This is a genomic window from Myxosarcina sp. GI1 (genome assembly GCF_000756305.1).
Lineage (GTDB): Bacteria > Cyanobacteriota > Cyanobacteriia > Cyanobacteriales > Xenococcaceae > Myxosarcina.
In genome coordinates this window covers 1-57671 of record NZ_JRFE01000012.1, presented here as the reverse complement: position 1 = coordinate 57671, position 57671 = coordinate 1, and the positions used below count along the sequence as shown (strand labels likewise).

Genomic DNA, 57671 nt, shown 5'->3' with positions numbered 1-57671 from the left:
ATTTATAGTTATTGATTATTTGCTTTTACTGATACGGGGCTTTTTGGCAGTTTAAATTGCAACTGCCTACTGAGGAACAGCTTGACAAAAGGCCAAGCAATAGCTTTAAGCAAATCTTTGGTCAACCAGACGCTATTCCAAACCAGCCATTGCAGCATTTGTCTATAGCATTTGGTTTTTTCTTGCCAAGTGAGAGGCGCGGTACGAATAGCAGAGATATACTCTTCAAACCACTTCCATCTAGTTAGGTGTAGCTTGCCTTTTTTGGTTGGGTCATACCAGGCAATACGTTCGTGAAAGGCACGGTGTGCCCTGACAGAGATTGCAGGATGATCGCGTTTACAAAACAAATAATCGGGAATTTCATAAAATTTGCCGTAAAGAACTAGTTTTCCCAGCAAAATCAAATCTGAAGAAGGATAGCTTCCTAAAGGCAATAATTTTGTTAAAACCTCCCTTCGGATCGTGCCATGAAAAGGATGACATAGATTACCGTAACGAACTAGGTGATGATAGGCTTTAAATCGTTCGACGGGTTGGTCAGAAGTTAAGTGAAATCCATCTTCATATTTTTTTATTTCTGCCCCAGATTCGTCAATAATCGAAGTTTTAGCATAAGCTAAAACCATGGTTGGGTCTGTTTCTAAAACTTCGACACATTTTTGCAGAAATTCTGGAGCGCAAAGATCGTCATGGCAAGCCCATTTAAAGTACTTGCCCGTAGCCAACTCGGCAACTCGGTCGAAATTCCACCCAGCACCCAGGTTTTCTTCGTTACGGATATAGCGAATGCGTCGGTCGGCGTTGGCATAGCGGCGGCAAATTGCTTCTGTTTTGTCAGTSGAGCCATTATCAGAAATAATTAACTCGAAATCTTTAAAGGTTTGCGCCAGAATTGAATTTAAAGCATTTTCTAAAAAATGCTCGCCATTATAGACGGGCATACCAACACTAACCAAGGGTCGTTTTTGGGTCATGTTTCTATCTAATTGGTAAAAAGTAAATAGAGGTTTGTATTCAAAAAGTGAACTGCTAATAAATAGCAATTTACAAGCAGGGTGTTTTTTCAACGTTGAGTTGTCTTATAACTACTCCCTCTCTTGCCAAGATCTTGCCCTTAAATCAATTAATACCTATATTTGATGAAAATAGTGTGGGTTTTAATAGCTCACCTGTGAAGATCTAGTAAATTTTTGCTAGTAAACTATAGAAATATTCGATCGTTTTATAACGATCGCCCAAGGTACTAAGTAGCTCCACTTAATCGAATATAAAATAGGTGTGATTTAAGGACTTAGTTTTACGTTTAATTAGGTTTACTTACTCAATATTTGAGCGTTGCATAGTTACAAATTCGTGAATGGTTCGGATTAAATCGCAGTCGATCTCTCCCTGCTCTTCTGCTCAATCTCAATCATCTCATTATGATGCAATGCCAATACTTTAGCGACGCATATCAATAACGCGAGCGGGACTACCTACAGCGATCGCTCTAGCAGGAATATCTTTGGTGACTACCGAACCCGCTCCAATTACCGCGCCTTCACCAATACGTACGCCATCGAGAACGATGACTCGATAACCAAGCCAAACATCATCTTCAATAACGATGCCGCCTTTAGTAGTTAGAGGCTGATCCTGCATTGGCTGTCCTAATTCGATACCGTGAGCGTAGGGATAAAAAGCACAGTTTGGCGCAATTTGGACTCTGGCTCCAATCTCAATTGGTGCTTTGTAACCAGAAAATTGGCAACGGGGTTGAATATGAGTATCTTCACCGATAGTTATCGTACCTTCGTCGCCAGTTTGAATGTAGGTATCGCCATAGAGATGGACTCGATCGCCCAAGATAACTTTGCCGCCATCGCGATCCTGAAAGATGGTCGTGCGATCGCCGATAAACACATTAGTACCTAACTGGAGTAACTGATGATAGAGCGTCGCGCCAGGAGCAATATAACCTTGGGGATGATAGCGAGCCAGACAGCGGCGAGCGTAATATGGCGGAGCCGACCAAGTAGCAATTTGGGTGGCAAGCTTGCCAAAATAGCCCCAGCGACTCCAGCGCATCCAAAACCACATCCAGGCAGTAGCAAATAGACCTCTAAGTCCAGTAATTTGCCATTTAGTTTGTACTCGTTTCCAGGTTGTAGTTTCAGGTAAGCTAATCATAATAATGTTCGGAACCAAAACTTAGGGCAGGATGTTGTTGAGAAGCAATAAGAGGAGCTTGGTAAATTTCGTAAAAGTACCTAGCTAGAGAAGGAGCTTTGAATAGCTCTCCTTCAATGGGTCGGGGTGGTGTTTTTACGCAATCGACCAAACGTGAAAATTCGGTACAGTGACTGACACCAAATTTTTCCACTGCCTGGGCAAATAGTAATTGATGGTCGTCTATGTGTTCGCCATAGCGTTTTAGTCGCGGCAGCAAGACAAAAGACGAACCCATTTTTGCCAACATTCTGGTAGAACCCTGACCAGCATGGGCAACTACCAACGAAGCTCGACCTACAGACTCGATCATTTCGGTTTTAGAAAGAGATTTAACAGTGGTCAATAAGGGATGATGGATGCGAGCGACCGAAGTCGATCCGTGTTGAAATAAAACTGGTTCGGTAATGATTTCTTCTTCCAGCATTCGATTTAGCCAATCAACGGCGCGATCGAAGGGAAAAACAATCGTTCCTAAGGTAAAGACAATCATAGTCAATTAAGCGTGATTTTAAATTTGTAATTAGGCAATTAAACCTTTGTATTTAGCTTTGGGGTAACGTTCCAAACATTCTGGCCATTGAACGTAAAATTCATCAACGACGTAGTAGACTAATTTGCCACTAAGGCTGAGAACTTGAGAGCGCGATATGCTTTCAATAAATACGGTTTTGATGCCAAAAATTTTACTGGCGTAAATAAACGGTACGGCTAAGCTCGCTCCAGTAGAAATGACCATGTCTGGTTTGCTCTGGTAGAGAATAAGCAGAGCGTGGAAAAAATTGACCACCGCTCTACCTAACATTCTGGCTTCCTGCATCATTACCCAGTGAACGATTTCTTTTCCGCGCAAGCGTTCGGTATCGAACTTGGGATATGTAACCCATTCTCGATAATGCGCCGACCAGAACTCTTTTAAACCCAACATGGTAGAAAAGTGTCCTCCTGGATTACAAATAAGTAGTAGTCGCATAGATAAATTTTGATTCTCGATCTAACTAGATGTAATAAGGTGATTAAAAAAGTTTTTAGCCAGCCAACTCGGCATCATGCTGCATGCGATGGTATTGCCATAGTTGACCGCGCTGCTGTAGTAATTCCTGATAAGTTCCCTGTTCGACGATGCGTCCCTGTTCTAATACCACCACTTTGTCGGCTCTCATAATTGTCGAAAGCCGATGGGCAATAGCAATTACCGTTCTACCAGCAGCAAGTTGTTCTAAAGACTGTTGAATTAAACGTTCGGATATTGAATCTAAGGCACTGGTGGCTTCGTCGAGAATTAAAATTTCAGGATTTCTCAGTAAAGCTCTGGCGATCGCCAGCCGTTGACGTTGACCGCCTGAAAGCAGAACGCCACGATCGCCTAGTTGAGTATCCAAACCTTGGGGTAACTTTTGAATAAACTTCCAGGCGTTAGCGCGTCGGGCTGCTTCTATGATTCTGGCTTCCGAGACATCCGTTAGACCGTAAGCAATATTGTCCCGAACTGAAGTATTAAAGATAAATGTATCCTGGCTGACTACTGCTATTTTGCGGCGCAGAGAATCAATGTCAAATTTAGAAAGTTCGATGCCATCAATAGTAATTTTTCCTCTAGTAGGGTCGTAAAATCTGGTAATTAAATCGGCAATAGTAGACTTACCAGCACCAGAAGAACCTACCAAAGCTACGGTTTTACCTCTAGTAATATTTAGTGACAAATCGTGTAAGACTGGTTTGTCTGGTTCGTAGCCAAAATCAAGATTGACAAGTTCGATTCCCTGGCGCAGTTTGCTAAATTGAATCTGTCCATTGGTTAAGTAAGGTTTATCTTTTTTGCTCAGTAACTCGCGAATATTATCGATCGGTCCCGAACACTTACTCAAGTTAGCGCGAACGCCATTGAGAGTACGGACGATGGGAATAACCCTCAGTAAAACAAAGAGGAAAGTAAAAAATGAAGCAGATTCTAGAAGTCCTTGAGGTATGAGATAAGCAAAGCCTACTATCAAAATACATAGGAGCATAATCGTTCCTCCTCCCTCTGAGACAGGTTCGATTAGTGCTTGAATGGCTCTGGTTTGATTGGATGCTGCTAAGACTCCTTTGCTAGCGCGGTAAAATCGCTGGCGTTCGTAATCTTTAGCGGCAAAAATATTAACGGTACGAATACCATTAATAAATTCTAAAGACACCGAAGCAAATCGATTATTGGCTCTGGTAATTGCAAAACTAGCTTCTCTTACTCGTCGCAGCAGAGTCGATAGTCCTACTGCCAGTAAGACAAACAGCAGCCCCGAAATAATCGTCAATTGCCAAGAGAGCATAAACAGCGAACCCATCAATACCAGTAAGGTACAACCGCGAATCAAAAATACCGAGACAATATTCAAAGCCTGCATCAGACTGGCAATTTCTGTAGTTAGGCTATTAATTAAATTACCCGAACGAACACTATTAAAGTATGCCAGGGATAGAGACTGTAACTGCTCGAAGACTCGTAACCGAATTCGATATGCCAACTCAACTTGAGCGATATAGCTATAAAGCTGCCCAAAATAAGAAAAAGCCACGCGACACAAAGTAACGAGTAAAATTAAGCCCGACGTGCGATAGAGTCGTTCTATAGGCGGTAGATCGACTCCCAAAATTGTGGTATCGATCCACTGTATGCCCGTCTGAATCGGTTCGGCATTTGGTTCGGTAAAGCTTTTGAGAAAGGAAAGGATAAAACCGATACCAAATCCTTCAAAAGCAGCTGCTAAGAGGGAAAATACAACTGCCAGCACTATAATGTGCCGAAAATGTTTGAACTCTCGCAGCAAAAAATAATTTTCATGCCAAAAGTTGGTCGCCTTTAGCAAGCGACGCAACCAAGATTTATAATTACGCATTAATTTAGTTTGTTTAAATATGGGAGGAAGTACGCATTTTGACCGAGCGGGCTGGCATTCCGATAGCGATCGCGCCAGCAGGAATATCTTGAGTAACCACCGACCCAGAGCCAATAACAGCACCCGCGCCGATGGTTACTCCAGCCAAAACTGTGACCCCATGACCGATCCAAACGTCGTCTTTAATATTAATATCGGATATAGCTAAAGATTTTAGTTGATAACTCTGTTGATGGTCGGGATGAGAATTCAAACTGCAATTTGGGGCAATTTGGACTCTAGAACCAATGTTAATCGTACCTTGGGATGCCACAAGCTGGCATCCTGGTTGAATGTGAGTATCTTTACCAATAACAAGTTTTCCGCCATCTTTAGTATGTAAAACAGTATCGTTATGGAGGTGAACCCGATCTCCTAACTTGATAGAGCCGCCAGTAGGCTCTTGGGAGATACTGACGCGCTCACCTAAGAAAACGTTGGCTCCACGCTGCAAACTAGAGCGATCGAGATTCGCGCTCGGTGCGATGTAGCCTCTAGCATTGTACTTTGCTAAAGGACGGCGTTTCTTATAGGGTGGAGCAAACCACGTGGCAATCCAAGTAGCAAAACGTTCGCTATAACCCCATCTCGCACAACGCATCCAAAAAAAAGCCCAGGCAGTCGAACAGATACCCTTGATGCCTACCGACTGCTTAGTTTGCCAGAAACGATTCCAGAGACGTTGCCACGCCAGAGATTTAATCATTGTAAATATAGCAGTACTAAAAATATTCTCATCTCGACTAAGCAGATATTGTCGATTCGACATAACCCCTTCGATCTTCGATGCCGCTGGTTTTAAGATAGTCGGCAAGGCGAATAGATAGAGCAATAATAGTCAGTGTCGGGTTAGAAAGACCGCTAGTGGGAAAAACTGAACTTCCAGCTACATAAAGATTGCTAACGCCGTGAACTCGACAGTTTTCGTTTACCACACCATGTCTGGGATTGTTATCCATGCGGGTAGTACCCATGTGATGGTAGGAACCCGTTAAGTGTTGCCAGGAAGACTCATCGGTGAGTTCGAGGGTGGCTTTACCCAGTCCCAGACGCTCTATTTCCCCAGTAATTATTTCCTGCGATCGCTTGATGGTATGCTTATCTAAAGGAGTCAAACGCCAATCGAGCTTAGCGCGATTCAGACCCAGGCGATCGCGTTCGGAACTGAGAGTAACGCGGCTATCGGGATTGGGAGCTTGTTCGGCGATGAGATGCGTATCGTAAGTCAGGGCAGTAATTTTACTTTTAGATAGTTTTTCATAAGCTTTAAGGGCAATGCGATCGAGATTGGTCATCACTTTGAGCGCATCTTCTAACACGGATACTTCTTCTCTGCCGTACTTACGACCTTCGTGAATGGTAGGGAAGGCTTTATGTCCTTTTTTCTGGCGACCCCGCAAGCGGTTAAATGATTCTACCCATTCTTCTTGCAGGGGCAGCAGTCTGGCACCAAAGTTAAGCAGTTGCTCGCGTTTTTGAACTTCTTTGGTAAGTCCCAAGCCAACACCCATAAACATCTCGCCAAGCTGGAAGTTTTTCTGAGTGTATAAAGGCAGTGGCTCGAACAGCCGCACCCGACCAGATATTATATAGGGATGCTCCATAAAATATCTTCCCACCCGATCGTATTGATTGCCCAATCCCGTGTTTTGAACTTTATTGGCTGCTAAAAGCAAGCGAGGATTTTCGATACCGCCAGTGGCTAGAACAAAAGCTTTTGCCGCAATCCAGAATTTTTTACCTTCTAGAGTGGCAACGCGCAATCTAGTAACCGACTGAGCCGTATCGTTGGTTTCGATGTCAACGACATTAGCATAAAGATAGGTATCGATGTTTTTTGCCCGTTCTAGTTCGGTTTTAAAAACCTGTCCGAAACGTAAGTGAGTAGGTGGAATAATCTGCCACAGACAGGTAGTAATATCCTTTGCTGTTGTTGGCAACGGCTGATATTGACGTTGTTTGAAGCGATCTTGCCAATAATCGAGTTCGTACTCGAAAGGACCGAGGTTACAAACTTGTTGGGCGCGTTGGTAATAAGGCACCAATTCGTCTCTGGCAATAGACCAACCACTATTAGGCATCCAGGGACGGTCTTCAAAATCAATTTCGTCTAAAGGACGGCTCCAGCCTCCCCAGAGATTGGTCGAACCTCCCAAGTAACGCGCTCGCGTCTCTTTTAAGGGATAGTAGGAGTTACCAATATTTTTATCGCCGTAGAGAGACTGGGTAGCTTCGTCAAAGTCCATTCCTCCACTTTCTAAGAGGCAGACTTGTTCCGAGCGATCGATAAATTCCCTCGCTAAGGTGATTCCTGCTGCTCCAGCACCAATAATACAGATATCTTGTTCGATAACCGTATCCTCTGGTAAAGTTCGGGCATCAATTAACATAAATAAATCCTCGTTATAAAAATAATACTTATAGTGCTAATACTCGGTACTTCAAAGAACCGTATAATCTTCCTATGCGATTGGCTAACAGACGTATCCAGGAAACGCGATCGCTCCGAGAAAAAATTTGGGGCAAGTTACGCAACAAGACCAGCCAACCTTTGACTCCTGTTTTCCAGGAAACTTTAGGCATACCCAGAGAGCGATATTTGGTGTATAGCAACACCCTGTATTCTCCCCAAAGCCGAGCTTGGTGGTATAAACCAGCCAATGTATGACGAAAGCGGTAGTGAACTACCGCCTCTGGTACGAAATGCAGTTTGGTGCCTGCTAGTTGAATTTTCCAGCAATAGTCGGTATCTTCAAGAAAGAGCATGGTTTTGTCAAATCCCCCAACAGCTTCATGAACCGAGCGTTTGACTCCCAGGGTGCTGCCCGATGCGTGGGGCAAATAGGGAGGTTTGAATTCTTGAAGTCCGTTAAGCTGAGTTAGCTGAGTTTGCACTCGATACTTGAGCGTCCAGGATTCATTGAGTTTTCGGTATTCTCGTCGGCAAGCAATAAAGTCATACATTGCCAGTCCCTCACCCATAGCTAATACCCAGCCAGGAGCTACTTCATCGTCAGCATCACAAAATGCCAGAGCATCGGCACTAGTAGCTAAAACACCTACGTTTCTAGCGTGTGCCGCCCCACGTTTATCGGACGAATCGACAAGCTTGAGATTGGGTAGCTTATCTCGATACTGTTCGACAACCGCTTGCGAACCATCGGTCGAGCCGTTATCAGAAACAATTACTTCCCAAGGTCGATCCCATTGCTGTCTGGCAAGAGCCTCAAGCTGATAGGCAATGGTATCGGCAGCGTTAAAGCAGGGAATAATTACGCTCAGTTCTATCCTAGAATTATTCATTATTTACTCCAAATTCGTCAGTTAATAACTTGCTAAGGCTTGTTGTTCGACTTTTGAAGTTTCACTATTAGCTGTAGTTGCCAAAACACGCTCGACAATCTCGCGATATCGCTTGACGCTAAATGTGTTTAGCACTTTTTGGCGAGTTTGTTCCCAGTCCACAGCTACAGCATCACCATTAATAATATTGTTAATAGACTCGGCGATCGCTTGTGGGGTAGCTTCGCAAGTCCAGAGATCGCTTTGGGGATCGAAAAATTCTTGCAAAGCAGGAGCAGACATGGTTAGAGTCGGTATCCCCATCGACAGTGCTTCGATTAATTTGTTGGGAACGGCGTTGTATGCTTTATCGGTATTGCCAAAAATGCCCAATGCCAAATCGCAATTAGCAACTAAATAGTTGGGCAAAGAACCATCGGCAAAAGACAAATCTTTTCGTAACCGAACCCGCTCTTCTAATCCATACTGGCGAATTTTTGCCGTATATTTGGCAAACAAAGCATTATCTACACCAAATAGATTGCAGACAAACTCGGTATTGTTCGCCGCTAAAATTTTTAGTGCCTGTAAGATATTGTCCAATCCGTGTAGGGGAATAAAGGTTCCCCACCAGCAAATTTCAAACACTCCTCGCTCTAACTTTTGATGGCGAACTAAATTAGAAACATTACAGTTGGGTGCGATAAAAACCTTAGCGCGATCGATATTAATATCGAAGATTTTTTCCCAGTAAGTAAGTTCGTGGCTAGAGGTGTGAACGATGTAGTCAGCTTTAGTTAGAGCAAGCCTGTCTTTTTCCAGCATTCTCTTAGCTTGTCTGCTATCGGGTTCGATTTGTTTGCCTTTTAAAAGTTTGCGATCGCCAACAAAAGTATCGTAAATCGAAATATACATTTCTACGATTAGCTGTTTTTGCCAGAGCTTTGCCGCTAGTAACGCACTTTTGATAAATCTACTATTCATTGGCGGCAGGTAAATTACATCAGTAAAAGGTGCTTTTAACCAAAGCTCTGCTAACGAAAAAATCGCCAGTAATTTATCGATTGCAGGAATTTTTGCCAGTCTCGAATTTTGATAATAATCGGGACAAACTATCGAGATATGCTGCCCAGAATCAAACAAAAACTTAGTTAAAATTTGAGAGCGATAGTCTCGATAAATATTCCCGTAGAGTAAGACTTTAATTTTTTGGGGATTAGTTTGCATGAGAAAGTTAACTCGTTCGCCATCGGTCTAAATTCAACCCAGTTAGAAGTTCTAACTTACGATTGCTTTCTAAGAAATGCTCTCTTAGGAGGGCTTGTTTTGCTGCTGAGAGTTTGGGAAAACTTTTACTGTCATCGGTTGTCAGCTTACCGACCGATTTTCTAAGAAAAGAGGGAGCCAGATAGCCAAAACCAGAATAATCTAATTCCCGAAAAACTCTATTAGCTCTCCGTCCGACTGCATTAACGTGTTTAGACTTATTTTTGGGTTCGCCAATATCTATTGGTACTTCGGTATCTACGCCGATAAATCTGCAACATTTTTTGACCGTTTCTAGAGGATTTTGCTTCATGTCCTCAAACAAAACAAACAAAAAGGAATCTAGCGGAAAGTACTCCAACCAAAGTGCTAGCTGTTGGTAATAATTACTAACATCAAAATAAAAATCTTCACTATCGATCGCATCATCAAAATCTTTATACTCCCGACCATTCATGATGTAGTAACAATAGGCAGAATAAATTCTCGCTACTGGTTCTCTCAAGAGATAAATAAACTTAGCGTCAGGGTTTACCGAGTAAATTCTCTGAGGAACATCTTTTAAGTTACTAGATTTATGCCGCGAATTATTATCGCTCAGGGGAGCCATAGAATAAGTCGTTGAAGCATCAAGACAAATGGCGTTTTCAGGGTTGGAAAATTGAGTTTCGTACCAAGCCAAACCTTTATGCCAATATGTGGAAAAAAAGTGAGGTTCTTTGGTTTTAGCGACACAAATATTGGGATGTTGGGAAAGTAAATGTGCTAGAGTTGTCGTTCCCGCTTTTTGTGCGCCAATCAGATATACTTCTGGAGGAAATGGCATTTTATTTAATATTTTATTTGAGAATATCTATATATAATGGCTAGAGAAAATTACGATCTGACTAACTCTTTATAAATTCTGTGTACGCCGCGATTGTAGCTAGTCTTTAGTTTGAAGTAGAGTTTATCAAACGCCGAATTGTTGGCGGTTTTAAATTGCGTTACCTCTTGCTGGAAAGAGCTATCTTGACGGGCGATCGTCTCTTCAAAAACTAATTTGGCATATTCGTAAAGCTCGATATCTAATTTATTTAGCCTCTCGATAGTAGCCATAGTTTCTTGGGGAATATTATTCGCCCGTTGAGAAACATTACTGCGATCGTGGAGAGGAATTTTCCAACCTAGTATTCTTTTTAACAGAATTGCCGATTCGTCAAATCTTTCCAAAATACCAATAAATTTAAACTGGTTTTGCAAATTCTGTTTGGCAATTGCTAAATTTTCTTCTGAAAAAGGAACTGTATCTTTCTTCTCTGGTGGCAGTAACTGACGTTTTAAAGTAACTCCAGAAAAGTTTTTGGTCATGCCATTTTGTACGGCAGGATAAGACTCGACAAATTCTTGGAGCGATAGATTTTGAAATAGGGGATTATTAGTTTTTTGATAGTAATAATACATTGAAATTACGCGATCGACTGGATCGCGTAAAAACGTAATGTACGTATAGGGCTGAGACAAAAATTCGTGTAAGCCAAAGCCTAAATGAGTGTTAATAATTTTAATTTTTTCTCGTTCGGACTTTGATAAATTTTTGAGTTTGTCTATTCTTTCTGCATGAGAGCCAGCATCACCGTAAAGTTCGCAAATGGCACCTGGTGAATACTGATATTGAATGATGTATCTCAGGGTAGTCCCTGCGGTTTTAGGTATATGTTGAAAAATAATTACTTCATTATCTGAAGTATTAGAAAATGTATTGCCGTTCATGTGCTGGTTATAGATATAGCTATTAAATTTATTCTTTAGTCGATATTTCGGAGTAGAAAAAGCTGTCTATATATGGTTGGAGTAATTGGATGAGTTCTTCAGTTCTCAGTCGCTTACCTCGGTCGTGGGGGTGATAGATACTGTCATAAAACATCGATTTATCGTACATTGCCTCTTGAGGTTGACCGAGTACGGGGACATCTAAACTGCGATAAAAGTCGGCGATACTCTGAAAAAAGGCTTGAGATTCTGGTTGTTGGTAAGATTCAAACCAAACCGTATTAGGCCAGGTTGCCAAGACTTGAATATTATTCTGTCTGCACCAAGCGACAAATTTTTTGATATTTTTCAAACCATAACTTGTCTTTAGATAGCCTTTAATTGGCAATGGCTGAAGATTGGCAATTTTTTCCCGCAATTCTGGAGTTAGATCGGCTTCTAGCTGATGTGTGTTGTCTCCATAAGTATTTTTATTGACTTCCTCAGCAGCGATCGCTCTACCCTGACCGTATTCTGGTTTGGTGGATCTGGCAATAACTCCCTGTGTTAAACGCTCAAAGGATATGCCTCCAAGAAAGCGAATTTGAGAAACTAAATCTAGCGATCGCAAATACTGCGGATCGTGAGCGATAACGTGATCGACAAAGCGATCGCTGGGAATACCATCATTGAGATAGTGTTCGTATTCTAGGGGGAGTAAAACCATATCGCCAGGATTGAGCCAAGAACGAGCGCGAGCAAACATATAGTCCAAGCCGATGGCGGCATGAACCCCACCATTAAGACAAGCAACTCCAGTTGTTGCTTGAATTGTTTCACAGCTAATTCCTGCATTGGCGTTAGAACCAGAAACTATTAGTAGTTTTGGTCGGTCTATAGAGCTAATCAAATCGGATTTAAAAGTGTAGACTCGATGAATCGAGCTATTCTGCTCGGAAATTGGAACTCCTAGTTGATAAAAAATGGCTGCCAGATAGACCAGCAGACAAAACAAAAATCCCGTCCCGACCGAGCGCAAGTATTTGATGTAAGTCATATCCTTAAAAGTCAAAATACAAAAACTCGCTCTGAGGAGCTTCTAGAGCAATTTTGGCAATGACAAAAATCAATCCCCCAAGTACAAAACCGAAGGCTCCATTAGGTTGCCAATAAAGCTTTTGCCAAAAACTATGCTGCCAAGAATTAATTTTCTCTATTCCCAAGGCGGGATGGTATTTTTCCAGCCACTGTTGGGTATTGGGGGTAAACCAGGCAACGGCTAATAAAGCCAGCGATAGAGTATAGGTAAGCAGCAAATCAGAACCTCGCTCGAAGTTTAAAGTTACGCCAAGTCCCTCTATTGCTCTTAAATATTCCGCTAACTCTATGGGTAGAGCAACACCATTAATTCCGATCATTCCTCGTAACATAACGAACGCTGCATTCATGTTTGCCGCTCTAAAGAAGACCCAACCAATAACGATAGCGATAAAGGTAATCGCCACACCCAAAATATGCCTCCACCAGTTGTTTTTATTAGGATCGTGTCCTAAAAACTTTTGAAAAGAATGCCATTGATGGTTGATAACTAAATACATTCCGTGTAGTCCGCCCCAGAAGATAAAAGTCCAGCCAGCACCATGCCATAGACCCCCTAGCAGCATCGTAATCATTAGATTGACGTTGCGTCGCAGTTTTCCTTGGCGACTACCACCCAAAGGAATATAGAGATAGTCCCGCAGAAAGTGAGAGAGGGTGATGTGCCATCTCCGCCAAAAATCAATGACGCTAGTGGCTTTATAGGGAGAGTTAAAGTTGAGGGGCAACTTAATCCCAAACATACGAGCGGCACCGATGGCCATATCCGAATAGCCAGAAAAGTCAAAGTAAAGCTGTAACGTGTAGGCTAAAGCTCCTCCCCAGGCAGTAAAGAAAGTAACCGCTTCCCCTGCTGCCGCCTCGTTAAAAACTGGCGTGGCAAAAGTAGCGATGGTGTCGGCAAAAACAACCTTTTTAAATAGTCCCAAACAGAAAACAGTTAGCCCGACTGCCAAATTTTCCCAATCAAAGCGATAGGTAGATTTATCGGCAAACTGAGGCATTACCTCTTTGTGATGGACGATTGGTCCTGCAATAAGCTGGGGAAAGAAAGTTACAAACAGACAGTAGTTTAAAAAACCATAGTCTTTAGTTTCTCCTTTGTAAGAATCTACCAAATAGGTAATTTGCTGAAAGGTAAAAAAGGAAATTGCCAGAGGCAAAATTATTTTATTGAGAGTAAAAGTAGTACCTGCTAAATCGTTGACGCTGGAAACAAAGAAGTTAGCATATTTAAAATAGCCAATTAAAGCCAAATTTACCGTAAGACCAAAAATTAATCCCAATCGACGATATGACTTCTTCCCTTCTAGGTTGAGAAAAATACCAATAAGGTAGTTAAATAAAATAGAAAAAATAATTAATTTTATGTAGGCTGGATTCCACCAGCCATAGAAAAACAAAGAGGCAAGTACTAGCCAACCGATAGCAACTTGATAATGACCCCGTCGGTTAATCTGAAAAAAGATTGTCAGAGTCAGGGGTAAAAAAAGAAAAATAAATTCCCAAGAATTAAATAGCATGATGTTTTACCAGGTTGTCTCTCAAAGCCTCTTTAGCCAATGAGTGAATCGTAAATAGCTTCTAGTTTGAGAGTTTGTTTGCGTAAATCGAATGACTCACAGATAAACTCTCTTCCTCGCCGTCCCATTTTTTCTCCCAAAGCGCGATCGCTCAACAACTTATTCAGCCGTTCCGCCAGAGCAATATCATCTTTTTCTGCTACCAAATAGCCTGTTTTTCCATCTAAAACCGCTTCGGGAATACCGCTATGAAAAGTAGAAACTACTGGTACAGAGCAGGCAGAAGCTTCCAAGATTACAATAGGTAGACCTTCGCAATCGCCATCTTTAGCTGTTTGACTGGAAAGAGCAAAAATTTCTGCGGTACGCATCAGTTCTAGTACTCGTTCGTGAGGTTGAGAACCGAGGAAATTTACCTGCTTCTCAATACCGAGTTTGGCAGTTAAAGTCTGCAACTGTTTGGTCAAAGGTCCCGTTCCCACCTGAACCAGCGTAACGTCGGGATGCTTGGCAGCAATTTTGGCAAAAGCCCGCAATAAAGTATCGATGCCTTTTTTGTCTGTATGTCTGCCGACACAAAGAATATAGCGATCGCCAGCTTTAGTAGTTGCGGGAGTAAATTTAGTAGTATCTACTCCGATATAGTGCTGGATGATTTTATCTTCGGGATAGCCACGCTCGATTAGCTTTTGACGAATAAACTTAGAAACTGCAATAAAACCAGCAGCTTTTCTTTGAAGTTTGGCTTCGTTAAAAATTAGTTGGTAATACAGGAATCTACCACTTTTCCAAATTGCCTTACGAGAAATAGTAATATCGTAGCCGTGAAAAGTTACCAAAAAAGGAATATTTAGTTTATCGGCAATATTCATGGCGTAAACGCCATTAGGACCAAAATGAGCGTGAATTAAATCTAAATTGCCAATGATTTTAAAATATTTACTAAATAAGTTAGGTAAGCAGGTAAGTATATGAGTTAATTGTTTGATTTTCCAAAAATCGTGTTGGCTTAAAGCTACAGAATTAAAGGGTGTTTCTTTAACTAAAGTACTGGCAATAAAAGTTGGTTTATATTGCTGGAGATTTTGCGCTTGCTCTGTAATAAAAGCCTCTGAAATTAAAGGAAAAGTTCTGACGTAGATACCGATTTGTTTCATCTGTCATGTTTCACCGCTTGATGGGGAGCGATAAAGTTATTAGTTTGTACTGTCGAGTGGCTGAACTAGCGCAGTTTCTGGCAGTTTAGTGGGCGCGTCGAATCCGACAATATCCATAAGTTTTTTGGCGTACTCGACGGAATTGCACTGGGCAACAACCCAGTTGTTGCCTAGTTCTAACAGGCGATTGGTGCGATCGCAGTCTGCCTGAAGTCTTAAAACTGCCTCTGCTGCGGCTATGGGATCGTTAGAGTCAACAGTCCACTCTGGGGCAAAATTTTGTAAAATCTCGCCAATACCGCCAGTGTTGCTGCCAATTACTGGTATTCCACAGGCGATCGCTTCTACTACCGTACGACCGAAAGGTTCTCTAGGAGCCAGGGTAACTACCGCATCGGCACATTTATAGTATTCTTCGATCGCAAAAGTTGGGGGCAAAATTGTAAAGCGGTCTGCTACTCCCAAGCGTTGGGCTTCTTGAAGTAAAACCTGAGTTCTCGATTGACCTGGAGAATAGTCTGGACCAATTACAACTCCGTGATAGCGACCGCCAGAAGCTTTGAGACGAGCGAGCATGGGAATTAACCCCCGCAAATTTTTGTCGTTAAAATTATCTGGTTCGCTAATTCGCGAGGGAGTTAAGATAATCCGCGCTCCCGTAGCCAGAATCGGTTGCAAATTAATAGGCGGGGGATCGTCAGAGGGAAGATGATTAAATTTCTCTGTATCCACCGCAGGATGAAGGATATGTCGAACCCCAGCAGGTAAACAGTCAATGTTTTCGGCAGTAAATCGAGAATTGCAAATGGCTTCGGGAGCAAGTCCAGTAAAAATCAACTTTCTAAACGTGTTTCCTAAAGGATTATAAGAACGCGCCAAGTCTCTAAATAAATGGTAGACAGGTCGCCTACTCAATCGAAGTTGGGGTGTAGCCAGGGCAATGCTTGATAGCAACTCACGAGCGGTACAATTTTCCAACAGCAGGGGAGAACCTGGTGGTTGTTGGGCAATCCATTTAAATGCCATGTTAAAAAACTGTTGTCCGTTTTCTCCTGGAATTACTTGCAGACAATCTCCTCGAACCGTCTGACGGAGATACTGTTCTAAAAGAGAACCAGATCTAACCAAAAGACACAGTCGATCCGAAGAACCTAACTTTTCAAAACCCCTAACCATCATTGAGAGAGAGACAGTCGTGCCTCCCAACCCACAACTTCCTGGCAGGACTATAAGTTTATCCATAATAATACACCTCTCTAACGGGCTTCTGTTGGGAGCGATAAATCATCATAAGTAATAAAGTATTCATACTAATCGGACTCAAACTGGTAACAAAGCACTGTAAAAAAAAGAACATTAGTATGGGAAACCAGGATACGGGTCGATTTTTTGACGTTTGGTAAAACCATTTCAGCAGCATCACCCAAGCAGCTAAAAATAGTCCCAGACCGAGTAGACCTTGTTGATAGAGGAGGTCGCCTAAAATATAGCTATGGGTACCAACCCGAATTTGACTCTCCTGTACGTAAAAGACGGCATTTCCTTGTACCGCTGGCGGACCTTGAACTTTATGACCGAAAATTGGCTTATCGGGAATCCTTTCTAAAGTTTCTTGGTAGACCAAGCCACGAATTTCGGTAGAACCAGCGCGAGCGTTAGCTACACCTTCTGCTAAATTTGTAGAATAATTGGCAATTGAGTTGGTAACTGGAAATAGAGATAGAGTAATAAAACTAACTATTGCCAAGATAGACAACAATAGCCAAGTGTTTCCTTTGCGAGCAAAAACCAACATAAAGTAAATTAGCAATACTACAGGAAATGCTAGCCAGGTAGAACGGGTAGCTGTCAAACTAAGCAGAAAAATCGCCACTCCGATAAGTGACAGCGACCACAAGCGATTTTTGAGTTCTAGAGCAATTAAACCTACAAAACCCAGGAAAGCAGCACAAATTTGATTGTGGGCAAAGAAAAATCTAAACCGACCTTCGTAAAAAATTACTAAATAGTTGCTCCAACCATCGACACTATCTCCCTCGTCAAAACCGCTCTTGCCTGTCAATATGGCATAAAGAGTTCGGGGTGAACTGGCAATAAGTGTGGGAAATATTAGAACCGCTAGCCAAATTAACAGCATCTGCACGACGCTAACCGATACAGCCCAGGCAACTACCTCCAGTCGAACTTTTAAATTTTTGCCTTGGATATACCAAATCAATAGGGGAAAAGCAAAACCAAAGGTCGATTTAATTACACTATTTAGACTGACCCCAGTTCCCGATGATACATTGATAGAAAAGTAGGCATCGTTATAGAGCAAAAAATCGTCTACAAAACCATAGACATAAAAAGCAAATAAGCAAATTGCCGCCCAACCAGGGCGTTTCCAGTTTAGTTCTCCGTATTGCCGCCAGTCATAAGCAACAACACCTAGTAAGAGAAATAGCGGCATGTAGTTAGCAAGTCCTACATACCACCAAACAGGAAACAGCACTATATTCAGACAGATTACTTTCTCTGCTAGTGTTAAAATACTCCATCGCAGCCAAATGCCCGAAAAAAGCCGCTCTTTTTGAGTATTTAAAGGTGAATTTGATAATAAAATTTGCGTCATAAATTGGACTACAAACTTAAGTTTGCGCCTCTAACAAAGGTTGCTTAATGCCGTAGTAATAGTAGTTTGTCGGGCGAGATTCTATGCCATTGACTACCAGCCCTGCAATCTGAGCGTTATATTGTCTTAGTTGTTCGAGACTGCTCATTACAGAATAGCGTCCGCTTCTTCCTGGTTGAACGACAAACAAGAAATTGCGAATTACCGAACTGATTGTCGCCATTTCGCTAGCAGCATTGACTGGCGCGCTGTCTACCAAGACGTAATCGTAGTTACCAGTCTTCTGTAGAGCATCTACCTGTCTTTCAAAGTCTCCCTGCACAAAATATTTACAAATTGAATCTCTGGCAATTGCGGGTGCGGCAAGAGCATCGAGACCTGGAACGATAGTAGCCAGGCTAGAAGTAGCTAAGTTAGATTGTCCGTCTTCACTTTCTATCGCTTTTTGTTGAGAGATTTGCAACCGTTCGCTCAATGTGGCTCGATGTATATCTCCATCCACCACTAGTACTTTAAAACCAAGCTTGACTAATGCCAGTGCCAATCCTATAGTGACGGTGGTTTTACCTTCCCCTGGTGCAGCACTGGAAATGGCAACTCGACGGTTTTCTAGATTTAGAAAGCTAAAAGCCGAAGCAAGTTTTTGAAACTCAAGTTCGGCTACGCTGTCTAAAGTCCAACTATATTCGATATTTTCAAGCAGATTGGTTTGATGTTGCGAAATACTTACCAATACGGGATATTTTACTAACTGGAGGTCTTTGAGACTTAATAGAGGATCGCGAGATTCTAAGAACATCAACAAACCAAGGCTGCCAAAAGCAGATGCTAGCAGTCCACCTAAAGCAATAAGCTTGTAGTTTGGGTCTGTAGGTTCGGGATCGAGAGCAGGACCATCGATTAACTGAACGTTGGGATAGCTGTTAAAGTTGTCGATTTTTGCTCTATTAGTTTGAGCGATGATTCCTTTATAGACCCCTTCAGCAATCTCGTATTTGCGCTGTAGCTCTGCTAGTCGAGCTTTATTTTGAGAAATGTTATTTAGTTCTTGGGTACGGTTAGCTATTTGCGAGTTAATTTCAGTACTTTCCTGCTGTAACTGTTTGGCTGCTGTTTCGGCTGCTAGCAACTCGGCAATCATATTAAGGCGATTGTCGGAACCATTAGTACCCAGAGTATAATCGATGTTCCCTCTACCTGCATTGGGAACTGCTGTATTAATAGTCTGTTGTAGTTGTTGGCGCAGTTCGGCTCGGCGTTGAAGTAAAGCTTTTATTTGAGGGCTTCCTTCTTTAAATTGTCCTCTAGCATTAGATAGTTCTACTTCTAACTGGGATAAACTTTCTCTAACCTGCTGATATTCTGTATTTCCTGCCAATCTTAGAGAGTCAACCGCAGTTTGCGAACTTATTCCTAAATTGGAAGAGGTTACTCTAGCTTTAGTTTGGCTGGCATCAGCTTGAGCTTTGACTAACGAGCGTCTGGTTTTTAGTTCGCTAAGAGAATTAATCAGTTCTTGAGCTTGAACATCGCTATCAACAATTCCAGTAGACTGACGAAATTGTGCTAGTTGGGTTTGTGCCTCAATTAAGTCTTGGCGAGCAGTTTCAAGCTCTTTGGTATTTTCTCTAGTCGAGGCATCTTGCTGGCGTAGTTCCTGCAAACGCTGTTGATAGGAGTCAATAATATTATTGGCTCTCTCTAGTGCTAGTTCTGGTTGAGAACCTTGTGCTGTAACTGTAAGAGTTGTCGATTGTGGTTGGGGTTCTACTTCAAATAAGTTTTTGTAGGCATTCAATCTCTCTTTAGGGTAGAGATAGCGTTCGCTATCTTCTTCTAGAACTCGTTCGATTACTTTGTCACTGCCAATAATTGCCGCTTGAATTTGTAGGGGATTGACTTCTTTAGAAAAGCTAAGTCCGCTATCGTTTAAATTCCCTAGTGGACCTAAATCTGCACTGAGATTACCTCCTGAAGAAGGAATGTTTAATTTAGCTTCTGCCGTCCAGGTAGGAGTAAAGGTGCGACCGACTAATACGGTTGCTGCGAAGACTGTAGCACCAACTAGCGCAGCGTTTAAACCTAGTAATGGCAACCAATGTTTGCGCATGACTGCAACTGTGTGATTCATATAATTAATTTATTTATATAACTAAACTTTAAATATATTTGTTGGCAACGCCGTTAATTAGAAGAATAAGCTCGTTGCCCCGATCGGGTTTTAGAGCGGAGATAACCGCGCAAACCCAAACGCAGCACGATTTTTCCCTGTTGGGGAAACAACGCACAGATGCCGCGTCTTAATGTTCTTTCAATCGTATCTTTAGGACTGCGTCCGATCGCGATACTCTCTCGTATAGAAAGTCCGATAATTGCCAGAGATTCTTTAAGAGAAACTCCACCTTGTTGAATGGCTTTTAAGCTACGATGGTCTACATCTTTTTGTAGGTCGAAGCGATCGCGCAAACCCAATTTGGCAGCAGTATCGTTGATATATGAGGCAATGGCTTCTTTTTGTTGAAGTAAAAATTCAACATTGTCATTGTATGCCTGTAAGTTATTGCCGTGCATGCGATAAAACATTAACGGTTCGTCAATGCTGCCGACTTCTCCATAAAAGGGAACTGCAGCAGTTATATATGCGTCTGCTGCCTCTTTTCTTTTGGTTGGAATGGGCAGAATTTGCATTAGCGTTTGACGGCGGTAAGCCAACCCAGAGGTAATCGACCAGGCATACTTACCCCACTGCAACAATAAGCCACTTACATCTCCGCGATTATGTCGGTGATAACCCGTACCGATGGGATTACCTTGAAGATCGATTGAAGTTCTGCCGTGAGAGATTTGCACCCATTCAGGATGTTGGTTAAATGCAGCTACTACCTTGGCGAGTTTATCTCGATAAAAGTAGTCGTCAGCATCTAAAAAACAAACCAAATCGCCTTTAGCTTTTGCTATTGCAGTATTAAAGGCTGCTCCCTGTCCTGAATTTTTTTGGAAGATAGCAATTAGGCGATCGCCATAAGATTCGATAATTTCTCTAGAGCGATCGGTCGAACCGTCATCGACAACAATTAGTTCGAGGTTTTGATATGTTTGCTCGAACACACTATCGATCGCCTGACGCAGAAAATTAGCATAATTATAGTTAGCAATAATAACGCTGACTAAAGGACTATTGGTTTTTATTGGCTCGTTTACAAACCGAACTTCAGGGAGCATTTTTGTCATTATTTAAAACCTCTTTTACAGATATATTGTTTTGTTCGTCACTCAACATAAAATTTAGATCGTTTTTAAAATCTGCAAATTTTAAAACCACATTAAAAAACTCTTGCCAAAGGTCAAGAGTTTGGGCAGGATTTGACAAATAGAGCTGCTGTCGATCCAATTGTATTTTTTAAATTAGATAAAAGAAAATATAATATTTTTACTCAATTTATTTAGTAAAGTCATACAGTTAAATACGCAGCTTCACGATCTTTAGAATTATTACCAACAATACTATTGTTAGTTGCTGCTTTGTCTCGGTATATTCTAATATAAGCTTAATGAATTTCGAGTATGGCAGCTTCCAAAGAAGCCTACTTGTATTGTTCTTTATAACTCGTATTTCAGAGTCATAACCACAATGGCAGTTGCTTAAAAAACAAGCCATAGGCTTAAGTTAAAGTGCACTCCAGGTGTCTTCTTTAACCAAATAAAATCGAGAAAAATCAAAAAGATCGACAAAACGCTAGTACAGTATCCATCTAAATAACAAAGCATTTAATTTTGAAAAAATGGTTTTATCTAATTAATACTATCAATCCAGTGTTTTGTAGTTTTCTTGTAACTAATTGTATACTAAAGCTTCAAAAAATGCAACCTTTATTTTTAATAAAAAATTAAGATTATTAATAGCAAAACAAATAGTATAGTCGTTCTAATTAATTTTTGTATTTTCGCAAGTTGTTTGTTCGAGAGAACAGGAAGTTAATGCAAATTTTGTTCATACAATTCTTATTTAAAATAACTATATATTGCCGATGTTTGAGCTAAACTATCTAATATCGCTAGAGTAAAAACTGCTATTTTTGCTGCTTTGTCATCTACCAAAAAACTGCTATTATTTTTAAATGCAGAACGGCTATAAAGTTAAAAGTTTTTATAGACTTCAATTAATTCAATAAATTATTTTTAGTCATTAACAAATTTAATTAGTTTCAAGCTTTTTATAAAAACTAAACGTAGAAAAAAAGTCGCTTAATTATTATGTTGCAGCTTATGAATGCTGCAACCACGGCTCATATAGTAACTATATTCGCTAACTGAAGGATTGTTAGAACTAGGATCGATCGTACCAGTAGTGTATTTCCAGTCTTCTCTAGTAGCTAGAACGCTATCTAACTTTTCTTCATTTTTTTTAGATATGCGCAACCACATTTGTCCGTGTTCTTCACAAAAGAAATCTTCAATCCAGGAATTGCGATCGACGAAGCTTCCTAACTGTGACACTAACAGACTAGCTTTTTTGTGAGAAAAGTTTAAATGTTCCTTTAACTCAGATACTTCTTTGTAAAACAATCGATACTTCTGACTATTCAATCGCCAGAGGCGACGCTCGCAATAAGGACAGAAAAATTTTTGCACTTTTTTACGGCTACTACGTTTATTGGGCATAATTAATATTTCAGAAAGCCAAACTAATAAATTTCAAAAAGACTGTACTAAAGCTAGACTAATTGTGTTTTTGACAACCATTAACTTGGTTTCAGCTTAGACAAATCTTTCAGTAAATTTAGATTTTTTATTTGATTTACACAAATTACTTGGAGTTAACGTTTTCAGTGCTTGACCTGGGATCGTGGTATCGAGAATGTTTTTTTCCACAATTTTCAAAACTCAAGTGTTCGAGTTATAGATCGAGCGAGCGATTCAGTCTATCCTCCAATATTGATGCAGATTGAGTGATTTTTATTTTATTCATATAAAATTTAATTCATATAAAATAAACTGCAAAATTTTGTGCATAAAACTGCAACTGTTGATTTTTACTAAATAAAAATTTCGATCTTCTAAGTATTTATTCGGTCGAAGTTTTATCGTTATACCTATAATACAGCAAGTAAAAATATATTACGCAAAGCTTTCATGAAGCTTATGTAATTGAAAGATTAAGTTGACTTGTGTTTTTTGTTTTTTTTCGTAGAAAACTACTACGTATTTTTTGTTCTAGCCTATTGCTAATATTCTTTGCAATAACTTTATGAAAGAGCGTGTTAAATTAATTTTTGACTGAGCGACAACGCATTGTAAGTTATAGCAATATATATTTTGTATGTATCGAATTATAGTCACAAAGTTTGACAACAATAAGATAACAACGCCTGTAATGACTTTTATTATGTTGACACTTTACTTATTTAGAAAAAATCCAAGAAGCCATAACTTTACAGCAACTTTATAAACAACTAATGTGTTTTGCTAGTTTTTGAGTTTTGTTTTGCCATATAGCAATAGCTGCACTACATAAGAGAGCATTAGGTTCGGCAATATAACAGCAACAGTTTAATTGGTGACTAATTGTAAATAGTTCTGGATCTGCAAGATAGGAAAAAACCACAGCGTCATCTTCGGAAGTATACAATAGCAATAGTTGTTTGAAAGTTTGTTTTAACAAATTGAGATCTTGATCTTGATAGACAGTAAATAAAGAAAAGGCGGTCTTAGCACCAAAATGTGATGAGTGCTGCCAATTACTGCGTCTTGGCGGAAAAGCTATTGATAATGAAATTTCAGCAGGGATAAGTTTTTGAAACACTTGGGAACGAGGTTCACCACAAAACAATAGATGTTTATTACCTAGTTGCCATAAATCGCCATTTTTTACTAGTAGTTCTAAAGAAGATGTTACAGAAGTTACTTTTTGAAGAACAATGCTATCAATTTCTATACTAGAAGTTTTAGCTGAAGTACAGGAATTGTTTAAAGAAGCTGAATCAAAAATTTGCCCCGCTTGAGAACACTTTTTGTCAACGAACTTGGTACTTGCAAGTAGATGAGTGCCAATAGTTTTCGTCTCAAATTTAATTTCTGATGAAGTGACTGCTGCCTTTGATGAAGACTTGTGTTTTTGAATTAGTTTTTTAGCAATAGTATAAGTAACATATTCTCCTGTTTCGGCTCTCATAATAGCTTCTTTTCTAGCTGCCGCTGGAGCAGAGGGTGCGGCTAATTTGTATAAAGCCGACGGAGCAATTTCCAAATTCGTAAAATTTATGAATTTGAATTCTTTGCTAACTTGCATAAATTTATTAGCAGCAGATACACTCCAGTTAAACTCTGTATTTAGCCACAAGCCAAATTTACCATGACCGATTCTTTGTTTGACTTCCGTTAGTTTTTGACCGATCTCAACTATACTCTGCGCTGTTTTTTTTAATAATGCTTTAATTTCAGCAGTTTGTTGATGGATAAATTGAGTAGTTTCTGGCTCTAGATCGGTATAGTTAAAGTTTTTAATATTAATTTTTGACATTAAAATTTTTCAATGCTAATCAAATTACAAATTATAAAAAACCAAAGTTTCAGGTTTTGAAAACAAAATATGTAATATATATACTACATAAAAATTTTAAGTGCAAGTTTATGACTAATGAAGCTTAAAACTATCTTTTGCGAGCCAATACAATAGGGTTTATTGCTGACTAGCTCATAAGTAAGTCAACCTAGTTAAACGTTAAAATAATTTGCCTGAATTTCTATACTTCATAAATCTCCAAATCAAAACTATTTTATGTTTAATTAAGTGGAGCTACTTAAAGATTGTCGAATCCACTGATGGGGACTTTGAGGCACTTCTTCAAAACCAAAGCGGTGTATGAGTTTGGTAATTGTTTTTTCCTCTATACCCAAATTTAAAGCGGCGCGTTTGGCATCAAAGCGAACTTTTACGGGTAAATGTTGTCTCTGAGTTGCTAAAAGCTCGTTTGTCTGTTCTCGAATCGGATCGTAAATTTTAATAAATTGATTGGTAACGGGTCCTTTAATCCGTTCGGTAGCGATCGCAATTGCCTGTTGAATCGGACCTCGGTTTTCTACAATAGTCAATCCCTGTTTTAAACCCATAGTAATTATGCGATCGTGCAAACAACGGATCATCTCAAAATTATCCTGATAGCGTTTGGCACTACGTTTTACCGCCCCTTTTGCCCGATGCTCGAAGTTTTGCCAATGCTGTTGACTTTCTACCTGCATTATCAACCAGTCAATGTTTAGCAACTCAAAGGTTGGTTCGGACAATAATCCTGGCATCAGCCCTACACCTTCGATCATAGCCGAAGTATTTTGTTTGTGGAGTCGTTTGGCTAGTCCTTCTACGCCAATAGTAGTTAAAACTGCCTGATAGTAATAAGATTCTAAGCTACCTTCAAATGAAGACTGGTATAAGCCCGAAAAAGCTGTTTTGGCATCCTCCTCAAAGAGAAAATCAAGCAGAGCTTTTGCGTTAGCCCTTCCCGCCTCATCGGTAGAAAATACTTTTTGAATGCCAAAAATACGAGCTATGTGAGTAGACAGAGTAGATTTACCAGAACCTGATGCCCCACTAACTAAAATCATTGTGGGTTTGGTGGGGTCTTTCCAGCGTGGCAAATCGAAGACCTTCAACAGTAAACCGCGCATCAACTGATAGAGAGATTCGATAGTAAATCGCTCGCGCACTTTATCTAAAAGTGCATCCTGATAGAGAGTATCTCGCAACCGATTTTTTAAGGTTTTCCAGCGATCGTATTGCTCGAAGTAACTGCTTTCTAACTGATGTATTTCTCGCTCCCAATTAGCAACTAACTTTTTAAGGGGCAAGAAATTCATTATTATTTGTTTGGCATCTCGTTTAAATTGTCGATACCATTCAGCAGGTGGATGAGATGATGATTTTTCCTCAAAACGACGATCGCCCGATGATTTCATGTTTTGTTCGATCTGATTGAAGTTATTAGCAGCAATCCGATCTAACAATTGGTCTGTAAGTTGCTCGATCGTTTCTAAATCTTCAACTGCTGATAAACGTTCTAATAATTCTTGACTATCTGTTTGTTCGGCTACATCCAAGACTTTGATGAAGTTAATTATTTTGCGCTTAATTTCTGGTAAGAGTTTTTTCTTTAATAAAGACTCATTTGTCTGTAAATCACTTAAATCTTCAGTGAGTTCTTCAGGTACTTCTGCATTTTGCCAGGGATAGAGATCGCGGTTTTGGTCGAGAAACAGTTCGGAAGTTTCAAAAAGCTGCAATACGATCTGACGAGCTTCATCGTAAGTATATTCGGGTAAGATTGCCAGCCGATAAATTAGCTCGTACTGCCGACTTACTAAGTGTCCTAACTTAAAATGGGTTTCATATAGTAAATCATAGTGTTTTTGCAATAAAGCATAGATTTGTTTGTCTGATAGAGTTTTAATAATCGCGCGATCGACATTTTCTTGCTCTTGCCAGATTAGCTTTTCATGACGAATCCGCAATGGCATCAAACGTTCTAGTGTTTGTCGAGCTTTTTTTCCAAGAGAATTTTGAGTGGCGGTTAATTCCCGCAAGGTTCGCACCACCTGTTTTAGCTGTTCCTGTGCTAATAATTCCTCGATTACAGGTTGGGCGGCAATTTCCTCTCCTTGGTTGGCATCATAGTGTACTCCTAAAATTTCTTCATATTCAAAAGCACGATCGAGATTTCGAGTTTTATCATCGACAAAAATTGTCTGTCGGGCGAGGCGATTGTAGTTTTCAGCCCAGAATTTCAGCCATTTTTTGGCGTAGGTATCTACATCTACAGGATCGTATCCTAATGGTTCTATAACGCGATTGTATTGGGCGATCGCTTCTTCGCTGACTGGTTCGCAACTAATCTGTTGTCGTTCGTAAGCGGCAGAATTTTTGGCGGAGATTTCGGCAAATATGCCTTGCCAGAGTTGCTCTAAAGCCCAGTCTGGTAAATCTATTTCTAATACTTCTTTAGCAAAGCGATCGAGAAAAACATGTTGCTTAAAAGATAGATAGATTCTAGACGCGGGTTTACTGGCACCAAATTTTTCGGAAACAATGGCAATTAACCCTTGCAGATAGTCAAACTCTTTACGTTCCAAAAAATATTTGATCTTCGCCATAAAGTTATTGGTTAACCCATATTGGCGAATACCTAACTTGCGAATACGATCGAGTACCTGACGGTTTTCCTGTTTGGAATCGTAATGACTGTAATAAAGAGTTAGAAAATTACGAATTTCTGTTTGCGTAACTTCAATTAGTTCGTTGTCGGTTTTTGCCAGTGCGGTATTAAAATTACCGATCGCGTGACGGGCAAATTGTTCGGGAGTTGCCTGCCCAATTTTCAGGGCATCATAATTAGTATGAGGTATTGGCTGGCTTTTAAAAATAGTTTGCCAGAGTTCGAGCAACTGTTCTTTGGGTAGCTCGATTCCTTTAGAGTGAGCATATAGCTGGATAAAAAACTTATTATGTCCGTCCATCAATACGCCGCCAAAGTCCCAGGCGATCGCAGAAGGACTGTGTACTCGTAGCAGAACCTTTTCGATTTGCTCTAGAGCTTCAAATCTTAACTCATCAGGACCGTGTTTGAGGATTTCTAGATATCCTGCCAAATCTTCCAATCTCTCTTTATCACGATGCTGGTAGTCCGATTGTTCATCTAAAGTAGCTAAAATATTTTCGATATCTTTAATCTCAATCTCTCGATACCAATGGTTTAATACGCCTTCAACTATTTGAGCTTGCAATGACAGAGAACCTTGTTGTTTTTGCTGGCAATAATCCCGAATTAATTTCTGTAAATCTCGCTCTCCAACTTCTGCTTTTAAAGTTAATAATTTGATTGCTGCCAAAACCGATCTTTCTATCATGAGTTGCTTACTCTCGCTTTTTATCCCTGCCTCCTATTGGGATCTTACCGCGATACTAGTAATTGGGTTCGACCTGTGTTTGGGTGGGGCGATCGCTAATAGAAAAGTAGTGAATTAACCCGATTTCATTTTGAGGAAAAATTGTGTTTTTCTTAAAGAAGAAGCTAAAAAATTAAATATAGTAGTGAACAATGAACAGTGAATAGTGTTTACCAATCCGTTAATAATTGCTAATTGCTCATTGCCGAAGGGTTAGGCATTTAACTTCTAATTTTTAACTTCTTGGCGAGCGTTCCCTTGCGTCTTTCGCCGAACAGCGCATTCGCAAGGGCGCGTGGCTTGAATTTACTTCAAGCCCTTGTGTCGCCTGCGCAAGCGTCGCGTAGCGACTTTGAGCCGTTAGGCTCTGTGGTTCTCGCCGCTTTTAACTTTAAACTTTTGCTTATATGGTGCGTTGCATGAATCAAAAATTCGCCTTGTCTGAATTTTCTAGAGTTACTTTAGTCGTTTTTTATGGCAGCAGCGCAGCATCTAAGTTAATTGAATTGTCGATAGAAATTCAAAAATATATAGCAAATCTAAAAGAACTTCAGGGGAAGTTTGTACCTTACCAAACAGAGCAAATACATGGAACTATTGTCGGATGTGAGGGGTTGAAAACTAGTTTGGGAATTATTAATAAATGGTTTTACTTCTATAGAGAACAAATTAAATATATCGATTTTAACTGGATTGAATACTTGCAAACTAGCAGTATTTTTCCAATAAAACTACGTTTTTGTGGCTACGATCCTAAATTAGACTATGGTTTTTTAAGTCGCGGTCTGCACCCTGCTATTCGTTCCTTTCAACTACAATCATTGGGTGAAGAAACTGTTCCCGTATTAATAGGCTGGGCTTTTAAAAGCGATCGCATTACTTGGGAATTAGATAGTTTGCGTCGCAATGCTCAAAAATTTAATTTGCTGCACAAATATTTTTCCACACCACAGGCAATCGACAATGACTTTTATTTACGTTTGGGTACGATAAAAGGTAAGCTTCCACAGGAATCTCTAGATGCGATCGCTCAAAAAATTAGAGAGTTTCTCACTAATAAACCTCCTCTATACATTGCTCTAGATCGCACAGATCTGGCTTTTGCTAGCTATCAAGATATATCTTTAACTCCAGCAACAACGCAGATATTTCCTTTACTATCGACAAATATCAGTCAAATCGAGCAATTATACTAACAAACATATAAATACTTAACAGTTGTTCGTGCCATGCTAGTGTTTATATACTATAAAAATAGTATTTTAGTACTAAACGAGTCACACTAATTGTTTGTTATTATTCACACTAATTGTTTGTTATTATAATGTAGCTGCATTAGGAGAGGTGGCAGAGTGGTCGATCGCGCTCGACTTGAAATCGAGTTTTCCGCAAGGGAACGTGGGTTCGAATCCCACCCTCTCCGTACTTTTAGTCTTTGTCTAAGAAGATATATCACTATCTGTCGATTGCTAAATTAATTGTTACCGTTGTCAAATTAGTGTTGTCTTGACCAATAATTTGTCGTTGGTAACAAATTAATGTCATTCAAAAAAATTAAACGACAAGAAAGATGAGGGTGGAATTCGCTTTCATTTTTTAAAAATCTTTCTTACTCGAAGGTGATTCATTAAGTTATTTGTTTTTATCTTGCTACACTCAATTCTTATTTAAAATTACTATATTTTCAGTAATGAAAAACCATTTTTACAAACTCTGTGGCAATATGGCTTGAAATTTCGTGTTGAAGAATTGTTCCTAGATTCTAAGTCAGGAGCTTTTCAATTAGCGGTGCGATCCTGCTGGGGTTTTACACGAGGCAGAAGCAAAGCTCTGCATTGGAAGCCTGGTATTAGCTATCTCAAGATTGATTTACGGTGGCTAAGAGTATTACATAAGGGTCGTGATTTACTCCAACCCGTGGCTCTAATTAATACAGATCCTCAACCTTGTTTTACTTTCTTGAAAGCCAAAAGACAATATACTTCTCCTGTAAGATAATGCTGTTGTTTCAGATTTAAAACCAAACATGAAAAAATACTTTTTAGTATCGATCGCCTTTTTAATGACTCAAGCGATCGCTCTAGCTGCTAACGATCCGACCGTAAAAATTACACCATTGGGCAGTCATGATGGCGAGTTTTGTGGATTAGACCGCGCCCTGATATTAGAAGACCCTAACGGTACGCGCCTGGTTTACGATGTGGGAAGAACTGTTGCTGGGGCTGGAGACGAACGTTTGGGCGAGATTGATGTCGTACTTTTGAGTCACGTTCATGGAGATCATCTAGGCGATCGCACTATTTCGGAAGTCAATGGTGGTGAATGTGGCGAACCAGATGTCAATCAGAATGCCACTCCTAACTCAAACACCGTCGATATAGCTCTAGAAAAGAACGCTCGGATTGTAGTTGGTAGCGAAATGAATGGTTTTCTGGGCAATAAAGTTGAAACTAATGGGAGCGACCCCGAATCAGTACAGTTAGTTCGGTTTGGTGCTTCTGTTGAAGTAGACGGGGTAAAGATTACTACTGTACCAGCAGTTCATTCTAATGGCTTGAGTGGAGAATTTATTGAAGGTGAACTAGGAGAAAATCTTTCTGCTGCTGGTCTGACAGCTTATGTAGGTCCTCCTACTGGTTATATACTTACTTTTACTAATGGATTGGTAGTTTATTTATCGGGAGATACGGGAGTAACAGCAGAACAAGAAACAGTAGTACGCGACCAATACGGTGCTGAGTTGGTGGTAATTAATATTGGAGATACTTTTACTACTGGTCCACAAGAAGCAGCTTATGTAGTCAATGAATTAATCGAACCAACTTCAGTCATAGCCTCTCATGCTAACGAAGCTGCTACAGAAGGAGGAAAGGTTATTCCTGGTACGAAGACAGACAAATTTATTCAAGCAACCGAGATGCCAGTATATGTTCCCTTGAGCGGACGAACAATGGAGTTTGACGGCTCTGGAAAGTGCGTTGCTGGTTGTTGAAATTTCTTTGGATGCGAGCTTATTTTTAAGAATTACTACATATCTGAATTTTATATTGCCTTTATTTTTCAAAACCTTCAAGATCTCATCACCGTAAAACAAGTCAAACAGAAACTCAGATTATACGAAATTGAAAGACAAGTTAGGAAAGCAATAGCGATAAGCCTTCGACAATCGGCAGTGCCGATTCGACGTTGCTCCGCAACGGCGGTGCGCTCCAGCGCACGCGAGCCAATCGCCTTTCTTTTTATTCAGGATCGTACAAATCGCTAAAAGCTTCTCTAACTCCATCTGTAGAGTTAGAACTCGCTCCACTCCAATCACTTTGTTTGTCAATCGACCAGGCAATTTCCCCACCCTTTCTCGTTCCTACTCGTGTAAAGGTAAAACCAGCATCGCTAAATTCTGAGCCATAGCTAGCGATAGTTTTAGGGGTAAATCCCAGTAAATCTGATACTTCTGATGTCGAAAGCAGCCAACCATTTTGATAGGCACTTTCTAACTCTTCAAGATAAGTTAATCGTCTGGTCGATTGAGGAATCATTCTTTTGACTACAGTTTCAATCGTACTGACTAAAGCTACGGGATTGATGGCAATTATTGGTTCGCTCTCCTGGGTACTTTCGGTTAGATAAGAAGCAGGACGCTCTATTGTAGAAAGTGCTAGATGACCCTTTTTCTTAAGTATCTGAATAAATCCCAGGGTCGTGCCACCGCGTTTTAGATGAGCGTGTAAGCCGTCTAGTAGCTCTAAATCCTCAGCGGTTACAAAAGCTTTACGCCCCTGTTTGACTGTTTCTATTCCTAAATCTTTGATTCGATTGTAAAGATTGGAGCGAGCAATATCATATCTCGAAGGCAATTGGGATAATGGAACTCGATCGATAGTCATTTTTCTTACTGTCCAGGACTGTCCTGGAAGAAATAGCACCTCACTTCTAACACAATTTTTTTTTACGTCAAGTAGTTTTAAATTTTCTAAGAAGAGCGCAGATGTCCTCGGCACTGCTATAGGCTTCTAGTTAATTAGCTACTCCCATCCCACTTGTTAATTACCTAGTCAGAAAACAAGTTTTTGTTGATTTACCGCCATTTGTTTTCGGTATTTTTGTAGCGGGATGGGAGTAATTTCGATTCGCCTTTATGAAAACAAAGCGATCGCATTGTCAAACTATAGAAATTAGTTTAATTCTCAAACCTAAGCTTTTTAACCAGCCACTCTAACTACTCATCGAACCGTGAGTTTACGCACTCGAAGTTCACAAAACACAGATAGTTTAGTTTTTTATCCCGCTCTAATTGTACTACTTCAGGACTTACGCAGTCGAACGAAATTTCTTTGTTTGAGCAGCGAGTCTATAACGAAAAATCAAGGTTTTCAGTGCTGAAGCGCGTAAGTCCTATACTTTTAAAAAGTAGACTCAATAGCCACACTACTTTTGGGCATAGTTATAGTTAAAACTCCGTCAATAAGTTCGGCATTGACTTTTTCTACTTGAATTTTTACTGGCAGGGGTATATTACAATTAAGCTGTCCGTAATGAAGTTGAGAAGGAATTAGCTCTTTTTCATCTACTGTTTGATGGCGATCGTGCATTCCAGAAATCGATATAGATTCTGGTTCGGCATGAATGTTCAAATGTTTAATGTTAACTCCTGGAACTTCTGCTTTAATAATCAATTCCCGATTAGTTTCGTTAAACTCAATAGCGGGACACCAAGTTTTGTTATTTTCTGTCATCTATGTTGTCTCCTAATATTTGCATCGATTGGCAAGTCGTAGCAGTTACTTTTTATCTTTCCTAGTTTTAGATTAAGCCAACAAGTTGAAGAAAATGTGAAGATAATTGAGAATAATCATCCGATCGCCTTTTTTCTTTTATTGACAATATTACCGAGCAATCTTTATGAGTTAGCACTGTTATTAGCAGTGAAAAGTTTTTCCGAGTTATTTGTTGTAATTTGACTAATATTACTAGTAAATTTATTACTATTAACTGCTACAATGCCGCTGGCACAATAGGTAACACCGCGATATTTGAGTTTCCAATTTGGCTAAGAAATTAAAACTGTATTTTGAGGTATTTTTTCCCAAGGCACGCCTCTATCTCTATATATGCCGATAGATGCAGTATCTTGTGTTAGCTGCCAATTGAGTCGGTAACAGCGTTCCAAAAAGCGAACGGGATCTAGTTCCCAACAGGTTTATGGACGGTCGATTTTATATCGGTGCCAAAAACTAAAAGGGTTGATAAATTTGACATAAAGATGGGAAGAAAACAATTGCCGCCAATAGAGACTAAAAGGGAAACTAACATTATATGAAATACTTAAATTTTTGCTACAAAAGGATGTGGATTGGTGACTGGGCAAAGGTTCCTAATCCCTAATTCCTAATTCCCGATCCCCAATTATGTAGCATTCTTTTTTGGAATTGATATTAGTTTTTCTTGGTGTTTGGTCTTTCATGCCATCGATCTCTTTTACGAGCTTTTATCTTTAGACTAAGCTAATAATTTGAAGAAATTGTGAGATTTACTTTATAAATAGGAATGGCATAACGAAAATAGATTACACTAACCATTCAAATTACTATCCAGTCCAAATCATTTGGGTAGGTTGAATTAGTTCGATTAAATTACCTTCAGGATCGCGCACTAAAGCAATTTTAATGCCCCAATCGAGTATGTTCCAGGGTTTACTAACAATTTCAATCTGATTTTTTTCGAGATTTTTACAAGCTGCATCAACGTCTCGAACTTCAAAGCCGATAGCTATTGCATCATTTCTAGTCCCAAAAGACACTTCAGTTTGATTTCCAAAATATTCTTTGACTTTGCTGTTACACATCAAAATTAATTTTGTTTTACCTTTAGTTAATTCAGCATAGCGATCTATATCAGATTTAAAAATAACTTTTAGCCCTAACATATCTTGATAAAACTGTAAACTATTTTCATAGTTGTTTACTAATAGTCTGGTATAAGCAAAATAATATTTTATAGTTTTTTGTTTAGAGTTTTCTAATTCTGTTTTAAAATGATTTTGAATTTCGTACATCATAATTATTTGATTTACAATTGGCTATTTAATAGCTTTAAATTACACGCTTATTAATTGTGTGCTAAGGAGCACGTCAAATACGTAAATACAGATGAATTAAATTACTGTTCATTACTAGTTACAATCAACGAATTACTTATACAGTTTAAATGAACTTACAAAACAGACATGCACTCGTGTACTAATTGTTTTGTGTCAATGTCTTGAATCTTAGAAACTTGATTTGGGTCGAGAATATAACCAACTCCATATATATTTTTTATCCAGTCGATTGCTCCTACTTTTTGTAGTTTTTTACGTATTCCTTGAATATGAGTTTTAACACAATCTTCTGAAGGTGAACTATCTAATGTCCAGACTAAATCTAATATTTGTGAGCGACTGTACACTCTTTTGGGGTTGCGGACAAACAGTTCTAAAAGACTGTATTCTTTTGGGGTAAGTTTAAGAGGCTTTTCTTGATAGCTGACTTGACAATTAATGGTATTAAGCACCAGTTCGTTAATGTTTATAGTTGTGTTAGAAACAAAGTTTTGTCTTCGAGATATAGCTCTAATTCGTGCATTGAGTTCATTAAGATTTATTGGTTTTGTAATATAATCGTCGGCACCCGCATCCAATCCTTGAATTCCAGCATGAATAGTATCTTTGGCTGTGATTAAAATAATAGGAATTACATAGCCAAGCGACCGTGCTTTAGTACAAAAGTTTATATACTTCTGTTGGGGCATAAAAAAATTTAATAAAATTAGTTCGTATTTTTTGCTTTGAAGATAATGCCAACTTGTGCCAATATCTTTTACCATGTCTATTACATGAAATTGTTTTGTCAAGGCTTGACTAAGTAAATTTATTAGATATTTGTCTTCGTTAACTACTAAGATTCGCATAGTAAAATATTTAGACATTCTCTATGTAACCATGTATATGATGTACATCTTCTTTATAAAACTCAATCTAAGATAAGAAAGTTAATAAAAAATAAATAGTCAATAACTTTAAAACTCAATTTCGGGTTACTAAAAATAATAAATAAACAAAATAAAATAACTATTAACTTGTTTAACTTGTTTAACTTGCTTATTTAAAGTTAGTAAAAAAATAAAATTTAATAAACGTGCGATCGCTGTATTTTTATAATCCACAAAACTACAATTATTGCTAGCTTTTTCAACTGATTATTATAAAATTTATAAAAACAAAAACATATAAAAAAATACCGATCTACAATATTTTTTGTTATAATGATCTTTTGAATTTTAGTTTTTCTTTTGAGTAGACTGATAAAAATTTATTAATAACTATTTGAAAATAAATTTTTCCTATGATCGAACGACAAAATTTAGAACAATTTCGTCCTGTTCCAGTAGACGAAGATGCTTTGAAAACAGCAATGGAAGCTTTTCATTGTCTAGATTGTGGAGCACAAACGGGAGAGTGGGATGCTTTTTTGGAACTGTTACACGAAGAACTTACCTGGTTTGCTCCCGTCGATGGATTTCAAGGACTTCATCACAATAAAGCCTCGATAGAAAAACTTTTTAGACACCATGCCTCGGTGACTCGAACCCATTGGCAGCTTAAAAATATAGTTGCTAACGGTAATGAAATTGGATTTGAATCTTGGACTACTGGAACAATGGAAAATAAGTCATACGGAAACCAACTATTAATGCTGTTTGTAATTGAGGAAGGTAAAGTCAAACACATTCGCGAATATGCTGGTTATCACAATGGAATTGGCGATTTTGTAGGTCACGGAAATCCCAATGACGGTGCTGATGCGTATGCTTACAAAGGACTTTAGACTATCTACTCAAATTTCACAATTTATCAATCGAGCCAAGAAATAGTTAGTCATTTTAGAGCCGTAGGGAGAATTCCACCAAAGTCCAGGAAGACTTCCTTTGGCTGCATTCTTAGAGTATTCCAAATTGCTGCATTCGATCCAGCTTCCATCCTTACGCCATCCCAGGAGATCGCCCCATTGTTCGATTAATTTGCTATTTTGTTCGATAGTAGTTTGTTCGCTACCGCCCAAATCCCGATATATTTGTGCCTGGATACTAAACCCAAAATGGTTATTGCTGTAAGTTAGCCACAATCGATCTATTATTTGTAACTCACTACAGTCAAGGTGTTTGATATCCTCTGGACGCATATCTTCTAATTTTTCCTTGCCAGCAATTGACAAAATCAACCGCACTGTTTCTCTATCTGCTTCTAGCCAATTTTTTTGCTTTAAATAGTTTTGCAAAGCTTCATAGCGATAAACGCCGCTAACTAGTAGCAGCTTTTCTTCAAGATTCGCTATCTTTTTCTTTAGCTGTTCTATTTTACTGTTTGAGAATTGAGTATAGTTTTGAGTCATAGGAAAAATTGTTTTAAAGCTTAATATAAAAAACATGAAATTATTTTTTATAGCTATTTAAGGCGAGAACCTTTAGACAAATAAGCCATAGTAAATGTGGTAATTAATACCATGCTTATACTGTAAAAATAGTTGATGCAGACAGTAGTAATGATAAATGCTAAAACAATTCGGTATTTGTTTGAGAAATTATTTTTCAGGTTTTCAACTAGACTTGAGTTTTTACCATTTGTTATCTTATAGTTTAATTTTGCTTGAATCCAATTATTATCTCGCATAAATTTATATTCAATCAGTTTCTCGTTCGCGGTTTTGTTGCATTGACTCATAACCCACTCCGATCGCCAAACCCAAACTCGAACCTACTACAATAGCTATTGTTTGCCGAGACTCTTTTTCGGCAATATGTGCGATTACCAAACCTAATAAACCACCAGCAAAAGCGGTCAGGATTCCTGTAAATACAAGCATTCTTAAATTCATAATTGAAGTAAACTAGAAAAATATGAATGAACAAAATAAGATCGAAACTGTGAGAAAAAATAGTCCATTGTTCATCCAGTCATTGAGATTCCATTTTTTAAACATTTTTATTTATTAACTCAATCTAAAGTTTAAGATTTAATGTTCGTTTCTCTAGCGCCACTGTTTTTTGCCAAGGTCTTTTGATGTCCGTTAACGTTATTCGATCCGTTTTTACTATCATCATGTTCCATTTTTATTTGCTTTTCTACTATATTTTTAGTATTTTTCTTCTTCTTATTTCCTTTTAAAAAGGATTGTTCAAAATCTTTAATTATGATGTAGAGAATCGGTACAAATATTAGGCTCAAAATTGTAGCTATCAACATTCCCCCGAATACTGCTGTTCCTAATGACCAGCGACTGATAGCTCCTGCACCAGAAGCAATGAGTAACGGCATAAAGCCAACTAAAGTTGATATTGCGGTCATAATAATGGCTCTAAACCGCTGTTCGGATGCGTATATAGAGGCTTTTTTGATGCTCATACCCAAAGCGCGGTTTTGATTGGCAAATTCCACAATTAAAATCGCATTTTTGCTTGCCATTCCAATTAACATTACTAATCCAACTTGGGCATAAATATTGTTATCGAGAATTGGCCAAACTCCTCCAGACTGCAGTAAAGTAGCTCTAAGCCAAATACCTCCTAAAGCACCTAAAACAGCTAGAGGTACGGTAAGCATAATAATTAAGGGATCGATATAGCTTTCATATTGTGCTGCTAACACCAAGAAAACCATAACGAAACTAAAGCCAAATACTAAAGGTGCCACACCACTTGAAGTTTTTTCTTCTGCTGCCGTATTAGTCCACTCATAACCAAGTCCTGGTTGTAGAGTTGCTGCTACGACTTCTTCCATAGCGGTAATTGCCTGACTAGAGCTATACCCTGGTGTGGGATTGACGTTAATTTTGATCGCAGGATAAACATTGTAGTTAGTGACAATAGGCGGGTAAGAGATTTGTCGGGCATCAATAAAATTACTAAGCTGAATCAATTCTTCGTCCCGTGACTTGACATAGAGGCGATTGACATCATCAGGGTTGGTACGATTTGTTGCTTCTGCCTGAGCGTATACTCGATAGAGTCTACCATCCAAAACAAACTGATTGACAAAGTTAGAACCCAGATAAGTTTGAAGAGTATTGAGAATTTCACTAATATCGACATTGAGAGCGTTAGCTCGATCGCGATCGATGTCTGCCTCAAGCATTGGACTATCAAAGGTAAAAGTACTGATAGCCTCGGCAATTTCTGGTCTTTGACTGGCTGCTGCCATGACCTGTTGGGTATTAGCAATCAAAGCCTCCATTCCCTTACCTTGACGGTCTTCAATATAAATTTCCAAACCTCCAAAATTACTCAAGCCATCCACGGGAGGCGCATTGACTGCAATGACCCTCGCACCATCTATTTTCTGCTGAAATTCTTGGTTGATACTTTCTAGTAGACCAAATACCGAACTAGAATCCTTGGTTCTTTCACTCCAAGGCTGAAGTTTGGCAAACATAGTTCCTTTATTGCTGTTTTGTCCATCGAACGAAAAACCTGAAACTGCTATTGAATGCTGTACTTCTTCGTGACCCATTACTATCTGTGCTGCTTGCCGCACAACCTTATCGGTATAGCTTAAGGAAACTCCAGGTGGTGATTCAATGATGGATAAAAAATAGCCTTGATCTTCTTCTGGAACAAATCCTTGAGGTAAACTAACGTAAATCCAACCTGTTAGTACCAAACCCCCAAAAAATATAGCAAGAATTATCCACTTCAATCTAACTAAAAATTCGATCGCTCTTCGATAATTTTCTTTCAGCCAATCGAAAATGCCATTAAAGCGAGGGAACAACCATCCCAATGGACCTCTAACCGTTTCTGTGTGACGTAGAAATACCCCAGACATAGCAGGCGAGAAGGTCAGAGCGTTAAATGTCGAAAAGGCAATTGCAAAGATTATGGTTAGAGCAAACTGTTTGTAAACAATTCCTGTCGTTCCTGGAAAAAAAGTTACGGGGATAAACACTGCCATTAGTACGATAGAAGTAGATATAACCGCTCCTACTAACTCTTCCATAGCATCTAAAGCTGCCTGTACTGGTCGCATTCCCTGAGACAGTTTAGCCGAAACTGCTTCGACAATTACAATTCCATCGTCTACTACCAAGCCTGTTGCTAGAACACAAGCAAATAATGTTAGCTGATTGAGAGTAAATCCCAAAGCCATTAAACCGATTGCCGAACCTACAAGAGATACAGGAATAGCAACCGCAGGAATTAAGGTAGTGCGCCAGTCTTGCAAAAAGATAAAGATAATTAAAACTACCAAGCCAATTGCCTGAATTAAGGTAATTACTAAATCTTTTAAAGAAGCATTAATAAACAGAGTATTATCTTGAGCGATTTCTGCTTTTAACCCCTTGGGAAAATCTCTTTCTAACTCTTTCATTTTTGCTTTGACCAATTCGGCAGTGTTCAAAGCATTTGTGCCTGGAAGTTGATAGATTAGTAAGCCAACTGCGGGTTTTTTAGCATCGAGTATTGCTTTGGTAAAGTAATCTTCTACTCCTAATTCAGCCCGTCCAATATCCTTAATTCTGATTAGCGTACCATCACTGTTAGCTTGCACTACCAAATCTTCAGCTTCTTCAACAGTAGTAAAACGTCCATTAATTCGTAGTGGTAATTCGTATTGTTGCGAGGTAGCTACTGGCTGTTTGCCGATACCACCAGCACCGACTTCAAAGTTTTGATTTTCGATTGTAGATATGACATCAGTAGCAGTTAATCCTCTAGCGGCTAGCTTATTCGGATCGAGCCAAATTCTCATTGAATAGGTTGCCGAACCAAATATGTCGAGACTACCAACTCCTTCAATGCGTTTTAGTTCGTTCCACAAATAGCGATCGACATAATTGTAGAGAAAGACGGGATCGTAATAATATTTTCCTGCCGCATCTTTTTCTGAGTAAATAGCATAAACCAAAGTAATGCTGGGAGATTGTTTTTCAGTGGTTATTCCTGTAGCAGTAACTCTTTGAGGTAGATCGGGTTCGGCTTGGGCAACACGGTTTTGCACTAATACCTGAGCGATATCGGTATCTTGTTCGGTAGGAAAAGCTACATTGATAGTTGCGTTACCATTGTTATCGGTTTGAGAATTAATCCACTTGACATCTTCTGTACCGTTGATCTCTCGCTCTAGTACGGTAGTGACATTATCTACAGTAGTTTTCGCATCTGCACCGACATAATTGGCACTTACCGTAATTTGTTTGGGAGCAATTTGCGGTAATTTGTCTAGAGGCAGCATGGCAATACAAATAGCCCCGATAATTACGATCGCGATCGTGCAAACAGTGGTTAAAACAGGTCGTTTGATAAAAGGGGTGGAGATTGACATTTTTTATCGGGGAATGGGGTTTTTTGAATAGCGAGTAGCGTGTAGCGAGTTTGGCTGAAATAGTGGGAATGATAAATAAAGAGAGGAAGTATAGGATGTATTGATGATTTCTAATGATTGATAATATTTCTATTCAGCAAAGAACCAAACATTTTGCAGTTAGAGTAATTAAAGCTTATATAGAGTTGAGTAAAAAACATTTTGATGATGCTGCCAAGATACTATCAAAACAATTTCTAAGCTCGGGAACTTCAATCGGAGCAAACTGTGCAGAGGCTAGGTTTGCTCAATCAAGAGCCGATTTTCTATCAAAATATTTAATCGCTTTAAAAGAAACTTGTGAGTGTAAATACTGGATTGAAATAATGATTGAATCTAACATCGTATTGAAAAATAAATTTAATATGATGCTTCCCGAACTAGAGCAAATAATCCGAATTCTTGTTTCAACTACTAAAAAGCTCAAAGAGAACAAATAAATTTACTTCCTACTTCCTACTCTCTACTTCCTACTTTTTCCTCAGCAAGTTTGATTGGCATCCCATCTTGCAGACTAAGGATATTAGAAACCGCAATTCTTTCTCCTTTTTGAAGACCAGAGACTACCTGATAGTTTCCATCTTGAATACTGCCCAACTTTACTGGTTGCTGTGCTGCTATTAGTGTCGATTGTTTTTCCTGTGGAGATTTAGAACTGCTTTCTCCCGATTTACTTTGAGAATCTTTTGCTTCAGTATTACCTTTTTGCTTCGCTACATAGACAAAGTTTTGTCCTCCTAGAGTAGATATCGCAGTAGTTGGAACTAAAATACCTGGATTTTTCTTCCAGATCGTCCTGACTTGTAAGTATTCACGATCTTTCAGACTTTCTTGATTGTGAAAAAGCACCTTTGCTAAAATAGACTGAGTATCTTGCTGAACCAAAGGAGCGACATAGACAATTTTTCCTTCAACTCCAGCACTACCATCTCGGTCGATACTCTCTACTGTAAGTCCAGTTCTGAGGCGATCGCGATATTCAACAGGTACATTTATATTAAGCTCTAAGTTTTGATTGTTGGTAATAGTGGTCAGAGAATCGCCTACACTTACATAATCACCGACTTTTTTAAAATCGAGACTGCCCACAATACCATCGATAGGTGCAGTAATGGTGTTATAAGCCAAACTTTGACTGACTGACCCTAATTCCGCTTTGGCGCGATCTACGGCTGCGTTTTGACTGCTAACATTAGCCCTAGCTTGCTCTACCTGTTCGTCTGCAGCCTGAAGAGATTTTATCGCTGCATTCAAAGTTTGTTTGCGGGAATTGCGTTGGGCAAAACTGCTTTTAAGATCTCGATTGTCTTCATCTAAATCTTGTTGGGGTAAAGCACCTCCTTTAACCAGCATTTTTGTTCTTTTGATATTAGTTTTCGCTAGCTCTACCTCAGCTTCAGTATCTTGCAAATCTGCTCTGATACCTTCAACCTCTGCCGCAGCAGCAGCGCGGTTGGCTTCTGACGTTTTTAGTTCTGCTCGCGTTTGACCTAATGTAGCTTGTTCGACATTAACGCTTTGAATGGCAGCATTGACGTTTTCTTGTTCTTGAGTCGGCTCTAGCTTTACTATGGGATCTCCACGACTGACGCGATCGCCTTGTCGCACAAAAATTTCAAGAATTCTGCCTTCAATACGAGGGGCGAGATTTACTCTCTCTGTGGCTTGTAAAGTACCAACATATTCGCTGCTATCCACTAACGTATCTAATTCAATAGTTTTTAGCTTGACAGCAACTACCTGGGGTTCTTGTGATTCTACTTTTCCACCACAGCCAGATAAACTTATTGATAAAATTGCAGTTGTCACAACCGATGTAGAGATACGTGAAATACACGTATCAGGCATAAAGAGCGAACTTAGTTTGAAGGTCATTTGAAGATTACCTTTAGCAATGAGCAATGAGCAATGAGCAATGAGCAATGAGCGATGAGCAATGAACAATGAGCAGTCAACAGTAAACATTATTCATTGTTGAATACTTAGTTTTAGCGGTCTTCGGTTGCTAAAAAATGGAATTCTTCAGCAACCGAGCCTTTTGTCCTTCGCTTTCTACATTAGTCAAACAGAAGTAGCTGAGACTGATTAAACAATTCCTCCTGTAGCGCGAATATTTTGACCTGTAATCCAGCTAGCGTTATCGCTCGCTAACATAACAATCGTGTTGGCAATATCTTTTGGCTGACCCAAACGACCTAAAGGAGTTTGAGCGATAAGCTGGTCTATCTGTTGCTGTTCTAGTACTAAGCCATCTGTTTCCGTTACACCAGGGGCAACGGTATTAACGGTTATTTGTCGCTCACCAAGCTCTTTTGCCAGACAATTGCTAAACTGCTCTATAGCTGCTTTTGAACCTGCATAAGCTCCACCAGCAGGAATACTCATAGATGTGCCGCCAGTAGAAATACTAATGATTCTCCCGCCATCGGCTATTTGTTTGGCAGCTTCCTGTAGAGCAAAATAAACTCCGCGAGTGATGTCAAACATACTGTCGTATTCTTCTGGAGTCATCAGAACATTGGGCTTGAAAATATTTGTTCCTGCGGCATTATTAATCAAAACATCGACCCGCCCAAAATAGTTAACAGTTTTGCCAAACAGATCGCGGATATCTTCGATTTTTTTGACATCGATTTTCAGAGCAATCGCGTCAGAGCCTATAGCTTTAATTGCAGTCACTACTTCATTAGCTTGGTCTTGGTTACTATGATAGGTAACTACAATATTGGCTCCTTCCTCTGCTAATCTTAGGGCGATCGCTCTACCAATACCTCTGGATGAACCAGTTACAATTGCTACTTTTTCTTTCAAGTTCATGATTTTAGTTGTTGTAAGTACTAGGTTTTTGATTTACTAACTGCTTTATTTAAGAGCAGATAGTAATGATAATTATGCTGAATCTAAGATGACCGAATTGTCTTTTACAATCTTTTTATTTCAGCAATTGCAGCGATTTCATATCTTTTGGCTCGGATTCGACCATAGTTTTGGGAGTGCGATCGTATACACAGGTTAAATGCTTCAAACAATCGCGCAATTCTACAGTCAATGCCTCAGACTGATAACGCCAACTCCAACTTCCTCCAGTTTTGCCAGGAGTATTCATTTTGGCTTCGCTACCCAGCCCCAGAAGATCTTGAAGGGGAAATATAGCAAAATTAGCTACAGAACTAGCAGCCAAACGAATTAAACCCCAGTGAATATTAGCTTGGGAATAAACTTGACCCAAATAGTTTAATATCTTTGTTTTTTCTGCTGTGGATTGCTCTTCAAACCAGCCTACTGTAGTGTTATTGTCATGAGTTCCCGTATAAACAATGCAGTTGGGAGAATCATAATTGTGAGGTAAAAATTCAGGATCTCCGTCTTCGTTAAAAGCGAATTGAAGAACTTTCATTCCAGGAAAATTAAATTTGTCTCTTAAAGCTTTTACTTCTGGGGTAACGATACCCAAGTCTTCAGCAACGATAGGCAGTTTACCTAATTTTGCTTTGAGAACCTCGAAAAATGCTTCACCTGGAGCTTGCATCCACTTTCCTTTTTCTGCCGTTCGTTCTCCTTTGGGTACTGCCCAAAAAGCTTGAAAGCCACGAAAATGATCGATTCTGAACAAATCGAAATAGTCGAGATTTTTTTGGACTCGTTCTAGCCACCATTCAAACTCAGTTTTTTCTAACTCTTCCCAGCAATAAACTGGATTACCCCAAAGCTGACCCGTATCGCTAAAATAATCTGGTGGAACTCCAGCCATTAGTTCGGCTTCGCCTCGTTCGTTGAGGTAAAATAGCTTGGGATTTGCCCAGGCATCAACGCTGTCGTGGGCGACATAAAAAGAGATATCGCCAAAGATACTAATTCCGCGATGGTTAGCATAATTTTTAAGCTGTTGCCACTGGGTAAAAAACTGAAACTGTAAAAACTTTTGCAAGTAAATAGCGTCACTCAGATATTTTGTCCATTGTGCTATAGCTGATGGCTGCCGTTTGGCAATTGCTTCATCCCATTGATTCCAGTGAATGCCTTTTAGCTCTTGTTTAATGGCAATAAATAAGGCGTAGTCATCAAGCCAAGCACTCTGAAGAATACAGAAGTCTTGAAATTTGAGTTGTTGTGCTGGCGTACCTTTGGTTTTGAAATTGTCGCTAGCTAACTTTAGCAGCGGCATCTTTGTTTGAATTACCCTTTCATATTCTACTTTTTTGGGAGAAAATTCTGGCAGATTTTTAAAATCTTCTTCGCTCAGTAAGCCTTCTTGTTGCAGTTTTTCCAAGCTAATTAATAAAGGATTACCTGCAAAAGCTGAATAAGACGAATAAGGTGAATTTCCCTCCATTGTCGGTCCGAGGGGCAATATTTGCCAGATTTGTTGACAACTTTCTGCTAAAAAATCAACAAACTGATAGGCTGCACTACCTAAATCGCCGATGCCAAAACGACTGGGCAAAGAAGTAGGATGAAGCAAAATTCCACTGACTCTAGAATTAAACATATTAGATTTGTCTTTAAATCATTGACCATTTAATTTCAGCAATACTGCTTTTTTCTCGATCGCCTCTAAGTTAATTTCGCGATTATCGAGTTTTTCTTTTATTGCTGATTTTTCAGAGTTTATCGGTAACTTAATCTGAAACTTTGTCTCTCCTGGTTTGGACAAACAATCAATATTCCCCTGATGTTCGATCGCGACGATACGGTAAACTAAATCCAGCCCCATGCCAGTTCCTCTACCAATTTCTTTGGTAGTAAAAAACGGTTCAAAAATCCGCGTTTGGATTGCTTTAGGAATACCAGGACCATTATCGGCAATTTCGACCAGTATATAGTTTTCAAGTTTGGAAGTAGTTATAGTAATCTTGCCATTTATCTGTTTATCTAAAGCGTCAATAGCGTTATCAATCAAATTTGTCCAAACTTGATTTAGAGAACCACCGTTGGCTCTAATTAGAGGGAAATCAGTCTCATAATTGCGAACCACCGACACATTTTGTTGCTCTAACTTATATTTGAGAATGACCAAAGTATTATTCAAACCTTGATGAATACAGGTGTTGTTCTTCTTTACAGGATCGCGGTCTACATAAGAATAGGATTTAACTGAGTCAACAATTGTAGAAATACGATTGACGCTTTCTTTTAAAGTGGCTAACAAACTAGCTTGAATCAGACTAGTTTCTAGACTAGAAAAAAAATAGTTTAAGGTATTGCTATCTAAAGTATCTAAAATTGACAATTTTTGAGTAGTAATTCCTCCCATTACTAAATTAGGTGCAATTTGTTCTCCTCGACTGACGTTGTGTGCTTCTAGCCAAATTATTAATTCGTCTTCTAAGTCTAACTGTTCTAAAGGGTCGTAAGAACAAGTTTGCAGAATATGAGCGATCGCTTCCTGTTCTAGTTTAATTAGGATCGTTAGCTGTTCGGATGTTAGCAGTTGCTCGATACATCTAAGACTTTGTGCATATAATTTGGGAGCTAACTTTTTAAGCTGAATTACCGCACTGCAAGCAGCAGAGGCAGGATTATTTAACTCATGAGCCAAACCTGCTGCCAGGGTTCCCAAACCAATCAACTTTTCATGCTGTAAAGATTGGGTTTGTAGTTCCTGGAAGCGTACTGCCATGTGACCCAAAATTACTTTTCTAACAGAAGGATAACTAAAAAGCATTTGCCAGAAATATTCTTCGGAAAATACAGCCAGAAGCGTTCCAATTACTGCCGTACCATTTGCCAAATGTTTTTCACCAGCTAGTATCGGTACTTCACCAAAAAACATATCTCGCCCATAGTTAGCAATATGGATTTCTTGACTGTCAATTTTTCGTGAAATCTGAACTTCTCCTTCGAGAACTATGTAAAAGTATTTTGTCAATTCTCCCTGACTAAAGATAGTTTCTCCCAAGCTATAGGCAACTTGATGACATGTATTCTCTAACTCCTCTCTTTCTATTGAGGATAGTTTTTGAAATAAAGATATTTGGTCCAACATATTTAGTATTAGAACCTCAAAATGAAGCTAAGTATTGATGAACGAATTTCACCGTTACCGAACCTTCTCCAACGGCAGAAGCTACACGTTTAATCGACTCAGAACGAATATCGCCATTGGCAAAAATTCCTGGAACGCTAGTTTCATATAGGTAAGGATCTCGTTTAACATTCCAGCTTTTTGGTTTTTTGCCGTTTTGCTCGATATTTGAACCCGTAACCACGTAACCAAATCGATCTAACATTACTAAATCTTTTAACCACCCAGTATTGGGCTTTGCGCCGATAAAAACAAACAAAGCTTCAGTATCAATAGTTTCTAGTTCATCGGTTTCTAGATTGTTAACCACTAGAGATTCAAGCTTATTTTTACCTAAAGCTTCTACAACTTGGGTTGATAATCGAACCTTAATATTATCGGTAACATTAATCTGGTCGATCAAGTAATGAGACATTTTTGCTGCTAGAGAATTCGCCCGTACTAAAATAGTTACGGTTCTCGCATACTTGGCAAGGTATATTGCTGCTTGACCAGCCGAGTTAGCACCACCAATAATATAAACATCTTGATTACTACAAGAAATGGCTTCAGTCATAGCTGCACCATAATATACTCCCGCACCAGTCAATCGATTGATACCAGGAACATTTAGTTTGGTGTAAGAAACACCAGTTGCAATAACCAAGGCGTGACAGTTAATTTCTTTCCCGTTAGTTAGAGTGACAATACGATACTGTCCTTCGGTACGAATGCTAGTAACTTCCTGGGGAGTCAAAATTTCTGTGCCAAACTTATATGCTTGAGCCACAGCACGACGAGCTAATTCTCCTCCTGTTAAACCTGCGGGAAATCCGAGATAGTTTTCGATTCGAGAACTGGTACCAGCTTGCCCCCCAGGAGCTTGTTTCTCGATGAGGAGAGTTTTTAAGCCTTCAGATGAACCATAAACTGCTGAAGCCAAACCAGCAGGACCACCTCCTACAATAACCAGATCGTAAAAAGGCATCTGGGCATCGGTTTTTAAACCAATTTTGTTGGCAATTTCTAGAATAGAAGGAGATTTTAGATCCGAACCATCGGGGAAAACTAAATATGGTAGTTTGGAGCAGTTTAATTCTCGCTCTGATACTATTTTGGTAGCAGAGGTATCTGTCGCTAAATCCCGCCAAATATAAGGCACGTGGTGGCGAGCCAAAAAATCTTTAATTTTATGAGACTTGGGCGACCAGCGATAACCTAAAACCTGAACTCCTTCAAAAATATTTTCTAGAGAACGATCTTGCCAAACTTCTAATAAATCATCTAAAACGGGATAGAGATTAATATGGGCGGGTAGCCAAGGCTTTAATAGATAATAGTCTATCTTTGCTTTGTTGATGGCATCTATTGCTGCTTTAGTATCTGCATAAGCTGTAATCAGAGCTTTTTTAGCTTCAGGATACATTTTTTGTGCCTGTTCGAGAAATTCTACGCCTGTCATTTCAGGCATTCGCTGATCTACAAGGAATAAAGCAACATAATGTTGTCGTTTCTTTAAATCTAGTAACAACTCTAATATTTGTTTGCTGGAACTAGAAGGTACTATGCGAAAAGAAGAACTATATTGACTTCGCAAGTCGCGAGTCATAGTGTGAAGTACTTCGAGATCGTCATCTATTGCAATGATTGCAGGTTTAGCCATAAAGAAATTTTTTCTCGTGTAGAATTATGTAGTTTGTCATTTCGAGCGACTAAAAGTAGAGAGTAGGATAGTTACCCAACCTCGTACCAGAGATATTTAATTCGCTACTCGCCACTAACTTTTAAACGCCGACCATTTCAGGAGAGTCAACGCGATCGACAATCTGAATATCATCACAGAAAGAACTTTTTTCTAACAGTTGTTTGATTGCTTCTGTCGGTCGAACTAAATAAATTTGAACTCGATCGCCCAACTGTTGCTTGTTAAAGGCAAGCGCCCTAATTCCTTCGCTAGAAATATTTTCTAACTCGCTCATCTCTAGCATGAGATATTTAACCGATCGAACTGTTGCCCGTTCCAATACTTCTTGAAAATGCCAGATAGTGCTTTGGTCGAGAGTACCTTTAAGAATTATTTCTGCTCGCTCGTCTGTAACCTCAACTAAATTAGCATCAAAGGGTACTTTAGTCGGCATTACTCGAACTTTAAACCTCATTTCATCTAAATCTGTAGGGAGGTTAATAGTTAGATTAGCAGCATCAAAATCAAAGAAAGGTCGCTCGTTAAGCCAAACGGCACTAATTTCAATACTGCCGGCAGGCAGAATATCTGGTTGTATTCGTAAAATGTTGTCTTTAAAACCATTTGGCTTAGGCTTAAAGTACAAATCCATCGGCTTATTAGTAAGCAAGAGATTGATATAAACAGTTGCCAGGTAAGCAAGCTCGAAGGAATGGTAGCCACTCATAGAGTGAGAACCTTTACCGCGCTCGTTCCCCTCTATTAAGTAGGGTATGCCGTTAGCTAGAACATTGAAATAGATACCACCGTCTTCATTATCTAAAAACCAGGCGTTGTAGAATGCTGCTGATTCTCTAGCCTGTTTGCGGAACTCGCAATTTCCTGTCGAACCTGCCAAAATCAAGTAAGCTAAAATTGCCTGTTCTTGCTGCCACCAGGCTTTGCGATCGTGCCAGACATGACGATGATGCTTGTGGTTGGGTAAGGCAGTGCGTTCGACCACATCGTACCAGCCTCCTCGTTGGCAATCGCTACCAACTGCGGGCATAATTCTGGCAATTTTTTCAGCCAAAGCAGTATATTTCTCTTTGGGATTGAGATGGTACATCCGCATGATGTTCCAAGCAATTTTTAGATTGTGACCGACTACTGCCCGATCTTGTTGCCAACCCCATACCTTGTCGGGAGTCCAATCTTGATTGAAACGTTCTTGAACAAAAGGACTTGCTTCGGAACAGGGAAAATGCTTTTCGATCAAATCGAACGTATATTCTAAAAAGTCAGCGCACCTTTGTTCTCCCGTAGCGAGATACATATTGATCAAAAATGCTGGTGCATGATCCCCAATTGAGTTCCAATTTTTTTTCGCTCTGTTCGGACCTAGTGTAGGGCAATGGGGACTGAGGGTAATGGGATCGATATGAGAGAAAAAGCCGCCATGTTCGGTTTTATCCAAAAAATAGCGATCGAAAAGATTAATAGTCAGGTCGAGATCGTGCTTGATTTGCACATCGCCAGTCACGCGATAGGTTTGGGTCGGTCCTGCTAGAGCATAGATCTGTTCGTAAGCAGGAATGGCATGGCGATCGTCACCAAATTCTGAAGCAAATACTTTTTGTTTGCTACCATCGGGCATAATATCTACCCCATGATACCAATAGCAAATTTCTTCACTCTCATCTAAAAAACGCATGTTATCGTGCAAATACTCGGTTCCTTTTTCGGCTGCTTCGAGATATCGTTCTTCTCCAGTCAACATATAGGCAGAAGCAAAGCCATATACTAAGCGAGAAATAGTGTCAGTTTCTTGCCGAGTGGAACCATCTTTCGCACCCATAAGACTAATACTCGTCCGATACTTATCGTAATTTATTTCACCATCGTCAAACTGTGACTTTAAATAGAAATCAGCTAGCTGTTTGATTTGCTTAATCCACCAGTCGGGTTTCTCAAACAAATATTCACTATTGCTTCGCCCTAGAAAGACAATTTGCTTGGCAACAAACTGAATATCTTCGACATCAGGATAGAAAATACCATAAACGAATAAATAACGTCCTGGGACCAGCATCGATTTCATTTGGAAAGTACAGTCTTGATATGGTTCTCCTAGATTACGAACTAGTTGAGCATAAGTCATGTCTGTTAGTTCGATTTCGTAGTCCCGTTTATCTGATGTTTGCAGTTTGAAAGTACCAGAGTCTCCGCGATCGGGATCGAATTCGGTAACATATCCAGCAATTAAATCCGAAATACAAAAATCTAGCTTGTTCATGTTTGTTCCTAGTAAAGATAAAGTTGAGCGAGTAAATTAGAATTGTCTCTAAAAAGATCGAGTTATATAGCTAGTCGTTAGCCACAAACCAATTTAAAATCTTGGCGTTGAAAACAATCTAGAAATTTACGGTGTAGTTTATTGAGAAATAAGTACGACTATGCTGCGATCTGTAACCATGTAGCGTTTGTTTTGAATTAACACCTCACGACATGGTTCTAAAATATCTGAGGGAGATTCTAGAGCGGTATCGATAACTTTATACCAGTTTCTATTTGGTAGGGGCGGAATTTCAAATTCCAAACTTCCCCAGTACATATTTAACATGACGTGAATATCTACAGTCCCGTCAAAACCACCTAGAGTATAGGCGAGAACAAGAGAATTTTTGTCTTGCCATCCAGGTCGATATAATTGACAACCATGCCAGGAAATATCTGCCAAACCACGTTCGTTAACTTCACCATTGAAAAAGCCACGACGGCAAAAGCTACCATAGCGTTTGCGAAAAGCAATCATCGAGCTAAAAAAGCGCACTGTCTCTGCATTCTTAGTAACCAATTCCCAATCGTGCCAATTAAGCTCATTATCCTGACAGTAAGTATTATTGTTGCCTTTTTTAGTTAGTCTAAATTCATCTCCCCCAAGAATCATGGGAACTCCTTGAGAAAGCAACAGCATTGCCACCGCATTTTTTACTTGGCGTTTTCTGAGGGCTTCTATTTTAAGATCGTCGGTTTCTCCTTCAAAGCCACAGTTCCAACTTAAATTCTCGTTGATACCATCTTGATTGTTTTCCCCATTTGCCTCATTATGCTTGTAGTTATAGGAAACCAAATCGTTGAGAGTAAAACCATCATGACAGGTGATAAAGTTTAGACTGTTGATAGGCTTACCGCCGCTATGCTGGTAAAGATCGGCGCTGCCCGCGATACGATTGGCTACAACATCTACCATACCAGGATCTCCTTTAAGAAATTTACGAATATCATCTCTAAAGAGTCCGTTCCATTCAGCATAACGATATCCAGGAAAACTACCAATTTGGTATAGTCCTCCTGCATCCCAGGCTTCAGTAATCATTTTTGTTCCAGCTAAAGTGTCCGAAGTTTCGATATGCCACAATACCGCAGGGTTTTCCATTGGCGCACCATTCATACCTCTAGCCAGGATCGAGCCTTCGTCAAAACGAAAACCATCGACGTGCATCTCTCGAACCCAGTATTCCAGACATTCTACAATTAGCTTGTCTACTATAGGGTGATTGCAGTTGACCGTATTGCCACAGCCACTATAGTCCATATAATACTGTTTATCAAAGGGGACGAGGTGATAGTAGATACTATTGTCTATGCCTTTAAAATTGATAGTTGGACCTTGATGTTGACCTTCGCTGGTATGATTGAATACGACATCCAGGATGACTTCAATGCCTGCTTTATGTAGTGCCTTGACCATATCCCGAAACTCAGTTATTCGATCTTTTGCTTCTCGAGCATGACAGTAAGAAGTTTCTAAGGCAAAGAAGCTATGAGGATCGTATCCCCAATAGTTGGTCAGAGATTTACCATCAACTTCTCTTATGGTTTCATCGGCATCAAAATCAAAAATCGGTAGGAGTTCGACGGCAGTGATCCCCAAAGCTTGAAGATAGGGAATTTTTTCAATTACTCCCTTATAGGTTCCTGGATACTTGCATTTAGATGTGGCAGATTTAGTAAAGCCACCAACATGCATCTCATAAATAATTGAGGAGCCAATGGGCTTTTCTAGAGGGCGATCGCCTTCCCAGTCATAATCGTCTAACTCGATAACCACACTGCGCATTGAAGTAGTTAAATTATCTTTTGAGCCTAAGGCATCCATTCTATTCCAACGCTGGTTGCAGTTGGCTCTGGCATAGGGATCGATCAAAACTTTGTTTTTATTAAAGCGATGTCCCGAACCATGAAGATCCTGAGATCCATCAATTCGATAGCCATAGCCCGAACCAGGTTTTAATCCCTTTACATATATATGCCAAAAATTATAGGTTTTATTAGTTTGCGGGTCTAATTTAAAAATCTCAATGGGTCGGGGATCGTCGGGTTGCTTAAAAATCAATAATTCGACCGAAGTAGCATTCTGAGAAAAAAGTGAAAAGTTTACACCTTCGGAGTCTGGGGTAGCACCTAAAGGATAGGTTCGACCGATAGTAGTGGTTAAGTTAGCCGTTACTTTAGTGGTTCTGGTTATTGCAGTCATAATTTTATTTTTGTCTTTAAGTAACATCGTTAGAATCTTTTAGCTATTTATTGCCCTTACAAATACATCTCTGCAATCTAAAAATTAGATAAAATTAGATATTTTGCTTGACTAAAATACCTAAATTAATAGTGATTGAAATTGTTGTCTTTTTCTTAGATGCAATGTTTCTATCGAGCAACTTAAGATTTAGTTTTTTTGGCTGGAGTACCTGAAACTTATTAAGTTTAATTGTTTAGTACTTAATTTGCAGTAATTTTATCTGCTTGTATTGTTACATGACTACCATTTATTTAATATGTATCATGTTAAATTAGCTACTTTTTTCTGTAAAAATCTATTTTTTGTAAAAACAAATAGTAACCTTACTTGATTTATTAGATTAAAACTCAATCGGAAAGAAATAGATAAGAAAATAAATATAAAGATCTTTACTTTTCCTTTTCTATTCGTTGATAGTCTAAAAGCAATCGAACAATTATTTTCAATTTAATTGTTTGCAGCAATGCAAATATACAGAATATAGAGTATTAAATACTGCTGCTAAATCGGTTTTGTTTGAAGATATATAGTAACTGCCGATTGAGAGATTTATTCAGGATTTGTTACTAAAAATACATTCAAGCTTTTACTAAGTTTTTAATTTAAAATGTCCCGCTACTTAAATTAAGTAATAATGTCTATCTCAACTTTTCCTTACCCAAATGCTGTACTAGACGACCGAGAACTTCAGCAAGCTCTGGCGGAGATCGATCCTCAGTTCGGTGATTTTGTAACTCGCGTGGCTGGTGAAGCCTGGGGAATGCCATTAATCGATCAGAAAACTAAAGCTTTAATTGCGATCGCCATTGATATAGTCAATCAAAGTTTATTAGGACCTGGTACTCCCTTTGCCGCTCACTTAGATATGGCAATTAAACAGGGGGCTACCCGAGCCGAAATAGAGGAATTACTGCTATTTTTATGTGTTTACGCAGGTTTTAACAAAGCTGCGGCAGGCTTTGGGGCTTTGAATGAAATTTTAAATCGAGCATAAATACTAAATACTAATTTGAGGAAGCAAAATGATAATGTTAGCTACCACTAGAAAAACCGATTATGCGATACGCGATCGCCAGGGAAAACTAGCTTTTTATGTTTTATTATGGAAGCGAAAAAGTATTAACCTCAGTCTATTTGATAACTATTGGCGAGATGTTCACGGTCCTGTCTGCGCTCGTTTGCCCGGACAACATCAGTATTGGCAGTTCCATTTAGATCGTTGCGAAGGAGAGTTATGGCCCACGGTACCAGGAGTAGAATACACCTGTGCCGAAGCAAACCAGTTTGAGGGTATTGCCGAACTAACTTTCACTAGTGAAGCGGAAAGAAATCTTTGGTTTGAGTCTGCCTCAATTCTCATGGATGACGAGCATAATATTTTTAGCAAAGCAATCGGCTACAACACCAGTCTGGGTAATTCCATAACCTATGTAGACGGTATTCCCAGCGGTCAGCCTAATGGTAAGCTGGACTTGCTGAAGTTTCATATTATGGTCAAAAAATCTCCCAGTGCCAGCATTATTGCTTTGCGCCAATATCTAAAAGAAACTTTTGCTCCCACAGTCTCTCAAAGCGAATCGGTTCTCAAACTAAGACTGCATCTGTTTGAAGCAGTCGATAATTCTCGTGCTGATGCTTCTGGAGTATCACATTTTGAACCGCCAGAAGAACAGTATCAGGCAGCAATTGAAATTGCTTTTGCTAACCCATTAGAAATGGAAAAGTTTTTTGCTTCCCCAGAATATGCAATTGCTACCAGAGATCTGAGTCGATATGTACGGCGGTTTTTACTCTTTCCCGAACGTACTGCCTATACTTTTGTTTATGACGGAGAAATGACTCTGGCGGGACAGCGTAGTTCTACTGTTGCCGAATTAATCGCTAATATCGGCGCAACAAATCAACTAAAAGAAGACGTAACTACCCTCATGATGCAACAGCAATTAATTCCCGATCGCAATGGTGCTAATGGTTCTTCTAGCAATGGCAATGGAACATTAACAAGTCTCAACACTTCTGGTACGGGCAATAGTAGTGAAGCTTATGCAGCTAAACCCATCAAAAAGCGAACAAACTATTATCGAGATTTGGCTGCTGACTATTCTCGTCCTGGATTGGTAACGTCATACGTAGCTAAAAAACTCATTGAAGATGGGGAAAGGTATGCAGCCATGAAGGAAGCAACCTTACCTGAAATCAATGCTAGCTATACTTTGACACAAATCGAACGAGAAAATAAAGACTGGTGGGTAACTCACTGCGAAGCCCTAAGACAGGGGCGGGGAGACATCTTAACGGCTGAATATCGCGAAGATCTGGTTTACTTTTGCCAAGATGGACCCTACCAGGGTTTGGACCAGCAAAAAGAGCGAGAAAAACACTGGTGGGCTTTAATCGCCCAACCAGGAGTTACTATGTGTTGGCCAATTGTTATGTTTCATGGCGAAGTTACTTACTTTGAATGGAAATGCGTCGATGATGAGACAAATGAGACTACAGCCAAAGGTTCCGTAACCTGGATGCGTAGAGGTCACAGAGGTGGCTGTTATCTCAAAACCGAACAACTAACTTTTTACCGTGACGTGTTTGCTTCAGATAATCTACTAAATTTGATTAAAACTTAGGTTGAAATAACTGTAATTATCATCCAGTCGAGCCAAAGCTCACGGTCGAAAATATGTTTGATGATTTTTTCAGCAGGGTAGCTCGTCAATCCGATCCATCATTAATTAACCCTAAAACGAAAGCCTTAATTGCGCTCGCCGTCGATTTGGCTAACAATGGCGATCGATATCCCGATACTTTATTTAACAGTATCGAGCGAGCCGTTCGGCAGGGAGTTACACCGCAGGAAATTAGAGAATTGCTGTTGTTACTCTGCGTCTATCTTGGATTTAATCGAGTAGCTGGCAGTTTCGGAATCCTAAATAACAATTTACAGCAACACGATCGTAAGAATATGATGTCTGCAATAAAACCCAAAGACTATGCCATACGCGATCGCCAGGGGAAAGTGGCTTTTTACGTACTTTTAAAGAAACGTCAGGGAATTAACCGCGAACTCTTTTACGATTACTGGAAAAATGTTCGTGGTCCCGTTTGCGCTCGTTTACCAGGTCAGTATCAGTATTGGCAATTACATTTAGAACCCAATCGTAGCGGTCTATGGCATCAAACGTCTGATGTTGAATATATCTGTCCCGACGATCGACAGTATGACGGTATCGCCGAACTAACTTTTCCTACAGAAACCGATCGCCAGCAGTTTTTAAAGTCTTCAAAAATTTTAATGGCAGACGAGAAAAATTTATTTAGTAAAGCGATTGTCTACCAGACGGCGATTGATAATTCTCGCACCTATACCGATCTTATGCCCGTAGGAGATCCTAATGGAGAAGGGTCGAGTATTAAATTTCACATTTTAATTCAGCAAGCCGAACGGGTAAGCTCGAATAACTTTCGGCAGTATCTGAGGAATTTTGCCGAGATTACCTCACAAAGCAATCTGGTGTTAAAGCTCAGACTACACCTGTTCGAGCCGCTCGATAATTCTCGTTCTAGTACTTCGAGAGTATCTTACTACGAACCACCAGAACAACAGTATCAAGCCGCGATCGAAATCGCTTTTGCCGATCGCCTCAAAATGGAGCAATTTTTGGCTTCAGAGCAATATACGATCGCCACTCAGAATTTGCCTCAATACGTCAAAAAGTTCTATCCTTTTCCCGAACAGAGTGCCTACACTTTTGTTTATGAAGGCAAATTAACTCTAGCAGGTCAACGCAGTGCTAATGTTGCCGAGCTAATTACCAGGGCGGGAGCAACCAATCAACTTCAGCCAGAGATAGTTTCTACTTTTAGTGATGCCGAATTAGAATCATCTAGCAAGAGCGACAACTCTGGATTGGGTCGATATTTGCAAGGAGTGCAGCACTTTGGCGTTACTGTTAGAGACATGGCGCAATCGGTCGAATTCTACACGCAAGTATTAGGAGGACAGCTAGTAGTCAGCGAAGAAGAATTAGTCGGCGATACGGTACAAAATACCCTGTTTCAGAAAGAAGAACTAGACGCGATCGCTAAAGGACTTGCTTCGGACAACGCAGACATACCTAATCTGAGAAGCACAAAGGATGATGCTCTAGACGTTAAATTTATTTCCTTTGGGAATGTAGTTGTCGAACTAATCTATTTTCGCCAAGCAGGCATAGCTAATCCCCATGAAAGTTCGGTGGCGACTCTGCCCTCTCATATCGGTAGAGTTAATGCCATGCACCTTTCATTTAACCTCAAAGAAGATCTAGACCTCAATCAGTTTGCTCTAATGTTAGAAGCCGAATGTCATCGTCGAGGTATGAATGAGGTAATTTTTAATCGTGTGAAGCGGGTCAATTCTCTGGCAGAAAGAAAAGCTCTGGCTCTCAAACATAATTCCTTTAAATTTTGGAACGAAGGAGAGGATAACAGTGTTGACTGGAGTAAAGATCCGATGGAGGGGTGGTCTTTATTTTATTGTAAAGGTCCCAATGGAGAGCAACTAGAGTTCAATCAGGTAACGAGGGGAGTCAAACAGCGGTTTCGTCGCGGGGTACAAAAGTATAATCAAACCAACGGTACGGCTTTTGTATTTCCTGATTTTTCTCTGGCAAGTGCTGAGGGGAAATCGTCAGGGCAAACTAGCATTAGTCTCGACTTTACCTTTAGCTCTCGCGTTGCTGCCCCCTTTGCTACTGTATGGGACATAGTTATTGACAAGATTGAAAATACCTCTCGCTACAACCCTGAAGCTAAAAATACGCAAATTCTAGAAAGATATAGCGATGGTCTGATTCGACAGATGGATGCCCTGGGCATGACGGTTAAAGAAAGAATCGTCATCGATTCTTCTACAGGAACAATTACCCATCATTTATTAGATAATCCCTATTTTACGGGCAAGATCGTCAATCGAGTTACTCGCGATCGCGATCTTCAAAATGTTAGCTATACCCTTAGCTGGCAGCCTTTTAATACAGCAGGACAAGAGTTAGCAGAAAAAATCAGCGACAAATTACGTCAGGCGGTTCGGATGGCTGTACTAAGTGCAAAAGAAGCTGCCGAACAATTAACCACAACTACTATGGAGAGAAAAATGACTAGTTTAGAAAAATTACCAGGGCAAAATGCCGATTTAGTCAAACGCTTGTTTTCTAGAGGAGAAGCRTTTGATTCGGAAGGCTTTGTTACCTTCTTTACCGATAATCCCGTCTATCAATTTGGTAATTTTGATGTCTGTTTGGACAAACAGTCTATCAAACA

The 57671-nt window shown here is 39.5% G+C and carries 42 protein-coding genes, 1 tRNA gene and 1 pseudogene; 9 read left to right on the top strand and 35 right to left on the bottom strand.

Annotation, left to right across the window (positions count from 1 at the left end; all coding sequences use genetic code 11):
* Positions 1 to 8: 8 nt before the first annotated feature.
* From KV40_RS06220 to KV40_RS06120, 21 genes are all read right to left on the bottom strand, one after another.
* Positions 9 to 977, bottom strand: a complete 969-nt coding sequence (locus KV40_RS06220) for a glycosyltransferase family 2 protein (protein WP_036479009.1) — start codon at positions 975 to 977, stop codon at positions 9 to 11.
* A gap of 466 nt (positions 978 to 1443) precedes the next feature.
* Positions 1444 to 2172 (bottom strand): DapH/DapD/GlmU-related protein, encoded by a 729-nt coding sequence (locus KV40_RS06215; RefSeq protein WP_081942784.1) that lies wholly within the window; start codon positions 2170 to 2172, stop codon positions 1444 to 1446.
* Entirely contained in the window at positions 2165 to 2704 is a 540-nt protein-coding gene (locus tag KV40_RS06210; RefSeq protein ID WP_036479007.1) for a glycosyltransferase, read from the bottom strand. The genes KV40_RS06215 and KV40_RS06210 overlap by 8 nt, the downstream gene beginning before the upstream one ends.
* A 30-nt stretch (positions 2705 to 2734) precedes the next feature.
* Positions 2735 to 3184, bottom strand: a complete 450-nt coding sequence (gene pssD / locus KV40_RS06205) for a PssD/Cps14F family polysaccharide biosynthesis glycosyltransferase (protein WP_036479004.1) — start codon at positions 3182 to 3184, stop codon at positions 2735 to 2737.
* Positions 3185 to 3239: 55 nt separating this feature from the next.
* Positions 3240 to 5087, bottom strand: coding sequence for a heterocyst formation ABC transporter subunit HepA (gene hepA / locus KV40_RS06200; RefSeq protein ID WP_036479001.1), 1848 nt, complete (start codon positions 5085 to 5087; stop codon positions 3240 to 3242).
* Positions 5088 to 5100: 13 nt separating this feature from the next.
* Entirely contained in the window at positions 5101 to 5895 is a 795-nt protein-coding gene (locus KV40_RS37090; protein WP_305727902.1) for a DapH/DapD/GlmU-related protein, read from the bottom strand.
* Complete coding sequence (locus tag KV40_RS06190; RefSeq protein ID WP_036478998.1) at positions 5870 to 7516, bottom strand: GMC oxidoreductase; 1647 nt, start codon at positions 7514 to 7516, stop codon at positions 5870 to 5872. The genes KV40_RS37090 and KV40_RS06190 overlap by 26 nt, the downstream gene beginning before the upstream one ends.
* Before the next feature lie 28 nt (positions 7517 to 7544).
* Entirely contained in the window at positions 7545 to 8429 is an 885-nt protein-coding gene (locus tag KV40_RS06185; protein ID WP_216595546.1) for a glycosyltransferase family 2 protein, read from the bottom strand.
* A 21-nt stretch (positions 8430 to 8450) separates the two neighbouring features.
* A complete protein-coding gene (locus tag KV40_RS06180) occupies positions 8451 to 9635 on the bottom strand; it encodes a glycosyltransferase (RefSeq protein WP_036478995.1) in 1185 nt (394 codons plus the stop codon).
* Between the two features lie 7 nt (positions 9636 to 9642).
* Positions 9643 to 10500 (bottom strand): sulfotransferase domain-containing protein, encoded by an 858-nt coding sequence (locus KV40_RS06175; RefSeq protein WP_036478993.1) that lies wholly within the window; start codon positions 10498 to 10500, stop codon positions 9643 to 9645.
* Positions 10501 to 10550: 50 nt separating this feature from the next.
* The gene (locus KV40_RS06170; protein WP_036478991.1) at positions 10551 to 11426 is read right to left on the bottom strand and encodes a sulfotransferase family 2 domain-containing protein; all 876 of its coding nucleotides are present in this window, start codon (positions 11424 to 11426) and stop codon (positions 10551 to 10553) included.
* Between the two features lie 28 nt (positions 11427 to 11454).
* Positions 11455 to 12462 (bottom strand): hypothetical protein, encoded by a 1008-nt coding sequence (locus tag KV40_RS06165; protein ID WP_036478989.1) that lies wholly within the window; start codon positions 12460 to 12462, stop codon positions 11455 to 11457.
* A gap of 4 nt (positions 12463 to 12466) precedes the next feature.
* Complete coding sequence (locus tag KV40_RS06160; RefSeq protein WP_036478987.1) at positions 12467 to 14026, bottom strand: MBOAT family protein; 1560 nt, start codon at positions 14024 to 14026, stop codon at positions 12467 to 12469.
* A 32-nt stretch (positions 14027 to 14058) separates the two neighbouring features.
* Entirely contained in the window at positions 14059 to 15183 is a 1125-nt protein-coding gene (locus KV40_RS06155; protein WP_036478984.1) for a glycosyltransferase, read from the bottom strand.
* A gap of 39 nt (positions 15184 to 15222) precedes the next feature.
* Complete coding sequence (locus KV40_RS06150; RefSeq protein ID WP_036478982.1) at positions 15223 to 16425, bottom strand: glycosyltransferase family 4 protein; 1203 nt, start codon at positions 16423 to 16425, stop codon at positions 15223 to 15225.
* The gene (locus KV40_RS06145; protein WP_036478980.1) at positions 16418 to 17797 is read right to left on the bottom strand and encodes an O-antigen ligase family protein; all 1380 of its coding nucleotides are present in this window, start codon (positions 17795 to 17797) and stop codon (positions 16418 to 16420) included. Before KV40_RS06145 ends, KV40_RS06150 begins: the two co-directional genes overlap by 8 nt.
* A 16-nt stretch (positions 17798 to 17813) precedes the next feature.
* A complete protein-coding gene (locus KV40_RS06140) occupies positions 17814 to 19928 on the bottom strand; it encodes a tyrosine-protein kinase domain-containing protein (RefSeq protein ID WP_036478978.1) in 2115 nt (704 codons plus the stop codon).
* Positions 19929 to 19981: 53 nt separating this feature from the next.
* Complete coding sequence (locus tag KV40_RS06135; protein ID WP_081942783.1) at positions 19982 to 21028, bottom strand: glycosyltransferase; 1047 nt, start codon at positions 21026 to 21028, stop codon at positions 19982 to 19984.
* Positions 21029 to 22042: 1014 nt separating this feature from the next.
* Positions 22043 to 22459, bottom strand: coding sequence for a hypothetical protein (locus KV40_RS06130; RefSeq protein ID WP_036478973.1), 417 nt, complete (start codon positions 22457 to 22459; stop codon positions 22043 to 22045).
* A gap of 781 nt (positions 22460 to 23240) precedes the next feature.
* Entirely contained in the window at positions 23241 to 24317 is a 1077-nt protein-coding gene (locus KV40_RS31905) for a DUF3102 domain-containing protein (RefSeq protein WP_052055410.1), read from the bottom strand.
* 266 nt (positions 24318 to 24583) lie between these two features.
* Positions 24584 to 27694 carry a hypothetical protein gene (locus KV40_RS06120; protein ID WP_036478970.1) on the bottom strand — a complete coding sequence of 1037 codons (3111 nt, stop codon included), beginning with the start codon at positions 27692 to 27694 and terminating at the stop codon, positions 24584 to 24586.
* A 458-nt stretch (positions 27695 to 28152) separates the two neighbouring features.
* Between KV40_RS06120 and KV40_RS06115 the strand changes: the two genes are divergently transcribed.
* The 4 genes from KV40_RS06115 (at position 28153) to KV40_RS06100 (ending at position 30725) form a co-directional block, all read left to right on the top strand.
* Positions 28153 to 28929: a hypothetical protein gene (locus KV40_RS06115; protein WP_036478967.1), complete on the top strand. Its 777-nt coding sequence runs from the start codon at positions 28153 to 28155 to the stop codon at positions 28927 to 28929.
* A 142-nt stretch (positions 28930 to 29071) separates the two neighbouring features.
* Positions 29072 to 29156, top strand: a tRNA-Ser gene (locus tag KV40_RS06110).
* Between the two features lie 305 nt (positions 29157 to 29461).
* On the top strand, positions 29462 to 29731 hold the full coding sequence (locus KV40_RS06105) for a hypothetical protein (RefSeq protein ID WP_036478965.1): 270 nt from the start codon (positions 29462 to 29464) through the stop codon (positions 29729 to 29731).
* A gap of 28 nt (positions 29732 to 29759) precedes the next feature.
* Complete coding sequence (locus KV40_RS06100; protein ID WP_036478963.1) at positions 29760 to 30725, top strand: MBL fold metallo-hydrolase; 966 nt, start codon at positions 29760 to 29762, stop codon at positions 30723 to 30725.
* A gap of 247 nt (positions 30726 to 30972) precedes the next feature.
* Here the strand turns inward: KV40_RS06100 and KV40_RS06095 are convergent, their stop codons facing one another.
* The 4 genes from KV40_RS06095 to KV40_RS06080 all read right to left on the bottom strand — a co-directional run bounded on the left by KV40_RS06095 (position 30973) and on the right by KV40_RS06080 (position 34696).
* Positions 30973 to 31656, bottom strand: a complete 684-nt coding sequence (locus tag KV40_RS06095; protein WP_253274179.1) for a hypothetical protein — start codon at positions 31654 to 31656, stop codon at positions 30973 to 30975.
* 477 nt (positions 31657 to 32133) lie between these two features.
* Positions 32134 to 32466 (bottom strand): Hsp20/alpha crystallin family protein, encoded by a 333-nt coding sequence (locus KV40_RS06090; protein WP_052055409.1) that lies wholly within the window; start codon positions 32464 to 32466, stop codon positions 32134 to 32136.
* Positions 32467 to 33317: 851 nt separating this feature from the next.
* Positions 33318 to 33788 (bottom strand): VOC family protein, encoded by a 471-nt coding sequence (locus tag KV40_RS06085; RefSeq protein WP_081942781.1) that lies wholly within the window; start codon positions 33786 to 33788, stop codon positions 33318 to 33320.
* A gap of 155 nt (positions 33789 to 33943) precedes the next feature.
* On the bottom strand, positions 33944 to 34696 hold the full coding sequence (locus tag KV40_RS06080) for a response regulator transcription factor (RefSeq protein WP_052055408.1): 753 nt from the start codon (positions 34694 to 34696) through the stop codon (positions 33944 to 33946).
* Between the two features lie 416 nt (positions 34697 to 35112).
* On the opposite strand from KV40_RS06080, the gene KV40_RS06075 reads away from it, so the two are divergent.
* Entirely contained in the window at positions 35113 to 35595 is a 483-nt protein-coding gene (locus KV40_RS06075; protein WP_036478951.1) for a nuclear transport factor 2 family protein, read from the top strand.
* Positions 35596 to 35604: 9 nt separating this feature from the next.
* Here KV40_RS06075 and KV40_RS06070 read toward each other — a convergent pair whose 3' ends face one another.
* The 3 genes from KV40_RS06070 to KV40_RS06060 all read right to left on the bottom strand — a co-directional run bounded on the left by KV40_RS06070 (position 35605) and on the right by KV40_RS06060 (position 40085).
* Positions 35605 to 36159, bottom strand: a complete 555-nt coding sequence (locus KV40_RS06070) for a GUN4 domain-containing protein (protein WP_036479107.1) — start codon at positions 36157 to 36159, stop codon at positions 35605 to 35607.
* Between the two features lie 288 nt (positions 36160 to 36447).
* On the bottom strand, positions 36448 to 36630 hold the full coding sequence (locus tag KV40_RS06065) for a hypothetical protein (protein ID WP_253274178.1): 183 nt from the start codon (positions 36628 to 36630) through the stop codon (positions 36448 to 36450).
* Between the two features lie 143 nt (positions 36631 to 36773).
* The gene (locus tag KV40_RS06060; protein ID WP_081942780.1) at positions 36774 to 40085 is read right to left on the bottom strand and encodes an efflux RND transporter permease subunit; all 3312 of its coding nucleotides are present in this window, start codon (positions 40083 to 40085) and stop codon (positions 36774 to 36776) included.
* 113 nt (positions 40086 to 40198) lie between these two features.
* Between KV40_RS06060 and KV40_RS06055 the strand changes: the two genes are divergently transcribed.
* A complete protein-coding gene (locus KV40_RS06055; protein ID WP_036478946.1) occupies positions 40199 to 40564 on the top strand; it encodes a four helix bundle protein in 366 nt (121 codons plus the stop codon).
* A gap of 16 nt (positions 40565 to 40580) precedes the next feature.
* Here KV40_RS06055 and KV40_RS06050 read toward each other — a convergent pair whose 3' ends face one another.
* The 7 genes and pseudogenes from KV40_RS06050 to glgX all read right to left on the bottom strand — a co-directional run bounded on the left by KV40_RS06050 (position 40581) and on the right by glgX (position 52331).
* Positions 40581 to 41999, bottom strand: a complete 1419-nt coding sequence (locus KV40_RS06050) for an efflux RND transporter periplasmic adaptor subunit (protein WP_081942791.1) — start codon at positions 41997 to 41999, stop codon at positions 40581 to 40583.
* 210 nt (positions 42000 to 42209) lie between these two features.
* On the bottom strand, positions 42210 to 42944 hold the full coding sequence (locus KV40_RS06045) for an SDR family oxidoreductase (RefSeq protein ID WP_036478941.1): 735 nt from the start codon (positions 42942 to 42944) through the stop codon (positions 42210 to 42212).
* A gap of 112 nt (positions 42945 to 43056) precedes the next feature.
* A pseudogene (gene malQ / locus KV40_RS06040) lies at positions 43057 to 44616 on the bottom strand (4-alpha-glucanotransferase); the annotation flags it as partial.
* Positions 44617 to 44631: 15 nt separating this feature from the next.
* A complete protein-coding gene (locus KV40_RS06035; RefSeq protein ID WP_216595545.1) occupies positions 44632 to 46110 on the bottom strand; it encodes an ATP-binding protein in 1479 nt (492 codons plus the stop codon).
* Positions 46111 to 46126: 16 nt separating this feature from the next.
* Entirely contained in the window at positions 46127 to 47791 is a 1665-nt protein-coding gene (locus KV40_RS06030; RefSeq protein WP_036478937.1) for an FAD-dependent oxidoreductase, read from the bottom strand.
* Between the two features lie 121 nt (positions 47792 to 47912).
* On the bottom strand, positions 47913 to 50087 hold the full coding sequence (locus KV40_RS06025; protein ID WP_036478935.1) for an AGE family epimerase/isomerase: 2175 nt from the start codon (positions 50085 to 50087) through the stop codon (positions 47913 to 47915).
* A 138-nt stretch (positions 50088 to 50225) separates the two neighbouring features.
* Positions 50226 to 52331 carry a glycogen debranching protein GlgX gene (glgX, locus tag KV40_RS06020; protein ID WP_081942790.1) on the bottom strand — a complete coding sequence of 702 codons (2106 nt, stop codon included), beginning with the start codon at positions 52329 to 52331 and terminating at the stop codon, positions 50226 to 50228.
* Positions 52332 to 53007: 676 nt separating this feature from the next.
* Between glgX and KV40_RS06015 the strand changes: the two genes are divergently transcribed.
* From KV40_RS06015 to KV40_RS36085, 3 genes are all read left to right on the top strand, one after another.
* Positions 53008 to 53367: a carboxymuconolactone decarboxylase family protein gene (locus KV40_RS06015; protein WP_036478933.1), complete on the top strand. Its 360-nt coding sequence runs from the start codon at positions 53008 to 53010 to the stop codon at positions 53365 to 53367.
* A 1063-nt stretch (positions 53368 to 54430) separates the two neighbouring features.
* Complete coding sequence (locus tag KV40_RS37245; protein ID WP_081942789.1) at positions 54431 to 54997, top strand: hypothetical protein; 567 nt, start codon at positions 54431 to 54433, stop codon at positions 54995 to 54997.
* A gap of 53 nt (positions 54998 to 55050) precedes the next feature.
* Positions 55051 to 57671 (top strand): carboxymuconolactone decarboxylase family protein (locus KV40_RS36085; protein ID WP_072013784.1); only part of this gene is annotated, 2621 nt, incomplete at its 3' end.

Bases quoted from the DNA above. Each gene is read 5' to 3' on its own strand.
- KV40_RS31905 (WP_052055410.1), bottom strand. From the start codon at position 24,317: ATGTCAAAAATTAATATTAAAAACTTTAACTATACCGATCTAGAGCCA.
- KV40_RS06185 (WP_216595546.1), bottom strand. From the start codon at position 8,429: ATGAATAATTCTAGGATAGAACTGAGCGTAATTATTCCCTGCTTTAAC.
- KV40_RS06050 (WP_081942791.1), bottom strand. From the start codon at position 41,999: ATGACCTTCAAACTAAGTTCGCTCTTTATGCCTGATACGTGTATTTCA.
- KV40_RS06100 (WP_036478963.1), top strand. From the start codon at position 29,760: ATGAAAAAATACTTTTTAGTATCGATCGCCTTTTTAATGACTCAAGCG.
- KV40_RS06135 (WP_081942783.1), bottom strand. From the start codon at position 21,028: ATGACAAAAATGCTCCCTGAAGTTCGGTTTGTAAACGAGCCAATAAAA.
- KV40_RS06215 (WP_081942784.1), bottom strand. From the start codon at position 2,172: ATGATTAGCTTACCTGAAACTACAACCTGGAAACGAGTACAAACTAAA.
- KV40_RS06085 (WP_081942781.1), bottom strand. From the start codon at position 33,788: ATGATGTACGAAATTCAAAATCATTTTAAAACAGAATTAGAAAACTCT.
- KV40_RS06155 (WP_036478984.1), bottom strand. From the start codon at position 15,183: ATGAAACAAATCGGTATCTACGTCAGAACTTTTCCTTTAATTTCAGAG.
- KV40_RS06210 (WP_036479007.1), bottom strand. From the start codon at position 2,704: ATGATTGTCTTTACCTTAGGAACGATTGTTTTTCCCTTCGATCGCGCC.
- KV40_RS06075 (WP_036478951.1), top strand. From the start codon at position 35,113: ATGATCGAACGACAAAATTTAGAACAATTTCGTCCTGTTCCAGTAGAC.
- KV40_RS06130 (WP_036478973.1), bottom strand. From the start codon at position 22,459: ATGCCCAATAAACGTAGTAGCCGTAAAAAAGTGCAAAAATTTTTCTGT.
- KV40_RS06170 (WP_036478991.1), bottom strand. From the start codon at position 11,426: ATGAACGGCAATACATTTTCTAATACTTCAGATAATGAAGTAATTATT.
- KV40_RS06120 (WP_036478970.1), bottom strand. From the start codon at position 27,694: ATGATAGAAAGATCGGTTTTGGCAGCAATCAAATTATTAACTTTAAAA.
- KV40_RS06165 (WP_036478989.1), bottom strand. From the start codon at position 12,462: ATGACTTACATCAAATACTTGCGCTCGGTCGGGACGGGATTTTTGTTT.
- KV40_RS06140 (WP_036478978.1), bottom strand. From the start codon at position 19,928: ATGAATCACACAGTTGCAGTCATGCGCAAACATTGGTTGCCATTACTA.
- KV40_RS06090 (WP_052055409.1), bottom strand. From the start codon at position 32,466: ATGACAGAAAATAACAAAACTTGGTGTCCCGCTATTGAGTTTAACGAA.
- KV40_RS06070 (WP_036479107.1), bottom strand. From the start codon at position 36,159: ATGACTCAAAACTATACTCAATTCTCAAACAGTAAAATAGAACAGCTA.
- KV40_RS06175 (WP_036478993.1), bottom strand. From the start codon at position 10,500: ATGCCATTTCCTCCAGAAGTATATCTGATTGGCGCACAAAAAGCGGGA.
- KV40_RS06145 (WP_036478980.1), bottom strand. From the start codon at position 17,797: ATGACGCAAATTTTATTATCAAATTCACCTTTAAATACTCAAAAAGAG.
- KV40_RS06190 (WP_036478998.1), bottom strand. From the start codon at position 7,516: ATGTTAATTGATGCCCGAACTTTACCAGAGGATACGGTTATCGAACAA.
- KV40_RS06030 (WP_036478937.1), bottom strand. From the start codon at position 47,791: ATGGCTAAACCTGCAATCATTGCAATAGATGACGATCTCGAAGTACTT.
- KV40_RS37090 (WP_305727902.1), bottom strand. From the start codon at position 5,895: ATGTCGAATCGACAATATCTGCTTAGTCGAGATGAGAATATTTTTAGT.
- KV40_RS06035 (WP_216595545.1), bottom strand. From the start codon at position 46,110: ATGTTGGACCAAATATCTTTATTTCAAAAACTATCCTCAATAGAAAGA.
- KV40_RS06025 (WP_036478935.1), bottom strand. From the start codon at position 50,087: ATGAACAAGCTAGATTTTTGTATTTCGGATTTAATTGCTGGATATGTT.
- KV40_RS06080 (WP_052055408.1), bottom strand. From the start codon at position 34,696: ATGTCTAAATATTTTACTATGCGAATCTTAGTAGTTAACGAAGACAAA.
- KV40_RS06180 (WP_036478995.1), bottom strand. From the start codon at position 9,635: ATGCAAACTAATCCCCAAAAAATTAAAGTCTTACTCTACGGGAATATT.
- KV40_RS06055 (WP_036478946.1), top strand. From the start codon at position 40,199: ATGATTGATAATATTTCTATTCAGCAAAGAACCAAACATTTTGCAGTT.
- KV40_RS06115 (WP_036478967.1), top strand. From the start codon at position 28,153: ATGAATCAAAAATTCGCCTTGTCTGAATTTTCTAGAGTTACTTTAGTC.
- KV40_RS06150 (WP_036478982.1), bottom strand. From the start codon at position 16,425: ATGGATAAACTTATAGTCCTGCCAGGAAGTTGTGGGTTGGGAGGCACG.
- KV40_RS06060 (WP_081942780.1), bottom strand. From the start codon at position 40,085: ATGTCAATCTCCACCCCTTTTATCAAACGACCTGTTTTAACCACTGTT.
- hepA (WP_036479001.1), bottom strand. From the start codon at position 5,087: ATGCGTAATTATAAATCTTGGTTGCGTCGCTTGCTAAAGGCGACCAAC.
- KV40_RS06015 (WP_036478933.1), top strand. From the start codon at position 53,008: ATGTCTATCTCAACTTTTCCTTACCCAAATGCTGTACTAGACGACCGA.
- KV40_RS06065 (WP_253274178.1), bottom strand. From the start codon at position 36,630: ATGCTTGTATTTACAGGAATCCTGACCGCTTTTGCTGGTGGTTTATTA.
- glgX (WP_081942790.1), bottom strand. From the start codon at position 52,331: ATGACTGCAATAACCAGAACCACTAAAGTAACGGCTAACTTAACCACT.
- pssD (WP_036479004.1), bottom strand. From the start codon at position 3,184: ATGCGACTACTACTTATTTGTAATCCAGGAGGACACTTTTCTACCATG.
- KV40_RS06160 (WP_036478987.1), bottom strand. From the start codon at position 14,026: ATGCTATTTAATTCTTGGGAATTTATTTTTCTTTTTTTACCCCTGACT.